The 54,934-nt window shown below is 57.1% G+C and carries 63 protein-coding genes and 1 pseudogene; 1 reads left to right on the plus strand and 63 read right to left on the minus strand.

Annotated elements, in window-relative coordinates:
- Positions 1-648 precede the first annotated feature (648 nt).
- The 20 genes and pseudogenes from IPM61_16555 to IPM61_16650 form a co-directional block, all read right to left on the minus strand.
- Positions 649-1,053, minus strand: a complete 405-nt coding sequence (locus tag IPM61_16555) for a hypothetical protein (GenBank protein ID MBK8912912.1) — start codon at positions 1,051-1,053, stop codon at positions 649-651.
- A gap of 4,206 nt (positions 1,054-5,259) precedes the next feature.
- The gene (locus tag IPM61_16560; GenBank protein ID MBK8912913.1) at positions 5,260-5,598 is read right to left on the minus strand and encodes a hypothetical protein; all 339 of its coding nucleotides are present in this window, start codon (positions 5,596-5,598) and stop codon (positions 5,260-5,262) included.
- A 486-nt stretch (positions 5,599-6,084) separates the two neighbouring features.
- A complete protein-coding gene (locus IPM61_16565; GenBank protein ID MBK8912914.1) occupies positions 6,085-6,252 on the minus strand; it encodes a hypothetical protein in 168 nt (55 codons plus the stop codon).
- 334 nt (positions 6,253-6,586) lie between these two features.
- Positions 6,587-6,808: pseudogene (locus tag IPM61_16570) on the minus strand (hypothetical protein).
- Between the two features lie 650 nt (positions 6,809-7,458).
- Positions 7,459-7,878, minus strand: a complete 420-nt coding sequence (locus IPM61_16575) for a DUF882 domain-containing protein (protein ID MBK8912915.1) — start codon at positions 7,876-7,878, stop codon at positions 7,459-7,461.
- A gap of 28 nt (positions 7,879-7,906) precedes the next feature.
- Positions 7,907-8,272: a hypothetical protein gene (locus tag IPM61_16580; protein ID MBK8912916.1), complete on the minus strand. Its 366-nt coding sequence runs from the start codon at positions 8,270-8,272 to the stop codon at positions 7,907-7,909.
- Between the two features lie 11 nt (positions 8,273-8,283).
- Positions 8,284-8,835, minus strand: coding sequence for a type I-E CRISPR-associated protein Cas6/Cse3/CasE (gene cas6e, locus IPM61_16585; protein MBK8912917.1), 552 nt, complete (start codon positions 8,833-8,835; stop codon positions 8,284-8,286).
- Complete coding sequence (locus IPM61_16590) at positions 8,829-9,593, minus strand: hypothetical protein (protein MBK8912918.1); 765 nt, start codon at positions 9,591-9,593, stop codon at positions 8,829-8,831. The genes cas6e and IPM61_16590 overlap by 7 nt, the downstream gene beginning before the upstream one ends.
- Complete coding sequence (locus tag IPM61_16595) at positions 9,565-11,169, minus strand: hypothetical protein (protein ID MBK8912919.1); 1,605 nt, start codon at positions 11,167-11,169, stop codon at positions 9,565-9,567. Before IPM61_16595 ends, IPM61_16590 begins: the two co-directional genes overlap by 29 nt.
- Positions 11,166-11,672 (minus strand): hypothetical protein, encoded by a 507-nt coding sequence (locus tag IPM61_16600; protein MBK8912920.1) that lies wholly within the window; start codon positions 11,670-11,672, stop codon positions 11,166-11,168. Before IPM61_16600 ends, IPM61_16595 begins: the two co-directional genes overlap by 4 nt.
- Positions 11,672-12,076, minus strand: coding sequence for a hypothetical protein (locus tag IPM61_16605; GenBank protein ID MBK8912921.1), 405 nt, complete (start codon positions 12,074-12,076; stop codon positions 11,672-11,674). Before IPM61_16605 ends, IPM61_16600 begins: the two co-directional genes overlap by 1 nt.
- Before the next feature lie 37 nt (positions 12,077-12,113).
- Positions 12,114-12,725, minus strand: a complete 612-nt coding sequence (locus tag IPM61_16610) for a hypothetical protein (protein ID MBK8912922.1) — start codon at positions 12,723-12,725, stop codon at positions 12,114-12,116.
- A 481-nt stretch (positions 12,726-13,206) separates the two neighbouring features.
- Complete coding sequence (locus IPM61_16615; protein ID MBK8912923.1) at positions 13,207-13,944, minus strand: hypothetical protein; 738 nt, start codon at positions 13,942-13,944, stop codon at positions 13,207-13,209.
- Positions 13,945-14,193: 249 nt separating this feature from the next.
- Entirely contained in the window at positions 14,194-14,898 is a 705-nt protein-coding gene (locus IPM61_16620; protein ID MBK8912924.1) for a hypothetical protein, read from the minus strand.
- Complete coding sequence (locus IPM61_16625; protein ID MBK8912925.1) at positions 14,891-15,151, minus strand: hypothetical protein; 261 nt, start codon at positions 15,149-15,151, stop codon at positions 14,891-14,893. Before IPM61_16625 ends, IPM61_16620 begins: the two co-directional genes overlap by 8 nt.
- Positions 15,152-15,158: 7 nt before the next feature.
- Complete coding sequence (locus IPM61_16630) at positions 15,159-15,785, minus strand: pentapeptide repeat-containing protein (GenBank protein ID MBK8912926.1); 627 nt, start codon at positions 15,783-15,785, stop codon at positions 15,159-15,161.
- A gap of 4 nt (positions 15,786-15,789) precedes the next feature.
- Entirely contained in the window at positions 15,790-15,984 is a 195-nt protein-coding gene (locus IPM61_16635) for a hypothetical protein (protein MBK8912927.1), read from the minus strand.
- A gap of 151 nt (positions 15,985-16,135) precedes the next feature.
- On the minus strand, positions 16,136-17,068 hold the full coding sequence (locus IPM61_16640) for a hypothetical protein (protein ID MBK8912928.1): 933 nt from the start codon (positions 17,066-17,068) through the stop codon (positions 16,136-16,138).
- Position 17,069: 1 nt separating this feature from the next.
- The gene (locus tag IPM61_16645) at positions 17,070-17,903 is read right to left on the minus strand and encodes a site-specific DNA-methyltransferase (GenBank protein ID MBK8912929.1); all 834 of its coding nucleotides are present in this window, start codon (positions 17,901-17,903) and stop codon (positions 17,070-17,072) included.
- Positions 17,900-18,277 carry a hypothetical protein gene (locus IPM61_16650; protein ID MBK8912930.1) on the minus strand — a complete coding sequence of 126 codons (378 nt, stop codon included), beginning with the start codon at positions 18,275-18,277 and terminating at the stop codon, positions 17,900-17,902. Before IPM61_16650 ends, IPM61_16645 begins: the two co-directional genes overlap by 4 nt.
- Positions 18,278-18,604: 327 nt before the next feature.
- Between IPM61_16650 and IPM61_16655 the strand changes: the two genes are divergently transcribed.
- Positions 18,605-18,925, plus strand: coding sequence for a hypothetical protein (locus tag IPM61_16655; GenBank protein ID MBK8912931.1), 321 nt, complete (start codon positions 18,605-18,607; stop codon positions 18,923-18,925).
- 112 nt (positions 18,926-19,037) lie between these two features.
- On the opposite strand, the gene IPM61_16660 is transcribed toward IPM61_16655, so the two are convergent.
- From IPM61_16660 to IPM61_16870, 43 genes are all read right to left on the minus strand, one after another.
- Entirely contained in the window at positions 19,038-19,517 is a 480-nt protein-coding gene (locus IPM61_16660) for a hypothetical protein (GenBank protein MBK8912932.1), read from the minus strand.
- A complete protein-coding gene (locus IPM61_16665; protein MBK8912933.1) occupies positions 19,514-19,810 on the minus strand; it encodes a helix-turn-helix domain-containing protein in 297 nt (98 codons plus the stop codon). The genes IPM61_16660 and IPM61_16665 overlap by 4 nt, the downstream gene beginning before the upstream one ends.
- Before the next feature lie 2 nt (positions 19,811-19,812).
- Positions 19,813-19,965, minus strand: coding sequence for a hypothetical protein (locus tag IPM61_16670; protein ID MBK8912934.1), 153 nt, complete (start codon positions 19,963-19,965; stop codon positions 19,813-19,815).
- Between the two features lie 149 nt (positions 19,966-20,114).
- Positions 20,115-20,531, minus strand: coding sequence for a hypothetical protein (locus IPM61_16675; protein MBK8912935.1), 417 nt, complete (start codon positions 20,529-20,531; stop codon positions 20,115-20,117).
- Between the two features lie 969 nt (positions 20,532-21,500).
- Complete coding sequence (locus tag IPM61_16680) at positions 21,501-22,226, minus strand: hypothetical protein (GenBank protein MBK8912936.1); 726 nt, start codon at positions 22,224-22,226, stop codon at positions 21,501-21,503.
- Positions 22,227-22,249: 23 nt separating this feature from the next.
- Entirely contained in the window at positions 22,250-22,747 is a 498-nt protein-coding gene (locus tag IPM61_16685; GenBank protein ID MBK8912937.1) for a hypothetical protein, read from the minus strand.
- A gap of 78 nt (positions 22,748-22,825) precedes the next feature.
- Positions 22,826-23,230, minus strand: coding sequence for a hypothetical protein (locus IPM61_16690; protein ID MBK8912938.1), 405 nt, complete (start codon positions 23,228-23,230; stop codon positions 22,826-22,828).
- Positions 23,231-23,862: 632 nt separating this feature from the next.
- Positions 23,863-24,219, minus strand: a complete 357-nt coding sequence (locus tag IPM61_16695) for a hypothetical protein (GenBank protein ID MBK8912939.1) — start codon at positions 24,217-24,219, stop codon at positions 23,863-23,865.
- Between the two features lie 849 nt (positions 24,220-25,068).
- Positions 25,069-25,335 carry a hypothetical protein gene (locus IPM61_16700; GenBank protein ID MBK8912940.1) on the minus strand — a complete coding sequence of 89 codons (267 nt, stop codon included), beginning with the start codon at positions 25,333-25,335 and terminating at the stop codon, positions 25,069-25,071.
- 51 nt (positions 25,336-25,386) lie between these two features.
- Entirely contained in the window at positions 25,387-25,590 is a 204-nt protein-coding gene (locus IPM61_16705; protein MBK8912941.1) for a hypothetical protein, read from the minus strand.
- Between the two features lie 66 nt (positions 25,591-25,656).
- Complete coding sequence (locus tag IPM61_16710) at positions 25,657-26,082, minus strand: HNH endonuclease (protein ID MBK8912942.1); 426 nt, start codon at positions 26,080-26,082, stop codon at positions 25,657-25,659.
- A gap of 328 nt (positions 26,083-26,410) precedes the next feature.
- Complete coding sequence (locus tag IPM61_16715; protein ID MBK8912943.1) at positions 26,411-26,932, minus strand: DNA repair protein Rad52; 522 nt, start codon at positions 26,930-26,932, stop codon at positions 26,411-26,413.
- A 113-nt stretch (positions 26,933-27,045) separates the two neighbouring features.
- Positions 27,046-27,390: a hypothetical protein gene (locus tag IPM61_16720; protein ID MBK8912944.1), complete on the minus strand. Its 345-nt coding sequence runs from the start codon at positions 27,388-27,390 to the stop codon at positions 27,046-27,048.
- Positions 27,391-27,480: 90 nt separating this feature from the next.
- Positions 27,481-27,894: a hypothetical protein gene (locus tag IPM61_16725; protein ID MBK8912945.1), complete on the minus strand. Its 414-nt coding sequence runs from the start codon at positions 27,892-27,894 to the stop codon at positions 27,481-27,483.
- A gap of 207 nt (positions 27,895-28,101) precedes the next feature.
- The gene (locus IPM61_16730) at positions 28,102-28,401 is read right to left on the minus strand and encodes a hypothetical protein (GenBank protein ID MBK8912946.1); all 300 of its coding nucleotides are present in this window, start codon (positions 28,399-28,401) and stop codon (positions 28,102-28,104) included.
- A gap of 180 nt (positions 28,402-28,581) precedes the next feature.
- Positions 28,582-28,851, minus strand: coding sequence for a hypothetical protein (locus tag IPM61_16735; protein ID MBK8912947.1), 270 nt, complete (start codon positions 28,849-28,851; stop codon positions 28,582-28,584).
- Positions 28,839-29,447, minus strand: coding sequence for a hypothetical protein (locus IPM61_16740; GenBank protein ID MBK8912948.1), 609 nt, complete (start codon positions 29,445-29,447; stop codon positions 28,839-28,841). The genes IPM61_16735 and IPM61_16740 overlap by 13 nt, the downstream gene beginning before the upstream one ends.
- A 2-nt stretch (positions 29,448-29,449) precedes the next feature.
- Positions 29,450-29,956: a hypothetical protein gene (locus IPM61_16745; GenBank protein ID MBK8912949.1), complete on the minus strand. Its 507-nt coding sequence runs from the start codon at positions 29,954-29,956 to the stop codon at positions 29,450-29,452.
- A 4-nt stretch (positions 29,957-29,960) separates the two neighbouring features.
- A complete protein-coding gene (locus tag IPM61_16750) occupies positions 29,961-30,431 on the minus strand; it encodes a DUF2190 family protein (GenBank protein MBK8912950.1) in 471 nt (156 codons plus the stop codon).
- Positions 30,428-30,790 carry a hypothetical protein gene (locus IPM61_16755; GenBank protein ID MBK8912951.1) on the minus strand — a complete coding sequence of 121 codons (363 nt, stop codon included), beginning with the start codon at positions 30,788-30,790 and terminating at the stop codon, positions 30,428-30,430. Before IPM61_16755 ends, IPM61_16750 begins: the two co-directional genes overlap by 4 nt.
- Complete coding sequence (locus IPM61_16760; protein ID MBK8912952.1) at positions 30,791-31,273, minus strand: phage holin family protein; 483 nt, start codon at positions 31,271-31,273, stop codon at positions 30,791-30,793.
- Between the two features lie 10 nt (positions 31,274-31,283).
- Positions 31,284-32,720, minus strand: a complete 1,437-nt coding sequence (locus tag IPM61_16765) for a hypothetical protein (protein ID MBK8912953.1) — start codon at positions 32,718-32,720, stop codon at positions 31,284-31,286.
- Between the two features lie 4 nt (positions 32,721-32,724).
- Complete coding sequence (locus IPM61_16770) at positions 32,725-34,665, minus strand: hypothetical protein (protein ID MBK8912954.1); 1,941 nt, start codon at positions 34,663-34,665, stop codon at positions 32,725-32,727.
- Between the two features lie 4 nt (positions 34,666-34,669).
- Positions 34,670-35,170 (minus strand): hypothetical protein, encoded by a 501-nt coding sequence (locus IPM61_16775; protein MBK8912955.1) that lies wholly within the window; start codon positions 35,168-35,170, stop codon positions 34,670-34,672.
- A 76-nt stretch (positions 35,171-35,246) separates the two neighbouring features.
- Positions 35,247-40,823, minus strand: a complete 5,577-nt coding sequence (locus IPM61_16780) for a phage tail tape measure protein (GenBank protein ID MBK8912956.1) — start codon at positions 40,821-40,823, stop codon at positions 35,247-35,249.
- Between the two features lie 42 nt (positions 40,824-40,865).
- Positions 40,866-41,408 carry a hypothetical protein gene (locus IPM61_16785; protein MBK8912957.1) on the minus strand — a complete coding sequence of 181 codons (543 nt, stop codon included), beginning with the start codon at positions 41,406-41,408 and terminating at the stop codon, positions 40,866-40,868.
- A 254-nt stretch (positions 41,409-41,662) separates the two neighbouring features.
- Positions 41,663-42,370 (minus strand): hypothetical protein, encoded by a 708-nt coding sequence (locus IPM61_16790; GenBank protein ID MBK8912958.1) that lies wholly within the window; start codon positions 42,368-42,370, stop codon positions 41,663-41,665.
- Between the two features lie 76 nt (positions 42,371-42,446).
- On the minus strand, positions 42,447-43,025 hold the full coding sequence (locus tag IPM61_16795) for a hypothetical protein (GenBank protein MBK8912959.1): 579 nt from the start codon (positions 43,023-43,025) through the stop codon (positions 42,447-42,449).
- 45 nt (positions 43,026-43,070) lie between these two features.
- A complete protein-coding gene (locus IPM61_16800) occupies positions 43,071-43,976 on the minus strand; it encodes a hypothetical protein (GenBank protein ID MBK8912960.1) in 906 nt (301 codons plus the stop codon).
- Positions 43,973-44,449 (minus strand): hypothetical protein, encoded by a 477-nt coding sequence (locus IPM61_16805; GenBank protein ID MBK8912961.1) that lies wholly within the window; start codon positions 44,447-44,449, stop codon positions 43,973-43,975. Before IPM61_16805 ends, IPM61_16800 begins: the two co-directional genes overlap by 4 nt.
- On the minus strand, positions 44,442-45,038 hold the full coding sequence (locus tag IPM61_16810; protein ID MBK8912962.1) for a hypothetical protein: 597 nt from the start codon (positions 45,036-45,038) through the stop codon (positions 44,442-44,444). The genes IPM61_16805 and IPM61_16810 overlap by 8 nt, the downstream gene beginning before the upstream one ends.
- Before the next feature lie 11 nt (positions 45,039-45,049).
- Positions 45,050-45,511, minus strand: coding sequence for a hypothetical protein (locus IPM61_16815; protein ID MBK8912963.1), 462 nt, complete (start codon positions 45,509-45,511; stop codon positions 45,050-45,052).
- Positions 45,511-46,128, minus strand: coding sequence for a hypothetical protein (locus IPM61_16820; GenBank protein ID MBK8912964.1), 618 nt, complete (start codon positions 46,126-46,128; stop codon positions 45,511-45,513). Before IPM61_16820 ends, IPM61_16815 begins: the two co-directional genes overlap by 1 nt.
- Before the next feature lie 91 nt (positions 46,129-46,219).
- On the minus strand, positions 46,220-46,408 hold the full coding sequence (locus tag IPM61_16825) for a hypothetical protein (protein ID MBK8912965.1): 189 nt from the start codon (positions 46,406-46,408) through the stop codon (positions 46,220-46,222).
- Positions 46,409-46,479: 71 nt separating this feature from the next.
- Positions 46,480-47,811, minus strand: a complete 1,332-nt coding sequence (locus IPM61_16830) for a phage major capsid protein (GenBank protein ID MBK8912966.1) — start codon at positions 47,809-47,811, stop codon at positions 46,480-46,482.
- A 33-nt stretch (positions 47,812-47,844) separates the two neighbouring features.
- Complete coding sequence (locus IPM61_16835; GenBank protein ID MBK8912967.1) at positions 47,845-49,110, minus strand: hypothetical protein; 1,266 nt, start codon at positions 49,108-49,110, stop codon at positions 47,845-47,847.
- 15 nt (positions 49,111-49,125) lie between these two features.
- Positions 49,126-51,273 (minus strand): phage portal protein, encoded by a 2,148-nt coding sequence (locus tag IPM61_16840; GenBank protein ID MBK8912968.1) that lies wholly within the window; start codon positions 51,271-51,273, stop codon positions 49,126-49,128.
- Positions 51,274-51,275: 2 nt separating this feature from the next.
- Positions 51,276-52,766, minus strand: coding sequence for a terminase (locus tag IPM61_16845; protein ID MBK8912969.1), 1,491 nt, complete (start codon positions 52,764-52,766; stop codon positions 51,276-51,278).
- Positions 52,767-52,862: 96 nt separating this feature from the next.
- Positions 52,863-53,117 (minus strand): hypothetical protein, encoded by a 255-nt coding sequence (locus IPM61_16850; GenBank protein MBK8912970.1) that lies wholly within the window; start codon positions 53,115-53,117, stop codon positions 52,863-52,865.
- 133 nt (positions 53,118-53,250) lie between these two features.
- Positions 53,251-53,577 (minus strand): hypothetical protein, encoded by a 327-nt coding sequence (locus IPM61_16855; GenBank protein ID MBK8912971.1) that lies wholly within the window; start codon positions 53,575-53,577, stop codon positions 53,251-53,253.
- 50 nt (positions 53,578-53,627) lie between these two features.
- Positions 53,628-53,906 carry a hypothetical protein gene (locus IPM61_16860; protein ID MBK8912972.1) on the minus strand — a complete coding sequence of 93 codons (279 nt, stop codon included), beginning with the start codon at positions 53,904-53,906 and terminating at the stop codon, positions 53,628-53,630.
- A 103-nt stretch (positions 53,907-54,009) separates the two neighbouring features.
- Positions 54,010-54,255, minus strand: coding sequence for a hypothetical protein (locus IPM61_16865; GenBank protein ID MBK8912973.1), 246 nt, complete (start codon positions 54,253-54,255; stop codon positions 54,010-54,012).
- A gap of 91 nt (positions 54,256-54,346) precedes the next feature.
- On the minus strand, positions 54,347-54,745 hold the full coding sequence (locus tag IPM61_16870) for a DUF882 domain-containing protein (GenBank protein ID MBK8912974.1): 399 nt from the start codon (positions 54,743-54,745) through the stop codon (positions 54,347-54,349).
- Positions 54,746-54,934 lie beyond the last annotated feature (189 nt).

The following is a 54,934-nucleotide window of genomic DNA, read 5'->3' on the forward strand; positions in this document are numbered from 1 at the left end:
GCGTTGCCGATTGCCCTGGCTGACGGGTTCCCAAATCGGGCGAGTTGTCTCCATCGATACTCAGTTTGCTAAGTACTTTGAAGGTGGATTGCGGGAAGATGAAGATTCGTTTTGCAGTGAATCGCCATGTTCTGAGGAGACAGAAGCCGCTTAAGGTCGGCCAGAAACAAGGGCCCGGGTGGTCTTACCACTTCGTTGGATGCGCCACCCTGATGGGGCGTGTTTGTTCCCGGCAGTATTGGTGATCCCCGTATGGTTTTGCACCCGTACCGGACCCATGAAGAACTACTCGTCTCGGGTTGCGCCGTTGCGCGGCCAAAGCATCTTCGGTCATAAACCGGATGAACGCTGGCTTTGCGTAAAATAACAGTTCGCGACCCAAGCGTGCGGCAGCTCCAGTCTTTGCCACCATTGCGGTCTGAGCGAAGAAGCTGGTGGAGTCCGTCGCAGCATGGGAGCCGCTTCCTCTCAACCATCGCGGCGGTCGTGGAGCCGCCACGGTTCAGTTCTTTCCGTCTTGGCCGTCATCGGATAGTTCCGTGCGACCGAAGGGGCTGTGCCCGTGTTAAACAGCCGTCTGAATGATCTCCCTGGACCAGTTCGCTGGAACAATCTCCCCACCTTGCCCCGAAAGGGCTTTCGTTGAAGTTACGACGAACATTCTACCGCTACTGGTCCGGGTGAGCCTTGCCAGACCTTATCGATTGCGTCCACGCTCTTGTCGTGTAGTGCGGTGAGATCCTCACCCAGGCACAGCGTTTGCAACCGCTCGTTGTAGTCGGCTTGCAGGCGATAGATGGGCGATGCTGCGCCCGATGTTTGGGACAATTGCGCTCTTCCTCTTCCTGCCACGTCAAGCATCTTTGCGAATTGTTTTTCCGATTGCTCCCCACCGCTTCGATAATAATAGCGGAACTTATCAAGCCGCCTTTGTGAAGGCGTCAGGTAGGTATGTGCCAGCCAAACTTCTCGATCAACGAAACTCTTGACCGCTTCGTCAAGGAGTCGCCTGCTACCACTCCAACGACAGCTCGAAGTTGACTCTTTTCCCATGGGTCTCACCAGAAAGTTGTTTGTTCCCTGCTGCTGGCAGGCGTGGTTATACGGCGCAGGACTCCACAAGGAACCCGTTGTCAGCCGTACAGCAGGGGCTGTGTTATTATCAGTTTCAGTTGTCTCTTCGTTTATTTGGTTCCGGCTCTCACTCCCAGTCTCGCATCAGCCTTCGCCGCTTCGTTGTGAGCAACTCCCTACAAATGTCTGCGTTGTGCTGCTCGATGTGGTAAGGCTAATCAGCTTTATCCTTCTGCGGTGGATAACCATACCCCTTCGCCTGCGGCTGCTTCTTCCTGCGATTTCACCGCGCTTGCACTCCAGCAATAGGTCGCTCGCCAGTGCCAGGTCGCTCGTTCTTGGAGTGGATAGGAACACGCTGCGCCTTGATGGTCTCCAACGTTGCCAACAGCCTTTGAGGCGGCTGCACAGTTCTGCGGTGTTGCTCGAGAGGTTGATGCCAGCAATAACCCGCTTGGTGATCTGCGAAAACTCGTCAACCAACGCCCAACCATACGCCACGGTAACTCTATCCCAGCGGTGGAAAAAGCCGGTGTCCCAGATAGAACAAAATTCACAACGCCCATTGGAACTGCCGAACAGTCGTTCAACGGCTCCGATGATCTCACGCTTCGGTGCTCTCCCGAGTAACGCGAAACTTCACTTCTGGCAGGTCACGCTCCCTGTTGCCCCTTGCCGTTGCTCACCCGCTTTAGTGATCCTTCCAGTGCCTCTTGGAACTGTTCGGGGTCATCCCTGCGATGAAGGCATCGGAAACCGAACGGATAGGCACGACCACGTTAGTGGCACGCCATTCCGCAGGGGTCGGGGTTAGTGATGCTTCTGCAATAACCCACGTCTTGATCTACGCCGCTGTTGTCCTCCGGTTGTAGCAGGGTGTGGAACCGTCCTGTGGAGTACCCGGGATTTCCCCGCCCGGATCATCCTCGTGTATCACGCCGCTGGTACTAATCAGCGGCGGCCATGTCGGGACGTGTTCGGCCCAGCGCCCACTTCATCCATGCGGACCCAACGTCAAGTGTCCAACGCTGCGAGTCATAAGCTCTTCCAGTGCGGCCTTCTCTTCGGGGATTCCTTTCCGGTAGGAGCGGATAACGGTGATGAATGTACACGTCGGAGGTAGCCCTTTGCGATAGCCGAACTCGGTTGCGCTGGTGAGTAATCGCCGTAAAAGGTCGCCGTTCCAGGACTGCCAAAGCTCAGGATATAGCCGCCAACGCGGCCATCACCCAACTGCCTTCACTTCCCCACAAATTGCGATAATGGTCTCCGGTGCTGTGTTCATGTTGAGCTGTTAGGCTTACCCCCGCCTGCGGGTTGGTTTGTGCTACGTCTGAAGCGTGTAGCGCTCCGTGGTTGGTTGATTACTCTATCCGCGTCCCATCTGCTTGGGTGAACATCCCTTCGTCATCTTCAACCTGCCCGTCTATCTTATGCGCTCCACGGACTCGCTTATCGCGACGAGTCGACCATGCACGTTTGAAGTCAGCCCTTACCATACCTCTTTTTGGCTAGCGTTTATCGTAACTACTGCGGTGGTCCGTGCAATCAAATCGGCTTTGCAATTCGGAGTGAGTCTCGAAGGCTTTGGATCGCTTTGGATACCTCTGCTTCCGGTCGGGTCTTTCATCTTGCCAAACAACTCCTGCATCTCGCGATGAATCGTGTCCACTGGATTTCCTTGATAAAGGGGAAGAACTTTGTCGGCAGCCCGCTCCACTTGCTTGTCAAAGTCCGAGGCGTAACTCATCCCAATCATGGTCAACCGTGTCGAACGCGTCACGCATAGACCAGTCCACTAAGGCAGCGCGGTCGTTCGCTGTTGACTTCTCCCCTTAACTCATCCGCTGCGTTGAACGGGTCTTTGCGCTCATCTTCATCAAGGGCAAAGGACCAGCGGGTACTCCCGGGGTTCCTTCTCAATGCACGAAGCTCGCGCTGGATGGTCCACTTCAATGGCGCGGCATACTCAGCACGTGCTCAACCTTACACCAACATAGCGCGGCACGAACAGGCTCCGATCTCGCTGTGTCTGCCAGTAGCATCCGCATGGTTGCGGGCGGTCATCGCGTTCTCCACATCTTTCGCTTGCTGGCGTGGGTTGATCTGTATCCCCTTGCTGTGCGCTTCCTGTTGCGCTGGTTGCACGTTTGGTGGTCCCGGGCGGTAGTTGGGTAGGGTCTGGAGCTTTCCGGGACTTGAGGGTGATTGCCTAGGCGGCAGAAGGTCGGGACGGGGGAGCAACATATCTGCGCGGTTCGGGCGACTCTTCTAGTCCCCGTTCCCATCGGAGATCATTAATCTCGTTGCCAGACTGTTATCGGGACAATTGGGCTTCATCCAACCGAACCTCTTCGGGGTTGTCCCACTCTATCGGCTCGTACCCGGCTGGTGACGTTTGGGGTCTGCCAGCACCGGAGAATCAGTTAGCGTGCCCACGCGCTTCGTTTCGCGTCAGGACCAATGGGCGCTGGAGTGTGTGCCACTGACCTGGCTGAAGCTCGCAGCTGGAGCGGCGGCATCGTAAGTTCCGGTTGGGGATACCCACGGCGGGGAGATCATTTACCACGCGTCGGTCCACGTTCTCCGCCATCTCTCGAGAGGTTGGGAAGGTTGCCCGTCGCATCAGCAATGACGGCGTTTGCGTTGGGTAAAGTAAAAGGGGAAGCCACGTTATCCGTCCTGATGTTCCTGCAAGAACTCTTGTACGAAGGTCTTGCGGTCAGCAGGTCGCACCTCTGACGCTGGGATTCGATGAACAGCGGCGGGGATGCTCCGTTGCGAGAGTGGTTGGTTGGGTGTTCACGGACATCGTGAACCCGTCAGTAACCGAAAGGGCTGCGGTGATGCGGCTGCGACCGCGACCATTGCCCTTCCATCGTCCCCGATTCGGAGTCATCTGACTTAAAACAAAGCTCTTCCGGTAGGGTAACATCGTCACGAATTGGTGTCCCAGACCTCATAACCGCCGTTGCTGGCTGCCCCCACGCGCCCAGGGATTACCGTCACCAACGTCGCGGGGATCGCAGATTGGTTGCGGTACGCGCTTCCTCTCTCGGCATCCAAGGAACGCGGCCACGCGATGCTTTGCCCGGTACTCGATATGCCTTCGGAATACGCTCTTCCCACGTCAACCACGGGATCAGTGGTTCACGGGTTCTCCATCAACAACGCCATCCAGTGATCGGCTGGAGCTTCTCTTTCTTCCCCCTTGCTCTCTTCACGCGGGTCGCGAACGCGCCTTCCTCCAACCCCGCACGGGCTTCGGCCCTTTGCTCAAAGTAAGTGTAACTCACTCCGGAGAAGCGGGTCGGAGTGAAGGTGCGAAGGGTAGCGGCTCCGTATCGGCTGGCGAACCAACGGCCTGCCATCATGGGAGAGCTTCGCCGCAACACTGCTGATGCGACCGCTCGCCAATCGCTGTAAGGTATGTTCGTGGGTTGCCATGTTTACACTTTCTGCATTGCCCGAACCAGTAGCGCAAGGGCTTCGGCGCGGTCGGGGCTTCGCCCGCCAATCGCTGCCTTTTACCTCGTCCTCCATGGCGATCTTGATCCTCGCACTGTCTCTCAAAGCGGTGCGCCTTTATCTCTTGATCGGCAGCTTATCCGGTGGGGTGCGATAGGGTCATCGCTGTAAGGGTCTAACGCTTCAAGCGCAGTACATTTCAGCCGCACGTTGTAGAACCCAAAGTTTCCTTGTTTGAATCCGCGCCCTGTTGCTGCTGCTGCGTTGGCTCCATAGACTCGATGTTCCCCGTCTTCAGGTGCATCGTATGCACTCCACCCACGCCAATCTGGTCAATGACAATCGGCACAAGACCGAGGTCGTCACTGGTTTCATACTCTCGCAGCACAAGGTTCGCAACATCGCTTCCCTTGGTCTGACTGCAGGACTGCGAGAGATCATCTATCCAACGACCGTACGCCTTCACCGATCACCGTGTTGTCTTCACCCCACGGGCAACGTCTATCCCCATCGCGCTCAATGGCCCGGGCATGCCACCGCTTGCCTTGCGTGCGCTTCCCATCGGAGATGCGAAAGCTGCAACCACTCGGACGGGACAACCTGCCATTCATCGTCACGCACCCCGGTGCATATCCCCGTAAAAACAGTTGGCTGCGAAGAGGCTCCGGCGTTGCTTGAAGGTTTGCCAGATAGGTCGCGTCTGCCATCAGGTACGGGTTATCTGTCAAGCGTGCTGGGATGAACGTCCGGCTTCGAAGTAACTGTCTCCCTTCCCCGTGGCGTGTCAACCTCAAACGGGCTGCCGCTTGGCACTTCCACCGTCTCACCGTTCACCACTGAGAACCATCGCAACTCGCCCGGGTTGGCGGGGTGTGGGTGCTCTTTGTCTATCCACGGTGCGAGGTACTCCAACACCCAGCTGCCTTCGGTTGTCGTTGGCGGGTTGAACGTGCTGATGACGCGGCAACGTTGCCCCGCACGGGCTGACCGGTTCCAACGGACGATGAACTCGTACTGCGTTCGGGTGAACTCTGTCACCTCATCAAAGACCTTCAAGTCGTGGGGTCGCCCCTTGTACTTGTTTTTGTCTTTTTCGTGTACGCAACTTCCGATCTCGATTTGCTGACCTGTGTCGAGCCGATAGATGCCGGTGTTCTCGTTGAGCTTCCCAGCGTCTTCGACAATCTCACGCAGCCGCTCAATGATGCTGCGAGCTTGTGGTACTCCCTGCGAAGGATAAGGAGCGGTGGTGGGCTGTCACCGCAGCACCTAACCCCAAGTCAGTTTTTCCGCCCCTGCGCTCCCCGTAAAACACTTCATCGGCAGCGGATGCAAGTGCCTGTTGTTGTGGGATGTTATTCGGGTGCGGCTCCCAGAGCGGCTTCCTGATTGCGCTGCTTGTGCCGCCTCGAGAAGTCGAATCCTCAACACGGGCGTTTGGTAGCACCTTTGGATCGCACGAGATTCAACATCGGATACAAAAATGGATGCGTTTTTCACCCGCTCGAATCGCTCTTTTTGTTATATTTGTATATGGCACATTTACCTCACAACCGGCGCACTTACGTGCGGAAATATCGAGACACCAACCGCGATTCCATCAATACCTATGTTCGGCAATGGCGCGCCGAGCGGAAGGCGTGGGCCGTCGCTCATCTTGGCGGCAAATGCGTGCAATGTGGCGCGGTAGATAACCTCCACTTCGATCATATTGACCCCGCAACAAAGACTTTCACATTTCCTCTGCTATCAACTCTGGGCTTGAAAAACTCATTCAGGAGTTGAAGAAATGTCAACTTCTTTGCGCTTCTTGTCATCGGCAAAAGACCATCAAAGAACTTTCATCAGCCAAGCACGGATCACCCCGGATGTACAACCGTTACAAATGTCGTTGCGAGTTATGTCGGGGCTGGAAACGCGACTACGACGCTACTCGCCGTCTCCGTCGCGGGAAGCGGCCTCAAGAAGCCTGATTCCCTTATCTGCCATGACACCGTGGAGCGTGGCAAGCTCGGCGGCTGGCTGCTTCCTGATGTAGTCTGGATCACCTGCGACCTCCGCTTGCACCTTGAGAGTTGTGAGAAGGGTTGCCAAATACCCGAGAGTAACTCACCAGAAGTCGTGTTGCTTTTTTAGTGCAACTTGATGCATCGATCCGCTGAATCTGCTGCTTCCATCGAGAGACAAGGGATCTATCGATCTTGTAGTCCGCAGCAACTTCGCTGACGGATTGCCCTGCTAAAAGGGCTGCCGCGACCGCCGCTCCTCTTGTTCGCTATGCGCTTTCCCTCTTGGCATTGCTGCTATTTCTTTTCTTCCGTCGGCCTGCATCCTTTGCAAACAGGCCAATGATGAACAGGGCTACACTGAGAACCCCGTTTGCGCTTCCGTCGGGACTTCAACGATCCCAAGCGCGTTCAGCACCGTTGCAAGGCCTGCAAATGATTGCCCCGCTGTTGTCTTCCAGTTTCCCATGCCGCTTCTCAATAGGTTGATTAGTTGAACGATTGTCCACGCTGCTTTGATCTTATCTAAGAACGACACCTTAACCTCCCAATCCCCAACAGGGTCGGACTCCATTGGGTCGGGTGGTCGTATCGGTGGGGATGCATCTGGAGCTGGCTCCATACCTGTCAGGGCTCGCGTGTCTCCACCGTCGTGATTATCGGCTCGCTCATGGCTCGGTTAGTTCAGGCTTGCGGGTCAGTATCTCCCCGCATTGGTTGCCGATGGCGCACCACGACTTGGTCTTGCACGGAGACGTTTAGGCTGCCTTGCCTCACTCTCACCGTCTCGGTGACAACGGCGCGGCAAAAGACCACGCCCGCAGGCTTTGCCAGTTCGTCTATTATCTCCAACGATAAGTCTCCGAGGGTGTAGAGAGCTTGCTCTATCGCCTTAGCAAACGGCGAAGGTTCAACGTGGATCACCATCCTTGCCATCCGAAAGCGATAGCCAAGAAGCGGTGTCTATGTGGGTGAAGCTCCGATAACATCCAAGCCCGCCCATGTGCTCCCCGAATATCTTTCCTGCTTTGAGGTCTCGTTGCACCTCTTGCGGTGTCTTGCCTCGCACCACAAAGTCCGCCGCCGTGCCAAGCATGTGCTGCGAGTGTTTCGCGCCACCAATGGAGCGGTTGTAGGTTGGGGTTCGGTATCCGCTGTTAATATGAACCGGCGCGTCGTAGTACTCCCGAATCTTGTCCAGAAGTTCCACCGTCTCTGAAGAGATCAGCACCGTATCCGACCCATCACGGCAAGCGAACTCGCTCACCTTGAAGTGCCGCCCCACGGGCTGATCCCCGTCAGTGGTAACGCTGTAACGCTTGACTGGCATACGTCCCCCGCTGGTTGTTGTGTATCCCTCACAATGATACGCAGGGGAGTGCGACGGTATCAAAACCGCCCGTTATCTCTCCATCGCCTTGCGCTGTTGGAAGTGCCTCTCGGCTGCGGATCGGTGAAGGTGAAACCCGTCGGCGATGCACTCCCCACGTCGGGTTCCTGTTCGTGATGTTGCGAGTGTCCCAGCGTGCTATCTGATACCCCAGCACCTCTGCGCCTGCAACCATCGCGCAAAGGATGTGGTTCTTCGATACTGCCAGCACTTCACCCCATCCCTCTCCTATCCAGACGATGGAGCCAACCCGATACGCGTCGGGGATTGGTGTCTTCGGGTTTTGTAGGTATGGCTTGCGGCGGCGTGGCATGGATGTAGTAACGTGGTCCATGTTGGTGTGCCTTAGGTGAGGACTACCATCCCACACCCCCAAGCCTTTCCCCTCCCTATCCCCTTCGCCACCGCTTCTTTGGCTCTCTCTTCATCGGTGATGACTACCACCCCACGGAAGTCAACAGCAAGCAGGCGTGCGCCGTTGCTCCCTTGCAGCCATTCCTCTTGCACCCTCTCCAAGCGGATCACCTCAAAGCCCGCACGCCGCAGCTGCTCCCCTGCCCATTGCTCTTGCGAGCGTGACCCCTTCAACCCGAACCGCTTCCCCGTCCGTGACTCGCACCTCGTTGGGTTGACACAAAACCGCAGCTTGTGAACGCCCCCACGCTCAACGATTGGCTCTTCAATCTCTGCCTTCTTGTGTAGGTATCCTTCGGCAAGCGTGGCATAGTCCCCAGCACTCTCGGAGCGCACAAGCACCGCACGCTCCACGTGGTCCACTCGGTAGGTGAGATGTTGCCCCCCGAATATGCGGCGCAGCGTCTGGTGCAGGCTGTACGGGTCTTGCAGGTCGTTCGTCGGGGCCTTGCGTGTGTCCAGCAGGTCTAAGTAGGTCAGCATGATGCAAGCTCCTTATTGATGAAGACGGGTGTACGGTATGCCCATCGGTGTGCGTAGTTGTCCATGTGCCAGTATGGTGGCCGCCATCCCCCAAGCCCTGCGTCTTCAAGCCGTGGGATGATGCCGAAGTCTTTTAACGCTTGCCGCGCCGATACAGGCACAGCACGCGCAAGGTGCGGCCCGCTCTCACCTTCTTGCGTCAAGACTTGCACCACCGTTCCCTCCCACTCTTTCACTTCCCAGCGGATCACCTCACCACATCCAACATCGCTCCGCGCTCCGATGTGGGTGATCGTTTGCAGCAGTCGCATGATCTCACCCTTGTTGCCGATGCACCGCGCTTCCCACACATCTGCCAGATGCATCGCGACAGGCACGCGGCGGGGTTGGTCAGGGCCGCCCCGTTCGTCAACCTTCGCAGGCATACCTCGCGTTGGCCGTGTCTGCGAGCCATCGCGGCTTCGCTTCAAGAACCAGCCAACACCGCTATACTCGACGTGCGCCGTCAAGTCCGAACAGATCGGCAGGCCTTCGACCTCCAACAGAGGCAGCGGCACGTTCACCGCCCGCTCACCTGTCAGCAGGTACGGCTTGCCCTCGGTGATGTCCGACGCGACAGCGTACGCAAGGATGCCGTCGAGTGAGTGCCACTCACTTCCGGCCTTTCGTGATCCTTGTCCAGTAATCGCACGCACAACCAGCGTGCGCTTCGATAGCTCTGTGTAAAGTTCAGCGCGTTCGCGCAAGAGCTGCTCCATACTCTTCGAGTGTGATAGGTTGGTCATTGGGTTCAGTGTGGTTTGTAGTGGTGCTACACGATGCCGCTTCCGGCTCCGGTGTAGCAGTCTCGTTGCGGCCTTGGAGCTTCTTCACCGTCGCACGATACGCCCGCTCCAATACCTCACGGGGATAGGCGTAGTCGAACACGTCCCACGGAAGCGGCTGATCTATCGGTAGATCATACTCATCCGCTTCGGCAACCTCTCGCAGCGTCGCAAGCTCGGGACGATCCCACTCTGCCATCATCTCCAACATCCGCGCCCCACCCGCTGGCGTTGCTCTCGATAGTATCGTCGTTGCTGCTGCCATGTAGTCCCGCCGCCCCGTTGCTTGCGTCACACGCAATCGGGGGAGCTTCTCAAGGTCTTTGCACTGCCGTGCCTTTTCCAGCACGCCACCACCACAACCGAACCACTGCATCGGCGTGCCAGGAAGCGGTTGGAACGGTTGCCAGTGCAATGCAAGGTTCCGCCGCGTTGTCCCATGTAGTCCGTCATTGATCCCACGGATCACACGCTTCAAGTCGTTGACCTCATTCCGCCGCTCCATCGGCAGCCCTGAAATCAAGTGCCACGCAGCACGACCGTAAAACCGCTCTTCCGTCTTGTTCAAGATGTCCACCGTGTCACGGATCAGCCGCGCATCGGTGAGGTATCCCTTACCAACAGCGCGACGCAATCGCGCCGAGACCCCTTCCACTCCAAAGGCGTACCGCTTCGTTCCCGGGACCCGTGCGTCGGGATTCGATAGCGTGGTGTCAAGTCTCCCAGTCCATCCGTTGTCACGACCTCCATGCTGGCGCAATGCGGCGCGGATCACTCCGATCTCTGGATGGCTTTCAGCGTCACCCGCTTGCAGGTGAACAATCTTCGGAGCGGCTTCAATCACCGGAATGATTTCCGCCGCGCTGTTCTCTTGTACTGGTGAGCGCCAACCAAGCGAACAGAACCCACACTTGAACTGGCAACCCCGCGCTATCTCGACCCGACGTTGCCCGTTGTGCGATACCTGTATTGAGTGCTTTAGCGTGATGCTGATGTCCTTCGCCCATGCTTGACGTATCCGGTCACGTCCCAGCACGTGACGGCTTGGGACGTATACCGATTCAACAGCAGCAGCACGGTCCAAGAACCTTTCTCGATCACCCCCTACTGCGTCCCACGCTTCAAGCAGTTCCGGCAATGGCTCTTCCGCGTCCCCATGTACGTACAAGTCGAAGACATCAGCCATCGGCAGCGGGTTGTGAAGACCTTGACCACCAGCCCACACGAGTGGCCAACGCCCGTCGCGATCCTGCCTGCGTATCGGCATTCCCCAGTCGCGAAACGACTTGCCCCCCTCTATCATGCAACGGCTATCCATCACCGAGATGAACACCGAGTCGAACGCCGTCACCGGTTCCTGCGTGAACTCTTCAGCCACCATCTCAAGACCGTATGGCGCACCTATCGCACCAAGTACCGCCAACGGAAAGATCAGCCCGTGTGGCTCTTTTACGTCGTGGGTTTCTTCCAACATTCGCCACGACTTGAAGCTCGATGCAAACACCCTCATGGCTCCCTCCGGTAGTATATCCAGCCGTAGTACATCCGACCGCTACGCTTCACTTGCTCGATACAGTGCTGCGACCCTTTCGGTAGCTCCAACAGCTTGTCCCGCACGTTGCGCCGTGCGTCCGTGTTCCAGCGTCTCTCCCACCAAGAACCATCGGTGAACGCGATGAAGACCTGCGGCGTTTTCCCGTTGCGCAGGATGTCGCGGATGAACCCCCACGGATCACCGTGGGGATCAACATCCACTATCTCACTTGCAAGCATCACCCGTCGCGCTTCTTCACTCTTGTTGGTCAAGCAACGCGTCTCGACGTTGGGCCACTGTATCGCTTTCAGTTTCCCGCTGTCCGTGTCGAAAGACACCACCCGATCACAGAGCGAAGACCAAAACGCCGTCATCGTTCCCATCCCTGCGTTGGTCTCCACGCAAAGGCTATGGCTCACCGGAAACCGCATCACTCCCTCGCGTATCCGCAGCTTGTGTTGCACGTTGGTGTTATCCATTATGCGGCCTGCACCTCATCAATCTGACCACTACGCAGACGCATCGCCAACGCTTCGGCGTTCCCCACGAGATATTCTTCATAGGCGCACCGCGCACCCTCTAAAAAGTCCTTCGAGTAGTCACGCCCTTCAAAGAGCCATTCCCCTTCAACGCGTCCGAACCCGCCAGCTTGCGCTCCACCTAAGCCGGGCGACTTCTCCCACCAGTCTTCACACCCAGCAACCAACGCGCCAAGCGTTGTAAGTTGCGTGTACGGACGCACCGTCATCTCGACGGCGATGACCGCACCCTCCAACAGTACTTCCCGACCGTATGGCATCCCACCCATCTCTCCAAGCATCGCAGCACGTGCGTAACTGCGGCTTCCCATCTGCGACTCTGCCGGGGCTGTTGCTTGTGGCAACGCTCGCACTTCCTCCGCCAACGCGTGCTGGTTCTCACTACACAAGGCGCGGCGTGTGTAGTAGCAGCTGCGAGCTTCCCAGCATCGTATCGTACAAGCAACCACCTAACAAGTCCAGCACGGGGAACGCCTTGCGCGTGGCGTGGATACGGTCACTCTTCGAGAGCTGACTACCGGAGGTCATCGCCCCGCCGTTTTGCAGCACGCGCTCGATGTCAGGGGAGAACTCACCCGCACCACTACCAAGCCCAACCTTTTCGAGTAGGTGACGGCTGCACCCTGCGCGGATATGATGACGGACGCTAACGCCTGATACCTCTGGCACTCGGATCACTTCCATCTGCGACGCTTCCACGTCGTCGAACTGCAACGGCTCCATCACCACCGTCTCCGCCTTCTTCCCTTCCACCCACTCCGCCTTCACCCATCGCCGTACATCGCTCACCGTCATCGCTGCGTTGTCTCGCAGTTCTTGGAGTGCCAACGCTGCTGCGTTGGTTGGCATCGCGTACACCGCTGCCAACGTGTCGTCATGCATACTCTCGACGACCTTGACGTTGACGGAGTTCAACACCGATGCAACGAAGTCGCGGGTTCCTTCGCTGCTACTGGCACACTGCTGCAATCGGCTAACGACGGATTCCCACATTGCGTTGCTCTTTTGCTCAGAGCCGCACGCAAGAACCCAAAGCACACTTGTCGGCGGTCCGCATCCCAGTTATAGCACACGTCATAACAGGCGCGGAAGAGTATCGCCGCAAGAAACTGACTGGGAGTCATCACCGCCCAATCTTCTGCGATCTCTTTCGGTAGTGGGAACCGCGCTTGCAGCTTTCGCACTGTGTCGGGGACTGATCCCGTTGCAGCGTTCCCACGCTTGCGCAACATCGGCTCACGTCTGAACTTCGAGTAGTTGCTCTTATCGCCAGTGCCGGGGTCGCAGTGCGTCATCGGCTCTCGCAGTCGCAAGATGAACCCAAGCCGCAACGGCTTTGATCCGATAGTGACGGAGTGCGGATACCATAGTGGAAGCATCGCGAAGGAATCAGCTTTTGCCTTCGTCTTCCCTTTGCTCTTCGCGGTCGGTTCGGCGACCTCTTCTTCTGCGAACAGCTTTTCGTCTGTCATGGTCAGTCCTCTTTTGGGTTTAGTGAGTAGCCCTCTGCAACAAGGGCGATTAATAGCTCTTTGCTTTGCTTGTACTGATCTAAATCGCGCTGCAACGTCATCACCTCCAAGCGTGAGAGTTGCCCCGTTGCCGTGTGGTCCAGCCCAAGCTGGCCATCCCATAGCGGCCACGGCAGCCGGTTCTCTATCCTGCTATAACCAGCAGCACGGCAACGCCGTACTACCTCTTGCGCTCCGATCACCTTCCACCAGTCCACAACGAACCGGCCCGTCATCACGCCGGGGACATGGATCACCACAGGCGTTGCCCTGCCAAGTGTCCCACACCCTCCATCGCTGTACATATCCCACACGGCTTTTTTCACATCGGTGGTGATAACGATTGCGCACCGCTCCCCCCAATGCTTATCCCAGAACATCGGGATCATGTCGCGCCACGCAGCACGCCCTTCACGCTCAGCACTGACGGGGGATTGCATGGGCCAGTAGAACGCGCCGCTTTCAAAGCAGGCGATACTCCCACGGTTCCACATCGCGCTCACCATCTTCCCCTTGCTGTTGGGCAACTGCCCAAGCAACAGCCGCGCCGTTGGCTCACTGATAACCCCACCTTCATGGGCGTATCCCTTCCCGATCTCTTCCCCTGTGTAGCTGCAACGACTACCGCTTGGGAGTGGTGTCGGTGGTGTCGGTAGTGTGCCGATCTTCATCGCATCGGCAATAATGTTTGTGTAGGTCATATCTCTGTGTTGGTGTGTTTTTGTCCGCTGGTTCCGTCTGGACTTGATAGGCAACGATCTTCGCATCGCCAAAATGGTGGCGATGAACGGGGACCATCTCGATGTTTGTAGGTATGTAGTACGGGGCTATAGGCTCCTTTGCTTCACGGAGCAACTCCCACCGTCTAAACCATCCTTGACGCTGGTACTTTACGCACCACCCGCAGCGGCGGTAAGCAACACGCACTCGATAGTTAGGGTTGTAGATTCTCATTGGTTTCCTCCTGTCATGTAGTATGATCCTATCCACTCCCGCGCATCTTCATCCCGCACATGATGGCAGGTAACAACGAAGCGCGTATCGGACAACTCGTTGCGCAGCAAATACCCTTTCCGCACCAACTCGTTTACGCTCTCTTCCGCTTCTTGCATATGCCGAACGGGAACGTCTTCGCCACCCGGGTCTTTCCCGTGCGAGTAGGATGCAACGCCGAACATCGTGCGATGCTTTCGCTTGGTATCTTCCAGCGCTTGAACCGCGCAATACGCTGCCAACTCGGAGAACGATAACCGACGTGTACACAGGTCCAGTAGCTCACCGTAGTTGACCACCGCAGAGCGTTCCGTCTTACTCGCCCACCCTGCAATCTTCATCGCCTCCAGCACCCTGCTATGTGCGTCCGCAAATCTCTCCGGCATATTGAGAGACTCACCACCCCAATCGGCAAGGTCTTCCATAAGGCTGCCCCGTATATCCGCATAGGCTCGCGCTTCTTCGGTGGCGAAGGGTTCCCCTTGCGCCCCCTCTGTTGCCACCCGTACCGCTATGCGAGCAATGGCAAGCTCTTGCGCCATCCGCACCGTCCAGTATCGCACAAGTCCCACCACGTGGAACCCAGTCAGATCACGGAGAGAGAACAGGCACAACGGTATCTCGCAGCGTAATGCTTCCAGCTTGGTGATCCCGCTATTCATTGGGTCCCTCCAGTCGCTTTGCTACTTGCCGGATTAGCTGTTCGTTGTCCTGTATCCACTGCAAGGTCTTTAGCACCGCTTGCATCTCTGCGATCTTCTTTTGAGCAAAGCCCTTCGTTGACCTACCCGCCCTGACCCACTTGGTGTAAAGGGTTTCGCGGGTGGCCACCTCATGGCTCACCACCGCGATCTGCTCATCTATCCGCAACCGGGTTGGGTTGCTCTCCGATGCCTCGAAAATGTCTAACATCATGGCGTTATCACCTCGGAATTATGTACGTGGAAGGCTCCCAAACATTAACGATAGCGAGGCCATTGGAGTGAGACTCAACCCGCTTGACGATCTCGAACTCCGAGGCAAACTCGCATAGCTCTTCCCAACTCCAATCACGGGGTTCACTGAACAGCAGCCTCATGAGGAAGTCCAGCAAAACATTGTTTTGCTCTCGGAGGCTTTGCTCCATCCTATCGTCTCCGATTGCCCCCACCATCGCCGCGTTGGTGAGGTCAGCACCTTCAAAGTCAACGCCGGAGATTATCGCTTCAAAAAAGTCACAGCCTCGCAGGTTCGCGCCCCGAAAACTTGCGCCCCGTAAGTCCGCGCCGACAAACGTGGACCCCTCGCAGTTCGCGTTATCCATTCTTGCGCCGCGAAGGCAAGCCTCATCGAAGCAGGATTTACTTGCATTGCTATCACGAAGGTCAACCCCTCGCAAATCGCTCTCCGAGAAGTTGCTGTCGTACACCTTCGCCCCTTGCAGCTTCTCACCTCGCAGGCATATCCTGCCAAAGTCGTGACCGATGAAAGAAGCAGGCTTTGCCTCAGGGTCTCCATCGCGCCACCGCTGATGGCGCTCGATCTCTCGATGAATCCAGTTTAGTCGCATTGTGTTAGTCCTTTTTGGTTTTAACGGTCTTTCCCCCTTTGGGGGTATCAGTAGCAGGCTTTCCCCGTTGACCGCTGTTAGCGGGCAAGGGAGAGGCCTTCACGGGCTTTTTATCAGCGAACGCGTTCCGGTTCTTTCGCAGCGGTCGCCCGTTCGCTTTCGCAGTCTTTAGCAGCTTGGTTCGTTCGGCTTCGGTCATGGCTGTTCCTCTCTGTTGGCTCTCCAGTAGGATATCCGCATGGCAGGGTTCGCATGGACCCGGGGCTGTAAGGGTCCCTTCGGGGGCGGCCAACGCCCCCACCGGCTCTTGAAGCCTCTCGTTCTTTTGCGTTGGACTCTTTCCGGCTTTGTCATGGCTGTCCCTCCAATGGTGTGTCTGCGTCCTGTGTCTCTTCGCTCTCTTCCAGCAGCAGCGTCAAGCGATTGATCTCCGGTGTCCATGCTTCCGCATCGTATTGGATCGCACCAGCCCGCGCCGCTTGCCGGTCATCTTCCAGCGTTGCCAGCACCGCAGCCAACCCCATCTCAAGACGCACCACCCGCGCCTCTAACTGCGCAACCTCTCGCGACCGGTCTGCCAGTCGTTCCCGCGCTGTGTCCAACTCCCGCCGCAATCGTGCGCAATCCCACTGCGACTCTTCGAGTTTCGCTTGCAGCTTCAACGTGTCCAGCAGTTCAGCCCTTGCAGCTGCTACCTCGCCGCTCTCCGGCTTGCGCTCTTCTACTCTCTCTGCCAGCATCACAGGCGCGGCCTTCGGCTCCCATGCTGGCAAGTGGTCCCCCACTTCATGCCGCCATCCCCACACAGGTCGGTCGAACCCTTCCAACCGATAGCATCCAATAGCCTCGCTGTTGAGCTTGTTCGATCCCACTTGCTCCAAGTACCAGCTATGTGGATACACCTTCACGTCCGTCCCGCCTGCAACGTCTCCGATGAAATCTGCTGGTGTCCACGTCGGAAATCGTACCGTCGCGATGAACCGCTCAAGTGCCGCCGAAAAGTCAGCATCAGACCAACCCCGCTTGCGAATCATTTCCCACAAGACCCGCACCTTCAACACGTCCGGCGTTGGCTCCGATCCCTTGCCGATGTAGTCAACCCCGAAGATGGCCCCCACTTGCGCGATCCCCGCTGCAAACACTTGCGCCGATACGGGCAACGTCCCCGCCTTCACGATCCCTACCTCTGACAACGACACCCCACGATGGGGAACGCTGCTGATGCTTGCAGCCTTTACCATCTCCGCCTTCTTCAAGTTTTCCACTCGCTCAATCTGTTCCATGCTATGCTTCCTCTTGGTTGGAGTTTGCCAGTTCTTCCTCTTCGTCCCATGAGTCGAAGACATCCATCTGCCGATCTATCCCGCTCAGCCACGTCATCGCCCGCTGGTATATCTCTGGACTCTGTTCGATGCCGATGAACTTCATCCCCCTCGATAGTGCCGCTGCACCCGTTGACCCTCCACCCATGAACGGGTCGAGTAGCGTGTAGCACCCTTCCTCTCTCTCATCGCCGTCGGGTAGTAATCGCGTCAGGTTCTTTAACAGGTCAACCGGCTTCCCTGCGATATGCCGTTCCTTGTCCTCAGGACGGGGGCAAATCCTAAACACCCCCGGCAGGCATTCCGCACCGTCACGCTCTGGAAACTCTCCCTTCGATCCCCACACGATGAACTCCGTTTGGTTCCGAAACCTTCCCTTCTGCGGGCGTGCTCCTTCGGTCTTATCCCACACCACTACACCCCGCCAGATGAACCCCGCCATCTGCAACGCGTCGGACGTTTCTGGCAGTTGCCGCCAATCGGTGAAGACCATGATGGGCGCGGTCTCTTTCGCGATGCGAAACGCTTCCAGCATCCAGTGCAACGACCACAGCCGGAAAGACCGCTGGTCCTTGTTGTCGCCCATGAAGTCGGGCCTCCGTAGCAGTGTCCCCGATCTCACGTATTTCGTGTTCGTGTTCTTTGATCTATCCCCACGGAACAGGCCGCCGGAAGAATAGGGCGGGTCTGTGAGGATGCAGTCCACGGACTCACTCGGGAGCTTCGGTAGTACTGCGAGGCTGTCCCCTCGGTAGAGGGTGAGACGGTCAGTAGGGGAATCGTATCCTTCGTTCATTCTTTTGCTGGTATGTCTGGAAGAGATGCGGCAAACGCCGCGTAGTCATCGGCTTGCAGTGGCGTAGAGCTGAACTCACGCCGCCGCTGGAAATCTGTCGCAGACTTGTTCCCCTGCTGCTGCGTGCGACCCGGGCCGGCCCGTTGCCGGTAGGTGTACGCCGCTCGGATACCTGCCTGCCAGTTGCGCACCGCCACCCCGTTGCGATTGATCCACCCCGTCGCATTGTAGCTCTCCGCGATCTCCCACGCCACGTCTGGTGGCACGGCTCCAACGCCCGCAGCCCAGGCCTTCACGTCCGCCTCTTCCGGTGGCCGTTGCTGTGGGTCGTTGGGGTCAATCTCCCTGCCTGCCTGCTGCTTCTCTCCAGCCATTGACCTCATACCATCCGCAGGCGTGCGCACGCGCTCCAGAGGGGGTGTATATTCTTCTTCTGATTCTGATTCTGGACGCGCGCGTTCTACATATATGGGCTGGTTCACGTTTGGTTCACGTTTGGTCCGCACTTGGTTCAGAGTTGGTTCAGAAGTCGGCGATTCCATCGCGGTTCCTGCGTTTTTTGGTTCGCGTTTGGTTCGCTGTTGGTTCACGTTTGGTTCACGTTTGGTTCGCAGCGAAACGAGAAACCGGTGGACTCGAGACCTACTCCATCCCCATCGTTTCCCCCAGTCCGCTTCCGATCTATCCAGCCCCCGATCGGCATGGCTCAGCATATCCGCCAGCGCGATTGCTTCGCTCACATCACCCGCCGCGATCAGTCGCTCCATGATGTCCCGAAGTGCGTCGGAGGGCAAGGGGACCCACCCACCTTTTGCGAGTACGATAGAACGGAGATCGAGGTCTGGCATGATGTGGACACAGCGCGAGAGAAGAAGAAAGCTGAGAGGGAGAAAGTTGCCCGCGCAAGGTCGAACGCAACGGCGATTCCCATGCCGATAGAGACACCCTGCGCGGGCAACTACACACTGGCCGGAGGGGGCGGCCAGCCTAAACACCACCAACCTCTTGGTTGGTTATACTGAGCGCAACAACTCTGTCACGCCCCCCCTCTTGTTGGCAGCCGCCGAATCGAACGCCGCCGATATGGCACGCTCTTTATCCGCGCCGTATCGTGATCCAATCGCCGCCATCGTACTACCAAACGAGTACGTGATCCGGTGGCCCGCAGTCCGGTTCCTCTTTCTCGTATCGGTGTCCCGTTGCACCGATGTGGCCAATCGGGTCTTCCCACCCAGCCGGCACAACCTGCGATTCCTCACCCCTGTCATCGAGGCTGGGAACTGGACGCGCTAAGTCGCCAACCTTCCCCTTCAACCGATCGAGGCTAACCCCCTTCGCTATCCGCATGCTGGCAACCGTCACCGCGCTTGTCAAGACCGACGCGCATAGCGTGAGTTCCGCCATGTCCCCACTCACCCCGTTGCACACATCCCCCGCGTCGCGCTCTCCACTGGCAATGGCTGTGGAGTGGAGGATGTGCGTGTGGGTGCGGATGCTGATCTCCGCTTGGATTTTCATCAGGTGGTCGAAGACCAGCCGCTGCAACCCTTCGAGGCTATCGCACGCTGCGAAATCTTCCAACCTCACGTGGAAACCTTTCCCGTTCGTGTTCATATCGCTCTCCGTTTGTGGTTAGTGATCCCGATGCTATCGAGTACGCTCTCCGCGATCTCTTTCGCCGCCGCCCCTGTGGTCATCTCTCCGGCCATCATCCATCGCTCCAAATCCGCCTTCAAGAAAAATAACTTTTGGCCATGCTTCCGCGCTGGTATCCCATGCGACCGATAGAACGCCCCGAAACTCCGTGGGGACATGTCCATCCACTCGGCTGCCTCTCGCAGTGAGAGCACCGGCTTGGCACACAGGATAAGCGCGCGTTGTAGGGTGTCGAGTGATACCGTCGCCATAGTCATCGCCCGCTGATTGGGTCGTCATGGATGAACCCAGCGGACACCCCGTTGACCGTGATAGTGGTTCCCCTCTCTGTGTGCTGAACCGTTGCCGATCCCCCTTTGATGGTGTGGTATAGATGGCCCGCGCCCCATGCCGCTGCTACCATCATAGCTCCAAGCGATAGCCATATCAATGGCCAACGAATCGCGTCAACGAAGCGATCACCCCGCAGCCCTGCGAGGCTCTCTCCGCTCATCCTTTCGCTCGCATAGTCCCGTGCGTCGAAATGCTCTTTCATGTCCTACCTCTTCATGGTGTTTATGATCCTGCTGTCAGCAGGTATGTGATGAACGCCGCCACGACAATGGCGGCAACGACTGTCAGGATGTCAAGGGCGCGCTCCCCTTCTTCGGGGTCTGCGACCGGCTTGCCAAGTGCGTGGAATCTCTCGGTATCCGCCAGGCTCTCCACCCCTTCTTTGGATGGCTGTCCACCCAGAGCCTTCATGGTCTCGATGACCTCGGTGGGGTATCCGCTGCTACGTGATGCGAAGCCCCGCAGCACCCGCTCTTCCCCTGTCCCCGCGTCAACGATTGGCACGTACACCGGCCCCATCTCGATGACTTTCTCCCGTGGGTAGCGATGTACGCCGATCCACGGTGATCCATACCATCGCCGCGATGGTTTTTGTAGTGGTGTCTCCCTGACACCGTAAGGGCTAAGTGGTGGCCTCATGGTGATCCTCCTCCGGTAGTGTCATGGTCTCTGTGAAGTACTCCATTGGCACGTCTATCCATCGGCATAGCCGGATGAAGTGCCCGAGTCCGGGTTGGTCCTCTCCCCGTTCGTAGGTGGCGAGCCGGCTCCAACTGATGCCGGTCTCTTCTGCGGCGATTCGCAGGCTGCGCCCTCCGCGCTTGGCTCTGATGGCCGCGCCGAATCGGGTCATGTCAATATGACCCTCCAGCCGTCTCGCAACTTTTTCTTGCATGGCTCGTGTTCGCGTGATACTTTGCCCCATATGGGGGGAATCCGGCACAAAGATAACACCCAAGCGGAGTGTATTCCAAGCGTTTTCCCACCTGTATGGGTGTTTTTTTTGTAACAGCGGCATGAACGACCAAGAAGAACAGGAAAGGGGTGCACGGCTCACCGCGTTCGCCAAGCATCGCTACGGCAGCGTGCGGCGGATGTCCATTGACTGCGGCATCCATGAGAACAGTCTGCGCCGATACTGCGCGGGCGAACGGCCCGTCTCCGCCGAAGTGCTGGCGGTGGTGATTCGCGATGGTGGATCGGCTGACTGGATACTCACAGGGAAGGGGACGATGGTAGCGGATAACTCCGATGTGGATATGATCCCCATCACAGTCAAAGACTTGCGCGATTTACTCCGTCAATCCATCGAGAGGGGTAGGTCTCCGTTGAAGGATTCTACCCCACTCGATGTTGCGCCGGTAGACTACCGTATCCAGCACGCAGCGGCATACCACCGCATGGCATCAGAGGCGAAGGCAGACCTATCTCCACCTACTCGACGGCCAGTTGGAAAAGGTCGCCGATGCTGCTGCCGGGGCAATCGGACTGCTGCCATAAAAAAACAACGGGGGCTATTTGCCCCCGTTGCACTTCATTCACGCAGTCACTGCATACCCCGCAGCGATTGTAGTGCAAGCTACTAAAACCCGCACACAGCGCAAGGGCTTAGCCTTGCGCGGCCTCTCTCTTCCACTCTTCAACCCTGCCAGCGAGGTTCATCCATCCCTCAACGATATGAACGTCAACATGGATGCCGTTCACGTTCTCCGGGGTGATCTCTGTCGAGATGGCGCAACGTCCAATCGGCTTGCCATCCTTCAAGAGTACCGCGCTGTTCCCCGACGCGGAAAGCCTCACACGGGGATCACCTGCAACAAGCATCTCCATGACGATGGACCGCGCCCATTCCTTGCTGTCTGCAAGCTCTTCGTTGACTCTCTCCCAGTCCTTTTGCATCTTGCCAAGATCAAGCGGTTCGCCATCAGTCGGCCAAGTCTTTTCGATGACTTCGCCTGCGAAGGGGTTGTTGTCAAAGTAGTCGCGATTCACGTTGCGCGGTACGGGTCCCCATGTACCAACGGCGCGGTCTCCATTGACACTGACAGCGTAAAAGATGGACCGCTGCGCACCGCTCACCCAGTGGCACACCTCACCGGCGGGATCACCAAGAACGGCGCGAAGTGCGTGCGCAACTTTGCTGGTGGGGTGCTGTCCGTGTTGGCTTGCGATGGTCGTGTTTTGTCGCCGTGAATGCTCGTACATCGTGGGATAGCCAAAGAGCTTTAGCATATCGCTATCCCCTTTCATCGTTGCCCCCATCTCAGTCAAGAGCCGGACAACCATGCTAATGGTTCGTTCATCTTGAAGACGTGTTACTGTGTAGGTTTCCATGACTGCGTTGCTCCTATTGGTTGTTATTGGTTTGGTGTAGTATCCGCCTGCAATCGCAGCAGGTGGTTATCGATGTCCAGCAGTATCCTTGCCGCTGGTTGGTAGGTGTCCAACCACTCCCACACACGGGCCGGGACTTCGGGATCGTCCCACGTGTCCCAGTCGTGTACGGGTGCAGGCTCCCAAAACTCGAGCCGTGCGTGCGGCTCCCCCTTCGCGTTTGCTCCGAACTCGATGCGGTGGTTGTCCGCTCCGTGTCCCCGCAGTTTCAACGCGCCCGCTGTGAGAGCAACCGCGTCCCTGTCTTTGATCTTCACCGTGTAGGTAGTGTAACGCCCCCACTTGGTCCCTACTCGGATATGTGGCGCGATAGAGAGCAACCGGTCATGGCAGCGGATCAGCGTGTCAATATCCGCGCCCTCAACATCCCCGCGAACCCGCTCCACCCTCTCCCTGTATCGTGCGATTCTGCCGTCCACTACCGGTGGCAGGTCGAGGCGAATCTCTGAAAGTCTCTGCATGATAGTCTCCTTCTTTGGTCGTTGAAATATCGGGGTTGAAATGGGGGCGCGGCTTGCGCCCCCTGTTGTGGTCGTTGGTCATCCTGCGATCATCGCGATCTGGTGCTCTTCGAGGAACATCCCGACGGCGGTATCCGTACCGAAGTCCCAGACCCTCTCCGCCTCTATCCCCCCGTCATCTGCGTACTCGTACCGTACCATCTGCACGCGTCCCTGCGCTGTGATGACGATGAAGACCGCGTCATCCCCTGCGTCCAGAGCGTCCAACGCCGCGCGTGCCGTCACCTGCAGCTCCATCCGTGGATACCGCCAATCTGTTATCCGGTTCGGTGGTGTGATCTTGCAGACGTGTGCCATGACTGTGGCGTAGCTGCGATGGTCCGGGTCCGGCATCTTGAAGCCGACGCCCGCTTCGATAGCAGGGCGATTGCTTGCCAGTGCTGCGAGGGCTTGCGGTGTGATGGTCTGCGTGAGAGTCGCCATGATAGTCTCCTGGTGTTAGGTTGGTTTGAGAGTTGGTTAGATAGAATCGGGGCTTGCGCCCTCGTGGTCGGTTTACTTCCTGTCCCCTTGCGCTATGATGTCTGCAATCTCTTTGATCCGTGCGGCTTGCTCTTCGGTGAGGCGCCTGCGCCACAACCCCGCCCGTGATGTAGATACGGCCAACGAGGTCATCTTCTGCCTTGCGTGCTGCGGCCTTTGCGGCGGTCTCAGCGGCCTTGCGCTCTTTGGCCTTGCGATCAACCTCCAACGCTTCTGCGTGCCAACCTTCCACCTGCGTCATCACTGCGAGCAACTCGACGGCGCGGGATGCTTGGACCAGCCAGTGCTCGTTCGGCGCGTTCCAGTTGGCGGAGAGCTCTTTCATCGCTGCGATAAATCGCCCGACGTTGGGACCCTTCACTGCAAGCTCGTTGACGGTGAGATGCTTCACGGTATAGGCTCCGTGCGTCCCAACCACGGCGGCAATCTGCTGGCGCTTCTCTTCGGCCCATGCGTCCAAGATGCGGGAAGGGCCGCGAAGGGGGGGGCGCGGTGTGAGAGGCAACCAGAACTTTTATGCTTGAGCCCGGCTTGCGTCTCTAAAGAGCTTTGGGGCATCCAGCTGCGTAGAATCAGACCGACCCGCTCTTGCTCATCTCCACGGCCACCAGCCCATGCCAGCGGCGGTCGTTGACTCCATACCCCGATATGGGGCGCAAAAGGTCCTGAACGGCCTCAAGGTCCTTGCTGACCGCAGCCGCTTGCCCTGCCAATATCTCTGGCAGTTGCTCCACGATCTTCGTCAGCTTGGCTGATGCGTAGTCCAAACTTTCGACTCCACGCCCGGCGCTGCGAAGGTGTTGGATCAGCCCGTTTGGCGGTGGGGTACTGCTTGCCAGCGGCGGCGGGGGGGGGCGCTCGGCTGATGGAGCCGTGAGCGCCGCCTCTTTTGCTGTCTTTGCTGGGCGGGTGGCGATGTTCTTTGCCATGATGGTAGTCCTTTGCGCCGGGTTCGTCCGGCATACGCTGGCGGTGTCCGCCGCCAGTCAGAGACCGGTCACTCGACCGATCTGCCACGAATATACTGCTCTTCCCCCATACGTGTCAAGGGGTCGCGCCGTCGCAACCGTGCGACAAGTGAAGATTTTTTCTAAGGCTGCGATTCTTTGAAAATTTCGCCACTTTTTAGAGCAACTTTTTTTAGGGTTTCGCTCTTTTACGTTCTCGTTCGGCTGCTTTTCGGCGGCGGTTGTACTCCCTGCGCTCTTCCTGTGTCATGGCTCGCAGCCCCACCGTTGGAGCCGGACCAGATACCTTGCGGACGTAGGGCCGTAGTGCCTCGATGGCTCGGTCGAAGCTCCCGCTGGCCACTATATCCGCATACTCTTCGGCTGATATGCGAGTCAAAAACACCCGCTTTTTACGTGTCTCCATGTGTGCCTTTCTTATGTGACGGCTATGTAACTGGCGGGGATAATCCCCTCGATTTCGAGGGGATTGCGCCGGTTTTTATGTGCTGGTTGTGCGGTCGTTACCTACCCCTACCGAAGCCGTTGCCGTTACCATAGCCGTCATAGTACCCATCCCCATACCCGTAGCACCCTGCTAACCATATCCTGCCGTTCCCGTCCCCATCTCCGTACGTTCCCTCCGTATCCCCCTCTCCGTCCCCCTCTCCGTCTCCGTTGTTCGGCCCACCCCCACCCCCACCCCACCCGTCTCCGTATCCGTCTCCAGTCTCGCCGTCTCTCCCGTCCCCATACCCCTCTTCCGTCCCGTCATCTCCCGTCCAGTCTTCGCCACCCATCCACCTCGAAAAAGTGAACGCAGCGTCAAACTCACCGCTCAGCATCTTGATCCCCTCCCCACGCCTCGGCGTTGCACTTAAACCGCAAGACTTCGGCTCCTATGTGGTGGAAGGTGGTCCCTGCGTCATCCAGCACAGTCTTCTTTGTCGGCCCGCCCTTTGCGATCTCTCCAAGTCCTGATGTCGTCCCCCATATGCGGACGATCTTGCAGTTGGTCATTGTGACCGTGTCCCCGTCAACGTCGCGGTTTCCCGCGATCACCCAGCCCCTTTGCAGTACGATAATCTCGAAAGCCATTTTTTCTCCTGTTTTGTGGGAGCGGATCCCCGCCCCCGTAGTGGTTATTTTTTATCTCCCGATCGCTTGGACTATCTCGTGGGCTTTTTCCCCCAACAAGCGGCCCGCGTGACTCAGTCGAAGCGTGACATCTGCGATGGCGTTCTCTATGTCCCCCGTCTGACCGGCTTCACGCCGCTGCAAAAGCGCGTCAAGCGCGACGGTCATGGCGTTGACCTTTTCGGTGATCGTGTAAATATCTTTGATGCTGTCCATGTGATCCCTTCTGGTTTGAGAGTTGGTTGGATAGAATGGGGGCGCGGCTTGCGCCCCCTGTTGTGGTTATGCTTTCGGCGCGATGACCTTTGCGCAAGAACCGCGACGGGCAATCATCTCTTTGGCGGCTTTGATGTCCAACGGACGGCTGGTGCAATCGGAAATGTGTGCCGTGATGTCGGAAACCTTTACCCCGTGATTGAGGTAAGCGGCAACCCCACTGGCGAACTCTTCGACGCTGCGATTGCCACGGCTTGAGTTGCAACGATGGCAGCACGTGACGAGGTTGGTTTCGTGGTTGCTTCCCCCCTCACTGTATGGGGTCAGGTGGTCCAGCGTCAGCTTGGCACCATCTTCCACACCATCGCCACAGTATGCGCAAGCCAACCCGTCACGCATGTAGATGGCCAAACGCTTGTGCTGCGAAATCCAGTTCATGCCCTGGTTTTTTTGTGTGCGATTTTCTGGCTTCTTGGTCATGTCATCTCCCATGTATGTGGACGGTATCTGCCGCCCATCAGCAACCGGTCATGTGACCGATCTGATGCGAACTTACAACATTCCCCCCATACGTGTCAAGGGGTTCAGCCTGCGGAATCGTGCGACGGATGAAGATTTTTTCTAAAGGGCTTTTTTCTGCAAGAAAACGCCACTTTTTAGAGCAACTTTTTTTCAGGTTACAGCGATTTACTACCTTTGCCGCGTCCGGTTGGGTCTTAGTCCTACCTAATCGGGCCGCCCCTGCAAGGGGGCGCTACTCCTTCAATGGGTTACACCCGCGCCCCGATAGTCCACGGGGCGCGGGTGTTTGTAGCATCCCCTACCGATACCCGCTGCCGTCCTCCAATAGTGCCACGTAGCTCTCCGAAAACCGCCCCTCGTTTATGGCGGTGGTCATCCCTGCCAAGCGGTTCAGCACGGGGTTGGGAACCCACCGCTTGGGCTGCCCTTCCCAAGCGATTTGCACGGTGGGATAGCTGTAAAGCTCTCGCCCGATCCCCCACTGGTGGGCCGCCCTTTTCATCGCGTCACTGATCCCCCCTTTGATTGGCTCTATATCGGTGGAGCTTGCGCCATCCGACTTGCCTACCCACTCTCCATCTATGCGGATGAAGATGGTGCAAAGGAACCCGCCGGATAGCTGGTGGAACTCACTCTTCCAACCCATCGCCCCGAAGGCAGCATCTAGGCGATTCATCACCGCGCGGTTGTCTATGTAGGGGACGATCGTGCTCTTGGTGATCCCGTTTTTATCGGGCTTGCTGTTGGCTGCGATCTTCCACTCGATTTCATGCGGTAGCAAGGGCTGGCGGAACATCGCCAGACGCTCTTCCATCGTCATTGCTTTGACGATAGGCTCCGTGGTTGGAGCCTCGGTAGTCTTTCCATTGGTGGTCATCTCGGTCTCTCCTATGCTTGGGGAAAGCGGGGGCGCGGCTTGCGCCCCCGTGGTGGTTATTGTGTGACTATCTCTTCGTCTTCGTAGGTGTATCGCTCAGGGTGTATCTTGCCGTCAATAATCCTGCCAGATACTTCCGCGATGCGTTGGATAAGTTCCGGCAGCAGCGCGAACCTTTGCACCTCTTTTTGCAGCTCGCACACCGACTCCAGTACCTTTGCGGCGAAGTCCCCCGGGCTATCGGCGTAGCTCTCATGTTGTGGGTTCATGCGCATGATCCTATAGCGATAATGGCGGAAATAGCCTGCCAGTTCGTCATCCATCCGGTCCAGTTCTTTGGCAACTTCTTCCCGCAACTCTTCGTCTGTGGTTGCGTCAATCCATACCTCGCGATTTGCCATCTTGGTGTCTCCTCTGTGTCTGTTTTTTGAGTTGGTTTTTTTCGTCTATCGGAGAGAGTGGCGGGGCCTCTCACACCCCGCCGGGTTCTTTTAGTAGCGCAGCTCTTGGTGGCGGTATTTGATGACCACACACTCACGGCCATCCTGTGCTGCCATCAGCCCCACCGTGTACTCGCGGTCGTCGTCATCGTTTTCCCACTCATAGACCCGCTGCCGATTGCCCCGAAGCTCCCGATCTATCTCGTCCCGCTCTTTCCACTTCTTTTCCTGTAGCCTCTCCCTTTCATCCATCACCGCGCCGAGGTAATCGTCCATCAGGTTGTAGCGTTCTACGTCATCCCGTTCCGCCGCTTCGTCCATCACTAACCGGATCACACCAAGCAGCAGCGGGTAGTCTTCTTCATCATAGAGATCGGGGAACTCTTCGGGCGATACCGTGGATTCCCGCACGTCTTGGATTAGCACGGCGGCCCATTCTTTTTGGCTCATCTTGGAGTAGCTCATCTTGGTTTTAGGTTGGTTTGAGAGTTGGTTGTCTGTCTCTTTTGAAGACGTACAAAGATAGCTTTTTTCGTTATGTCATCCTAACGAAAAATGAGGGGTAAACATCCCGTTACAAGTGTGGAGAGTGGTGGTGTTGGAGCAAAAAAAACGGGGCGCAAGTGCGTCCCGTTTGGCTTCTGTCTATCGTGTGGCGGTAGTGTGTGCGTGCTACTCTATCGGCTCGGATATGTCTGCCAGTAGTGCGCGAGCCTTCTCGATGCCGGCCTCTGTGTATAGGATGGTTCTACCGACTTTGTTGTAGTCCACCACCTCAATCAATCGGGGGCCATAGGAGTACGGGACGGTCTCCCCTGCCTTGCTCTGCTTGGGTGTCTCCCGTCCCGTACGGTACTGCGATAGACGCGCTTCCGCAGCCTTGCGCTTACCATCGGGGATGCCTATCATGTCCAGCACCTCGGCCAGCATGTAGCGGCCCGCGCCGTCCTGTTTTTTCGCTTTGCGTATCATGCCGGAAAGATATGCAATCGGGGTTTTTCGTTAATGTAGCAAAACGAAACCTTTCCCCGTGTGTGCCTTTCGTACCTTCGGGCTTCTTGGATGGCGGGCGATGCCCGAGTCTGAGAGTTGGTTCGCTGCGATTGAGACCCGCAGCGGTAACGCCCGCCGGTGATACGGCGGGCGTTTTTTTTATTCCTCTTCGATGGTCTCCAAGCCTTCGATGGTTGCAGTGGAAACACCTTTGAAGATCGTCGCCATCCGCGTCGCGATTGAGGTCTCGGCAGTGGTCATCTTCTGGCGTATGGAGAGCGGTAGCAGTTGATAAACCCGGACCGCTGCGATGGCACGCGCCACCGCTGGGTCAATGCCTTCGCTCACCAAAACGGCCTGCAACTTTGCGTGTGCCTTGCTGATAATCGCGGTGAGCTTATCGCGCCGAAGCGATGCTAAATCTTGCATACCTTCGCCCCCTTGACGGTGTAGTACTGACCCGTCCCCGTGGTGTTGAACTGAACGGCAATCTTTAGGGCCTTCGTGCTGTTGAACGTTTGGCTTGTGAGTATGCCACCACGCTTCCCGCTGCCGAACTGATCCGATCCTGATATGGCGTTAATCGCACCCCCTTGCCAGACGGCTGCGAAGCCTTGCGAGTAGTCCCACCCTGCGACCCATATCTCGGAGCCGAACCGCCACAACTCGGCGCGATAGGGAGCGCGTGTTAGCCCCGATCCTACTGATTCCGTCGAAGCCATTTCCACGTATGAAGAGCCATAATAGACCCGCGTTAGAAGGGTACGGCTTCCGCCAGTGAGGTTGCGGAACTCAGCAGCCCAATCAATGGTAATCTTCTCCCCGTCCGCCCATTCATCCGAAGGGATAGATGCTTCGATCACGTCAATGAGTGAAGCGGTATCGGAGCAGTTGCGAATCGTTGGGGCGTACAAGCGTGGCACGCCAAGCCCCGCCACTGGTACGTTAGCAGCGGGGATGGTATCGGCGGAACCCAGTTCAGTGATAAGCCCGCCGGACACTTTTAGCGGCTTCACTTCTGCCATCGTTAAGCCCTCACGACAACGGTGCCGGGTTCAAACGATAGCTCTGTTGCGCTAATCGCAACGCCAACCTTTTGCACTGCGTTGCCGCTTCCTGTTGGTGCTGTCGCAGTGATCCCACCGGCTGTGGTGCTGAGGTAGTACGTTGCTCCAATGGTCAACCCTGAAAGCCCCGTGATTGTGCCTTCAAAGTTGACCGTTCCACTTGCTCCGTTGCTAATCGCGGATGGAGCAAAACCGACGGCGAGCTTGCTGCTGTTGGCAGCGTCTGCCTTGCGAACCTTTGCGCCGGAAGAGTCGTGAACGTTGACTATGTCCCCCGCAGATATAGCCTCGCTTGCGGTCATCGTTTTTGAATCGCTTCCGATGCCCGATGGCATCATGGTGGTATCAATCTTGCCCCCTGCGTCAAGGGCAACAATCTTGCCGGCATCAGCCGCCCCGGCGGATGCTGTTTTTGCTTCGACCTCTGTGAGAACCCCGCTCACTAGTTGGACTGGTTTGTCTGCCATTGTGTCACCCCCTGATGACTGGTGTTGTTGTATGGATAAAGATCGTGGTTGCCGTCATGGCATAGCCGATGACTTGCGCAAACCCTGTTGCTGGTGGGGTATGGGATAGCATCCCATTCGTGGAGAGATAGAGCAACCCGCCCGGTATCCAAGCCCATCCCGCTTCGGTCATCTCTCCTCGCGTTCGGATGGTCGCAGTCGCCCCCGAAGAAGCCGCCCCCGTGGTAACGCCCAACAGCCTGCCAGCGTGATCGCTGGTTGCACTGCTGGCATAGATGGCGTGGCCTGCTGCGTTCGTTGTCACCACGCGATGACCCCCGAGAGATTCGCCCGCTGTGATGGTTATATCTTCACTGCCAGCCGGCCCGGGGACTCCAACCTCCACCACCTCAACGTCATCGCTCAGCACCTCGGAGACTGGTTGCCCATCCATCTCGATGACGCTCACCGTGGTCGTGATCTCTACGGTGTTCATGGCGTAGTCTCCACAACGACGGTTGCGATACCTCCAACCAGATACTCCGCGTCATCGTCATCCCCGCCGCTTGGAATGATCTTGATGTTCCAGCGGTACGGCTTTTCTTCCATGCCTTGCGTATCAGATGCGACCACCAACAGCCGCAACGCTGAATGGCCTTCGGATGTTGTGACGGTGACGGATGCCTCGACTGAGTCGCCCGACCCGTTAGCAGGAACGAAGTGACAGGTTGCCGTTACCCCTGTGAAATCTCTATAGGACCCATCTTCCAGACGGGAGCGGAAGACCCGTTCAAACTTGCAGCCCTGAAAGATCGTTAGCGGTACTTGGTTTTGCCCGTAGGTTCGCTTTGCCATCTATCCCTCCGATCGCTGATCTGTTGTCTGTGTTGCGCCACCCGTTACCCCATCTTTGCCTATCTGCGTGCCCGTGGTTGGACTTTTATCCGTGCCGCTATACTTTTCCTGCATCACCTGCATTGAACGCGTCAGAACGCCAGGGACAGGGATACCGAGCAACGCCGCTTTTTCGGTGAGGCTCTTAAACTCCCAGAGTGCGTAAAACCCAGCGGCAAGGCTTGCGACTTCCGGTTGCGCTTTTCCCCATAGCTGATAAATCGCACCCACCAACAACCAGAGATAGAGCTTGCGAACGATTCCCGTAAACAGCCCGCGAGAGCTTGCCGCTCTCCGTTGCATCGCGACGATATACCCACCAATCAGATCAATGGCGTTGAGGATCACCAGCGTCTGGACTACCCACGGCAGCCCAACCCATACCGAGACCAAGAGCGCTGCAAAACTTTCCGACCATAACACGATTTTTTTTTGCCAGCTCATACTTCACTCCTTACGACCCTACGATATGCCACACGCCCGCGCCGTCGGAGTATAGCACCCGCTGGCCGCGATTGGTGTTGATGGTGATGGATGTTGCCCCCTGTATCGTATCGGCCCCCGCGCGGTTTATCGTGATGTTCCGCGTTGCCGCTGTTCCCCCTTCGTCTTTGATTATCAGCCAACACACCGCGCTTGCTGCTGGCAGTGTCAACGTTGTTCCACCTGTTGGCGGTGAGACTCCAACGATCACCGTGTCGGAGGTGATGGTATGCGTTGCCCCTGTTACCGCCGCCCGCTTCGGAGCAAAGCCCGATAGGAAGGTGATCCCCTTGTTGTCAACGCTGAACTTGGTGGTCCCGTTCTGCTGCAAGTCTGCCAGCTTCCCCGTGCCGATGTGGTTGGCCTCGAGCAACGTTCCTGCGTCGGTAGAATGCGCGGCTTTCAGTGCAAAGACCGACCCCGTTGGGCTGGTGCTGTTGTTCCGCTCAAAGTACCCCGCCCGTCCTGTCCCCTCTGACTTCCCTTTGACTGCGTCCCCTGTCCCGTTGGTGTAGGAGTCCACGCCATGCGTGCTGTTGCTGCCGTTGTAGATCACAACCTCCACACCTTTCCCCGTCCCGTCCTGATAGACCTTCACCCCGTGTCCGCTACTGGTGAGCGTTGCGCGGTATCCGTTGCCTGTGTACGATGACCCCGTGTGTCCGATGGAGACAAGATCGGCGGCGGAACCGTTGCCACTCATGGAGACCTGAACGCCGATGGTGTTCAGTGTAGTGATAACCGCGCCCTTGCCGCTTCCAGTGAGCGTCACCACCAAGCCGTTCCCCGTGTTGGTGTTGCTGACAAAGAGGCAATCGCCGGACCCCGAGTGTGTGAGGTGCAACCCGCGCCCGCTGCTACTCTTACTCATGGTGATCCCGTGACCTGTCCCCGTGTGAGAGATTGCCACACCACCACCAGGCCCCACCATGCTAACGTCAACGCCGTTGCCGCTATACGTGTTCTGGACTCGCACCGCAGCTGTTGCGTCGGTGCTCTTGACGTGGAGCTTGCCAGTGAGCGATGACGTGATCCCGATCCCAACGTTGCCAGAGCTTACCGCGATAGGGCTATCCGATAGCGTCCGCGCCCCGCTTGCGTTTGGCACTCGATCCACCGTTAGCCCCGCGCTGTCTACGCATTGGGCAAGCGTCCGGTCTGGTGCTGTCCGCCATGAAGGTTTTCCGGTGATCCCTTTGATCCGGTTGGCTATCCAACTCAGAAGCGTGTTAATGATACCCGTGTCACCCGACGGCACAGCGGTATCGTCAACGGTAAGCTGGACCGTCCCAATCATGTCCGTCGCCACGTTGCTGATGATCTGCACCTGCGAGACGGTGCTGTCATCCGTCGTGACTTTATCCCGTCCGATACTCTTGCGGCGCAACCCTCTGATCTGACTTGGCATGGGGCTATCCTCCGGGCGCGATTAGTTGAACTTCCGCAGCAGATTCATCGGATGTTATCGCGGTGATGAACGGATCGCGTGCTGCGATACTCAGCAACCCACCGGCAAAGGTGGCAAGGTCAATATCTGCGACGCTTCCGAGGTCGTTCAAAATAGCCTGCGTTGGCGGCACGTTGAGAGTGACCCCGATCTGGTTCCACTTTGAGAAGGTCGCGGCGATGGCTTTCGTCACTGCGTACGGGATGCCGCTTGTCCAGTGCGTATCCAACAGCAGCAGGCGCAACGGAGACCACAACACATCGAAGGGAGAGGTCCAGACCGATGGCGTTGGGAGGTTGCTCGGTAGTCCGTTCGTGCAATCGGTTCGCGTGGTGCTGTCCGATGTCCTCACCCCAACATAGCGGTGGTAGATCAGCGCAATCTCTTCGCTTGCCCATGCGGGTTCATCGAAGTACACCAGCAAGGAATCTGGCAGCGTTGGCTTGCCAACCAATAGCACTTCCTTCGTCGGAAATATCGTGTTCCAACTGTCATCTACCAACGTGTTGAGGTAGTAGGAGTCGTTCACGTCACCGATCAGGATGCTGTTGTGGTGCGTACTTGGAACCGAACGCTTCGCGTCTTCCATCGTCCCCCACTCTTGAACCGTTACCGTCTGGACATCTCCAGAGGAAGCCCGCGCAACATCGCACTCAGCACCAGCAATAAGGCTCTTCCGAACGACCAGCTTCGTTTGTCCTGTTGCGTCTCCGATGCTTACATTACTAACACGCTGCGCGTCCAACATCCCCTCAAAAAATAGAGTCATCTCCCCGTACGGTGAGTCATGCTGAATCAGTAGCCGCGCTCCAAAACTCTCGCATGATGCTTTTAGAAAGTCCCAGAGAGTTTCATACTCTGCGAACCCTTCCAACAGCCACCCACCAACGTACTCCGATGGCTCTCCATCGAAGTACACCAGCCCGCAAAAGTGCGCTTCACTCTCTGCTGGTGATCCTGTGTATGCATCGGATAGATCGGAGAGATTGCGCTTGTAGAGCTTCAACACTCCAAGCGGTCCAATATCTGAGGTGTAGCCGCTGGCAATCGAGAGTCTCATCGTTGCTACGGTCCCGATGTTCGCAGACAGCAAGGTCCCAACGGCGTACGTTATCGCGTCCCAGAGACCACTATAAGTGAACCAGATAAACCGCTGTTGAGGAAACCCGAACAGGGGCCGGGGATCGGTCCCGTATCGTATCCCGTAAACGGCGTTATCGGCCGCTTTCTCCCAGATGTAGTACGCCGCTTCCGTGGTCTTCGTTGGGTATGGGTCCCCCATGTAGCTCATCATCATCCCTGCGATGGTCGCAGGCTTGACCGTCTGGAGTGCCCAGAGAGCGAGGTGGGTGGTGGCCGCTTCGTACGTCATCCGAACCACGGTCTTCGTTCCGCTCTCTCGGTTCGTTAGCTCCACGAGGTCAAGCTCTTCCTCGGTCTTCCTCTCCTGAACTCCCATGTACTCCGTCGCAAAGCTCGCCACTGCAAGTGCACTGTTACCCAAGTCGGATGTGAGGGAGAACACGTTGACAACGTCGAAGGTCCACGCGGGACCGCCAGGGGTATACTCCCCCTCGCCAATCAGCACGGGAGTGAGAAGGTAGTCTATGAAGTCTTCCCAGTCGGAGTTCCCTACGCAGCTTTGTAGGTCGAACTTAAACGTTCTCGTTGGAGGGTCGGGGCACCCAATCGGCAGCTCATCATATCCAGCTTCACCACTTGAACCGCTCTTCAAAATCCCCGGCGGAAGCTGTATCCAGTTTGTCACCCCTTCTGCTGGTGCTGCTCCCCATGCGGGCGCGTTGGAGTAATCCCGTGGTGGGGACGATATAGCAGGCATCACCATCAGCCGCTTCCGCTGGTGGGGTGTCTGATAGTCGTGGTAGTATATGGCGGTTCTTGGCATCGCGCTATGTGATGGATACCCCCACTTGCGGAAGGGCTGCGGTGAGAGTGATAACGCAACCGATGGTCACGCCGCCTAAGTCGGATTCCGGTGGGTCGAACTTGGCAACAACGGCAAGGGGTAGCATGGTGTTGGCTTCACCAATCGCCGCCCAATAGTCGTAATCCGTTGGGGTTCCTGTTGTGGTGTTCGTTCGATCTGAACCCGTTACGCTCTTGATGTGGAGGTATCGGGCGCGAAGGTATCGGCGAAGCAACTCGAAGTCACCCTGATCCCAATCGCCTTGCTCAACGCTAAAGTCCTCAACCAGTAGCTGCCACTTTTCCCGTTGGACGATGTTCTGCGATAGATACCCATCAATCCCCACCTCAGTCTCTCCCAGTGCATCCTGTTCAGGGATAGGAGGAACAGCCCAGCAGTACAAGGTGATATCCTTGTACGGTGAGTTCGCGTAGACAGCTTGGTTGCTGCAACGCAGCACAACCGTGATCGGAGAGTATGGCATAGCAGTAAATTCCTTGACAATGCCGCAACGGCTTGGACAAAGATAGCGGCCATTGCGGGCCGCTATCAAAACGAGGTTACAGGACTTTAGGCCGTTCCCTTTTTTCGGCTATCCGCTTCGTGTTGCCAGCGGTGCGCTCGGTGGATTCTGCGGTGTGTGCGGTGTTGGCTCTGATGGCTGACAACTGCAATGAGACCTGCTTCAAGGATTCCCCGATCTGTTCCTGCTGTTGCTCCACGGCTGCCACTCGTTGCATCGCATGGACTGCAACTTCTTGGGCTTGCACCGCCGTCCGCGTTATCGTCCCCTTCATGCTGACCGCGTACTTCGATAACTCGACTGATTCCTGGCGTGGTACGCTCGGCGCGTTATGTAGTCCGTAGTACTCTCGCAATGGCCGCCGTTTTTCGTTGGCCCACTTGACTGCTGCGAGGTTGTCCCCGGCCCCCAACGCTTGGGCGTTGATAATGCCTTCGCCCGGGGATACCCAGCGCAGTTCTTGGTCATCCCGTGGACCACCTTTCCCACGTATCGGGACTTCTCCATCTTTCGCCTTCTTGGCTGATGTCAGCGATGCCTTCGCGATGCCTGCCAGCCCTGTCAGGACGGCGGCTAACCCAGCTGCGACTGCCAGACCGAACGGGCCAAGTTGCGCAACGCTCACACCGTACGCAGCTGCAACCCAAGCAGGCAGCATCGCAGTGATGAACGCCAACGCGCCGTCAATAAGTGCGGCGTACATCGCGTCGCTTGCAGAGCCTCCTGCTGCAACGATCTTTGAGAACGTCGCAATGGCAACGTTGGCACTGGCAGCGTACACCTTGCCCAACGCCTTCGAGCGGTCTTCTTCTGCCTTCGTTGCTTCGGCTGATGCTTCGCCGTACTTCGTCACCGCAGCTTCCTTTGCATCAATCGAAGCGGTGTAATCTTCCGCGCTCTTCGATGCAATGGCGTTGGCGGTCTCTGCGATAGATGACGTGACTTCAATCCCCGCCTCTTGGAACGCCTTGCCGATGTCGAACGTCGCCTGTGCCTCTTCCTCTGCAATCTTTTGCCGCTCTTTCGCTAGGTCCCCAAACTTCTGGTTGAACTGTTCCAGCGTGATCTCTTTTCGCTTTAGCTGTTCCTTCAACGCTTGGACTTCTTCTCCCAGCTTCTTCTTCTCTTCGTCGAGTTGCCGTTGCCGCTCTTTATCTACCTTCTGCCCGAACTGTTCTTGCAGCACCTCCAACAGCGTGTAGTAGGCCTTCCACAAGATGGATGACTTCACGAGATAGTCTTGCTGTATCTTTTGCCGCTCTTTCGCGGACTTACGCAGCACCTCCCTGATCTTCGCTTCGTTCCCTTCAGCGGCGGCTATCTCTTCCTGCTCTTTCTTCCGAAGCTCCAGCAGTCGAAGCTCCCGCTCTTGTTCGGCAAGGTCTTCAATCGCTGCGATTCGATCCCGCTCTCGTGCGTCTTCAATCTCTCGCTCCGCCTCTGCAACAGCCCGCGCTTGCTCGGTCGAGCTTTGCTCGATAATCCGAACGATGGCAGGGCTGTTGGCAACGAGGTCTTTGCGCGTTTGATCCAGTGCTGCTTGCGATGCTGCTACCCGCTTTTGCGCCTCTTCCTTTTCGGTCTCTGTTGTCGCAGCGGCAAGGTCAGCCTGTGCCAACTGCAACGTTGCAAACGCATTCTTGTATGCATCAGACTCAGAGATTGCAGCAGCAACAGCCGCAGCCCGTTCCACCTGCAAGATTTCCAACCGCTTCGCTAACCGATCCGTTGCCGCTGTTGCCGTCTCTCCCTTGATGGCCTCTAACTCAGCCTTAAGGTTCGCGCCGATTATCTTGGAGTTTTCGGCCTGTATCTTTGCCGTCTCTGCGAGGTCTTTTTTGAACTGCTCCAGCCGCTTCTCTCGGCCTTCTTTGTCTATCTGCGCAAGGTCAACCTGCAAGCGCTCATCAACCGCCTTCTGCGCTTCGGCAACGGCCTTGTTGGCTAACTCGATGGCCTCGCTCTTCGTGACGACTTTCCCCTCAAACTCTAAGGGCTTCCCCTCTTTGACTGCGTCGTTAATCTTTGCAACCTGTTCCTTTAGGTCTGCGTCTAACTTGGCCTTCGCTTCGTTAGCAGCGTCCAGCTTCTTTTGCTTCTCTCGCTCTACTTCATCGGCGATGGCATCCGATGCGATACCCGCTCGCGTCTTCGCCGCTTCTTCTGCCAGCTTCGTGCTGAACTTGGTGATGTCTGTGGCGGTCTTCTCTTCTGTCTTCGCCTGTTCTTGCCCTGTCCGAATCTTGAACTTCCGTTCCCGCTCTTCGGCTGCGTTGTTCGCTTTCACCGCAGCGATGGTGTTCTTCGTCTCTTCCTCAATGATTCGCTTGTTGGCGGCAATCAGTCTGGGGATTTCTTGCAGGCGTTGTTGCTCTGCGACGGTCCGCTCTGCTGCGTTCTTCTTTTGGATGCTGCTCAGCTCTTTCTCGAGCTTGATGTTCTCTTCAATCTTGTTGAGTGCGGCCCCTGTCCCAGTGCTGATATTCCCTTGCATCTCAGCCCGCGCCTTCTTGTAATCTTCGGCCAACCCTTTCGCTTCTTCCCGTGCCTTCTTCGTTTCGTCTTTGATCCCTTCCACTGCGATCCCTACCGACTTCGCTTGCTCACCGGAGAGCTTGAACTCCGTCCCCAACTCTTTAACGTCGCCCTTGATTAGCCCCACCTTCTTCCCTTCTTGCACCGTCTCTTGGAGCTTCTCCACGTTCTCGCCAACCTTCCCCTTTAACGCAGCGTATTCAGCTTGCAGCCGTTGGATTTCTTTGGGGTCGTTAGCCTTGCTGATCTGCTGTTGAAGTTCCTCCATCTTGGCGCGGTTCTTCGTCAGCTCATCGGCTTGTCCTTTCAGTCCATCGGTGAACCCCTGCTGCTGCTTTAGTAGGTCCGCTCCAAACGTTTTCTTGTTGGCGTTGGCCAGCTCTTGCGCCTTCTCCACGTTGATCTCGGTGGCGTTGCCAAGCTCATCGTATGCGGTGACGGCTTGGGGGACTTGCTCACCGATAGCCTTCGCAAGGTTGGCACGCTCCACGTCGGTCTTGGCTGCTTTGTAGTCAGCAACGAACTTGCCGATCTGATCCTGCGCATCAATCTTCTGGTTTATCGTTGTTGCTTGCGCTAACGCCTCTCCCAGCTTCTTATCTCGCAGCCCTGTCTCGATCTCTGCAATGGAGTCTTTAGCGGTGGTTTGAAGGTTGGCAAAGATTCGTTTTCCCTCTTCATCGAGGTTGTCAAAAACGCCCGTAGTCTTTGCCGCTGTGAAGCTCTTTTCAAACTCTTCCTTTGCAGTCGCAACAACCTTCTGTTGGTCAGCTATATCCTTCTCGAGTTCGGTGGTATCCAACCCCGCAGCCTTGCGCTGCGAGAGGAGTTCTTGTTGCTCTTTTAGCTTGGCCTTCGCCTTCTCGTATGCATCCCCTTGCGCAAGAATCCCCAACACGATCTTGTTGTTGTCTTCGTTCTGCGCGGCTCCGTTTTCTTTGGCAGTTGCAGCGAACTCATCGAGTGCCTCTTCGTTGAGCTTGATGACTTCCCGCACCTTGCCGTTAGCGTCCACCACTTGCTCGATAGACTCCACAGCCCCTGGCGCTTCCTTCGCGATGGCTGCCGTGATGTTGGCCTTCTCTGCGTCGGTCTTTGCTGCTGCCAGCTGCTTCCGAAGGTCTGCCAGCTTGCCTGCCTTATCCAGATCACCACGGATGGCGATCCGGTTCTCCAACGCTTCCAGCCCTTCGTCAATGGCCAACTTGGCAAGCTCTTCGTTGACCTTCTTCCCGAACCCTTTGCTGAACGCATCTGCTGCGGAATCGCCCAACCCGAAGAAGGATTCAGCGGCTCCAAGAACGTCACCCGATAGGAGCTTCCCAACCGTGTCACCGATACCCTTCGCCACTGCCGAGATTCTGGCAGACAACCCAGCAACAAAGCCTTGTATCTCGATGATGATCTTACGGATGAAGGAAAACGCATCTTTCAGGATGTTGCCACTGCTGCCAGCGGTCTCGATCCCACCCGTCAACCCTGCGATCGCTTCCCAGATTGCGGTGACGATTTCCCAGCCAACACGGAACGGAAGGACAACCCACTGAAAGATCAGCCCCCCGACTTCCACTAAGAGGCTCCCAATCTGCGAGAGAGCTGGCCCCACTGTATCTATCACCGATGCAGCAAACCCGACCACTCCACCGATCAGCGCGTCAAGGACTTTCCGCACTGGTTCGACGTTGTTATAGAGTAGGTAAAGGGCCGCACCCACTGCAAGGATGGCGGCGATGGCGATACCGACGGGACCGGTGATTGCAGTCCACAACGCGCCGAAGCTAAAGGTCAGCGTCCCTGTTGCTGCGTTGGTAACGAACAGGCTGGGGACTAACGTGGAGAGTAGTGAGGTCGCGAACTTTGCGATGTTCGCGCTTATGCTTGCAGGGAAGAGGTTTTTCAGGTTAGCAAACGTGGCGATTGTTGGAGCCGCTTGCGCGATGCCTCCCAGTGCTGCGGTAAGCCCGCCCCCGAGCGTGCTGAACAGTGAGATGAAACCCGCTTGAACATTGTTTAGCAGGACCTTCATCTTCACCTCTGCGCCTTCGGCTTGCACGGCAAAGCCTTCGGCAACAGAGCCTCGCTTGGCAATGCCTTCAAGGTCTTCCATTGCCGTTGCCGCGTTTGCACCGGAGAGCGATAGGACGGTGGTCGCGGCTTCGATGGAGCTAAAGACTTGCGGCGCGGACTTGCCCAACGCGGTGAGGGTTGCGCCGATCTTCCCCGCTGCGGATTGCAGGGATAGCTCCCCGTTTTTGATCTGCTCGATACTAACGCCCGCTTGCTTCATCACCGCCGCCAACGCAGGGGTCGGCTTCTGCATCTCGACCAACAACGCCCGGACCTTCGTCGTAGCGTCGGAGGTCTTTATGCCTTGCTTCGTCATGGTGGCGATGCTTGCGGCGATCTGCTCGAACTTCACGCCCGCCGCCGCTGCAACCGGTGTCACCTGCGAGAGATACCCCGCAAGTTCGTCAACCGAGGTAACGCCCAAGTTGAAGGTGTTGAACAGGATGTCGGACACCTTCCCCGCTTCGGTTGCAGCCATGCCGTAGGAGTTCAACGTCGCGGCGATACCGCTCACCGCTTTCCCGATGCTGCTACCGCCTGCGATGGCAAGCTGTGACGCTGTTTGCGCGAAGGCAAGAGCTTCGGCGGGGTCAACGTTTCCAGCGGCATCGGTCTTGATGACACCCGACCCGATACCTTCCCCGATGGCAGACGCGATGTCGGCAGCAGCATCCGGCACGCTCTTGGAAAAATCGAGGATGGAGTTCTCGAGGTCTTGGAAGTTTTTGACCCCTAACGCACCAATATCGCGGAGCGCTTTATCGAACTCCCTGAACGGCCCCGATAGTGCTTCAACCGCAGCCGAAATCTGTTCGGTTGCTTGCACCACTTGGTTGAAGTTGAACGCGCTGTTATCATCCGGCTCCGGCGGGGTGGGCTTTGGCGACGGGACTTCCGCTCCATCGCCAAGCCCTTTAATGCCGCTCTCCACCTCTTGCTTGAGTTTGGAGAACGCGCCTTTTATGTCGCTGAAATCCAGCGCAATCTTGATGGAGAGAACACGGCCAGCCATAGGTTGATCCTTGCGCGATTGGGGCTGCGGCTGTTAGTGTTGTCAGTTGCTACCGACCAACGGAGAGACGGAGACCGTCATGCTGCCGATCCCGCTCTCTACGTGGACAAACTCCACCCTGTAAACCCGTTCGCCAAACGAACGTTCCGCCGACTTCTCTTGGCTCCACTCCAATCCCCTGATGACCTCATCAAGCCAATCCACAACGGGCTGCCCTTTCCCTTCGTTTGCAGGGTCTGCCAGTCCATCAGGATCACGCCCGCCACACTCCACCCAAGCAAGGACGCTGGCCATCAGCTTCACAGCTGCGACGTTGTACGCCTTGCGCCCAAAGACCACCGTCACGCTAAGGGTGTGGATGTTGCGCGGGTCTCCGACCATCTGCACCATGAACGTGGGGCAAGCGGTACTCCTTCCGAAGATGTGCATCCGCCCGTCTATCGGGCCGCCTCGTTGGAACTGAACAGCACCGTACTCCGCACGCTTTAGCAGTTGCGACAACGCGCCCCCACTCACTCGGATAGTGTCATGGCCAACATCGCTATAGCGCGGGTCGCATGGTGGGGATGCGTGTAGTGATAACATGGGCTAACGTCTCCGTGGTTGCTTTGCGGTCTTCGTTGCTGCGTGTGAGTTTTGGATCACTTCGTCTGCGAGTTCAAAGATTTCGTGCGCGGTCCAGTCTTCCACCGTGGTCTGGTTTAGGCTCCCCTTTGACCAATGGGTAAGCATCCCAATCGCTCCATCTATCATGCCAACGATGTCCCCATCCGAGAGGTCTTTCCGGTGATCCAGCACCTTGCCACGCTTCGCAAAACGCCGTGCGTCTGCGAGGTAGCTCAGTCGGTTTGCTGGTTGCCCGGTATTGACGTTATCGGAATCTTTAGGCGCTCGACGGCTTGCGCTCCCAGTCGTACTAAAAAGCCACGGATAGCGCCCCGCGGCGCAAGTCCGTTGGAGGTAAAAAAACGGTAGAGCGCCCCCATCATTTGCGCAATGGTCAAGTCGGCCATGTGGGGGATGCGGTCGGTGACGGTTTCACGGTTGTACTTGCGTTCATGCTTGCGGATGTAGAGCCGTGCGAACAGTCGCGCCGTTGCTTCTTCGGAGTCTGCAAACCCTTGCACTACGCGGCCAATGTCTATCGAACCAGATGACGCGCTTACTCCGAGTGCCTTCAACTCATGGACAACATCACGCATCTGCAACGCCGTCATCTGCAACGCCGGAACCAGCCGATACGATGCAACCACCTTCACCTCTTCCAACGTCTCGTTGTACTCTTCCACAACGATCTCGCTTGCCGCTTCTGCCATGCTGGCAAGCCATTGCAGCAGGCCGTCGATTGCTTGCTCGGTCGCACCTGCGAAGATGTCCCGCACCATGATGGGCGCAGCTTCATCTCCGACAATCTCAGCGGCAAGCCGTTCCGCTTCGCTTTCTTGTTCTCGTGTCAACGGTAACGCCGCCGCTTTCTTCTTGGACGGTGGTGGCGTAGCTGCTGAATCGCCAATCGCCCCAGATGGGAACGCATCTTTTAGTGACATAGGGAAGTCTCTTTGTCTTGGGGATTTATCAGCCCCGGCATGATGCCGGGGCTGACCATTGTAGTACTATCCAGCGTTATGCTGGCGCGTTTACTTCGACCGCTCCGAAGTAGCTCCCCGAAGTGATGTTCAGGGTGGCAGGTGTGGTGAAGTCTGCTGCAAAGTTCGGGAACGTCGCAGCGTCCAGTGTGATCGTGATTGCGTCGGTTGCTTTTAGTATAGTGAACAGATACTCCAGCGAGCCGTTAGCTGCAATCGTTGGCTTGTTCTTGAGCTTGACAAGCAACCCGATGTAGTCGTGTTTGCCTTCGATGGCGCGGCCTTCGCCGTGTCCCTCCAGAACGACCATAATGATCTTCCCTTGCGCCGCAGCGGGGAAGGTGAAGTACTCAGCCATTCCGGTCTGATCCGTGGTGATCTTTAGCTCATACTTGTACTTCGAGCTTGTGGTTACTTCGTTCCCCCCCTCTGTGGTCTTTGTGTTCTCCGAGAACCCGGTGTTCAGTTCGGTGTTGGCACGGATTGGGCCAGCCACGAACGTATCTGCTGGGGATAGTGCATCCCCATCGGTGTTGGCTACGGCCTTTAGATACCAGTAGTCAGAGCCGAAGTCTTGCATCCGCTCTTGCAAGGCTTCCAAAGAAAAGGTTGGCATGTGCGTCTCCTGATTGGTGTTTGATTACCGCCAGCTTGGGGCCGTCTATGAAACCGATACCGATACAGCTTTTGTGTTTTCTATTGCCGTCGCACCGAGGTCATCCAGTGCATCGGCGGGTGTCTCTTCTTCGGCTGCAACTTGCTTTGCAGGAACATCGCTGAGCACTTCATCGCAGCGATGTCGTTGGCTTTGCAGGTGTGCGAGTTCCTCAGCAGATACCCGAATAACCGCGCCTGCTTGGGGTGTTGGTTCGTTGCCGCGATGGCGGCGGTATGGGTGCGAGAGTCGAACCAAATACGTCTCTGCGTTTGAGTAGTTTTCCATATCGTTTCCCATGATGTTGCGCACCGCTTCAATGGACTCAGGTCGCCAGAGCGTTGCGTTGTGAGTTGCCAGCGGTCCAGTGTTCCCGTTGTGCCGAATGACAACGTAAAGGTCTTCCCTGCGAAGGTCTTCCACTGTTCCACGTGGAAAGGTTCCCAAGAACAGGTTATCCTCTCCGATCTGTTTGTCTTGGAACGGATACCGATCCCACCATGTGCGATGGTAGCAGAACGTCCCGCCCATGATGTACGGGTTGCCGCTCGGTATCTGTTGGCTGTTGCTGTATCGCAGCACCTGCCTATCTGATGGCCAAAAGAAGTATCCGCAGTTCATCCCGTTTATCAGCGTCATCGGGTCACGGAGCAGCCGTTGCACTTGCACCGCGATGCGGTCGGGGTGATGCCAATCGTCATCGTCCCAGTGAATGATGACCGCGCCGCGTGGGGATTGCGCAATGGCTTTGTTCCGCTTGGCTCCAATAGTCCCCGCCCCGTCAACAACAACAATCTCGCGAAGGTGAGCCGGATAGCTTTGCCGTTCAAAGTACATCCGCGCCAACACTGCGAACTCGGAGCGGCTCTCCGTGGTTGGCATGATTGCGACAACGTGGGGAAGTGTCATCATGGCTTCCCCTTGCGTGATGTTGATCTCCGATATTGAGCGATGAACAGGATGAACGTCGTTGCGTCAACCATGCCGTTGGCTCCGTCTTTGATCCGTGGGTGATAGGTCTCAATCTCGAACCCCACCATCGTCCCCCACTCAGTACCAGCATCATACCCAACAGCCCCATCGGATGAAGAAGCGCGGTAGGTGAAGAGCGCGGCGCGAACCGATTGCAGCAAGGTGTCGGTAAGGTCATCTATCTCCGTTGCTTGCGCCGTGTATCTCAGTTCAAGCATGCACTGCGTGGTCTCTATCTTCCCCGCCTCTCTCTTGGGGTCTTGCTCCACGGCGGTGTCTATCACCTTCCAAACGCCATGCGGCTTGCCCCCTTGTGGGGCGATCCGTTCACGGAAGGTGATCCCTTCCACCGTGCTAAACAGCGCGAGCAACTCACCGCGAACCATCGCCCTTGCGCTTGTGTAGTCACCCATTGCTCCCCTCTGTGATGTCGTGGATATTGCTCAGCATCGTTGTGTGCGGCGTTCGGCTTCGGTCATCCCGCCGATACCGATACGCGGCCAAGTGCTCTTCCAGTGCGTAGAGGTGTGCGTTCCTGGGTTCCGTGTCGTGGACAACAACCACCTCAGCCGTTACCCCGAGTTCCTTCATCCGCCGCAAAACAGCAGCACGCCCGAACCCCTCCGACTCGCAGTCAATGAGTACCAACCCGATACGCTTCGGCAGTAGCTCGACAGCCTTCCAGCTTGCCTCGGTGAGGTGAACCGTTGCGCGACTCAGCACCGTCGGTGATGTCGTTTTGTAGAGCCACTCCCTGTCAGTCTCCACAACGATGTGTTCCGTCTTTAGCTCTTGTGCGAACGCGGAGATCAGCGAAGTGGAGTGATGACCTGCACCAAACTCCACGACGGGCAAGGGGAGCGGGCAAGGGGTTCCATCTATCTCGCTGATAAGGGCGTTCATCTTGGAGCTTGATAACATGAACGCCAGCCCCGTTGCCAGCAATGGCACGTGCGTGCCATAGCTATGCGGGTAGTCAACGCACAGGCTGATGAGGCTCATCGGTTTGGTCGTTAGGTTTGATCCCATAGCCGGACGATTTCCGTTGCGAGAGTGGACTCCATCGCAGGCACTTCCTTCCCTTCCCAGTCCTCAACCCCGGGGTAAAAGAACGGACGCTCTGGGAACGAGACGTTGAACTCACTTGCGAACTCATGGAACAGCGGATACAGTAGCTTCTGCGTGTCAATGCCGTACTCCACTGCCAACCCGTTGGGAATCGTCTCCGGTTCAAAGAGGCTATTGGGCGCGTTGGGTGCTAAGCCTCTGACGGTGTCCCCGCTACGTATGGCGATGCGTGGCGATGTGGACTTGACCCCTTTCGGTGGTCCAGCTTTGTCCATGTGTCGAACGATGTACGGTTGCAAGCGATACGCGCCGCGCTGAATGGCTCCCTTCGCTATTGGAGCTATCCCCGAAAGGATGGCCGTAAAGCCGCGTTGCACATCCGAGAAATCCGCAGAGTTGTCAGCCATTACACGCCCCTCCGTTTATACTCTGCTAACCGCTTTTTCCATGCTGGTTCAACCTCCAAGAAGATTGTTGTTCGACCTCCGAGGCCTGCCCCATCGGTTGCCGATTCTTGCTTCAATCCGAACCGCCTTGCGCCTTGCTCCGATTGCTTCCATGCCTCGGTAACGAGGTCAAGCATACACCGCTGGATCAGCATCGGAATCTCCGTATTCCCGTCGTTCGTTCCCACGGTATACCCCACCAGTAAGGTGGCGCGATACGTTAGCCCCGGGTCGAACCCTCCGAGGTATCGCAATACTGGAACTTCGTTCAACTCGATTGCATCGTATTCGCTTGATGGGATTTCCGTCCAAGCGTCTCCTACCTCATCCTGATACTCCAACTTCACAACAGTCGCAGGGTGATAGCCGTGCACTTTCGTTGTGCGTCCCGTGCCTGCGAACTGGAACCGGATGTTGCCGATGCTGCTGATGGTGGTCTCTTTCCCGATAGGCTGCTCGCAGTAGTCTTCAACCACCGAAGAGGCAAGCTCTATCCAGCGGGTAACATCGCCGTCAAGCGCGTTATCCGCAAGCGATAGGTGTTCTTTTGCTTTAGTCAGGAAGAGAAGGTTTTGCATGATCTTGCGGCTCGATAGGTTTCCTTGCTCGGATAGCCTACGGGGTCAGCCCGCCAGCCCCAACCGGCGGGTCTGACCCTTTCGGCGTTTGTCATTTGGACGGTGCTGCTTTCTTTGCTTCGGTCGAGATGACCTCGGCAATCGCAACGCCGTCTTTGTCTTTCTCCGTGTACTTCTTTAGCTCATCTTCTCGTATCTGGAGAGTGGCTCCGGGGTTGGCTCCAAAGTGAGCTTTCAAGAGCTTCACGTCAACCATCTTAACGATTTCTTGGTCTGCCATGTTGGTGCTGTGTTTAAGGTTTAACAGGTGGGGAACGGCCTCCCAAAGAAAGCCGCTCCCACGGTTCATGCTTAGGTCGTGGAGGTCTTAAGTACTCCGAACACGCCCGGCGCTGGGAACGCTTGGCCGAACGCTTGCGTGATCTCCAACGCGCTACGACGAACGCCACTTAGTGCCGTGCCGTTGTAGCTCTCTTTGAATATCTCGATGCCAAGCCCTTCACGCTCTCCCCAATAGGCGTGCTTGGAGAAGTCTCCAAACAGCGCGGATGCCGTAGTCACCGCATCCGTTGGGAAGCAGCTATCAGGGACAACGATACAGCGCTTGCCCATTGGAGTGATGAACGTGTTCGGTCCAATCACACCAAGAGCGTTGCCGATTGCCGGCGGCTGTTGCAGGTTCCAAATCGGGCGGTTGTCTCCATCAATCTCGGTTGCTAAGTACCCGAAGGTGGATTGCGGGAAGATGAAGATTCCGTTTGCAGTAGATGCCATGTTCACAGAGAACAGAAGCCGCTTAAGGTCAACCCAAGAAACAAGGGCGCGGGTGGTCTTACCGCTGTTGGATGCGCCACCCTGATAGGCCGTGTTTGTCCCCGACGTGTTAATGATCCCCGTATGGTTTGCACCCGTACCGGACCCCTTGAAGAACTGCTCGTCTCGGAGTTGCGCCATTGCGCGGCCAAGCTCTTCGGTCATAAACCGGATGAACGCTGGCTTTGCATCGCGTAGCAGTTCGCGAGTAACCAAGAACGCAGCCGCTCCAGTCTTTGCCACCATTGCGGTCTGAGCGAAGAAGCTGGTGGAGTCAATCGGCGTAGGAGCCGCTTCCTCTCCAACCATCGCGGCGGTCGTGGAGCCGCCACGGTTCAGATACTCCGTCTTGGCCGTCATCGGATAGTTCCGTGCGATAGAAGGGACGTACCCGTATTGCTCAGCCGTCTGAATGATCTCACTGGACCAGTTCGCTGGAACAATCTCCACACCTTGCCCCGAAGAGCTTTCGTTGAAGTTGGCGCGAACAGTCTCAGGAAACTGATCGGGGTGAGCCTTGCGAACCGTCTCGATTGCGTCCACGCTCTTGTCGTGTAGTGCGGTGAGATACTCACCCAAGAACTTAGCGTTTGCAACCGCTCGTTTGTAGTCGGCTTGCGAGCGATAGATGGACGTGCTGCGCCCGATGTTGCGGACGTTGCGCTCTTCCTCTTCCTGCCAGAGTCCAAGCATCTTTGCGGGTGTTGCCCCCGATTGCTCCCCCGCTTCGACCATGTCGCGGAACTTGTCAGCCGCCTTTGTGAAGGCATCCGGTAGGTATGTGCCAACCGACTTCTCGATGTGGCTCTTGACCGCTTCGTCAAGGAGTGCCTGTGCCTCAGCAGGCAGCTCGAAGTTTTCTTTTCCCATGTGGGTCTCCTGAAAGTTGTTTGCTGTTCCCTGCTAGGCAGGCGTGGTTATACGGCGCAAGGACTCCACAAGGGAACCCGTTGTCAGCCGTACCGGCGGGGGCTGTGTTGTATCGGTTTCGGTTGTCTCTTCGTTTGTTGGTTCCGGCTCTCTCCCAGTACTCGCATCAGCCTTCGCCTTCGTTGTGAGCAACTCCCTGATGTCTGCGTTGTACTGCTCGATGTGTGAGCTAATCAGCTTTATCACTTCTGCGGTGGATGCTTCCTTCACCCCTTCCGCCTTCTCGGCTGCTTCTTCCTGCGATTCCACTTGCTTCAACACTCCAGCAATAAGGTCGCTCGCAGTGCGTAGGTCGCTCTCGTTCTTGGTGGATAGAACACGCCCCGCCTTGATGGTCTCCAACGTTGCCAACGCAGCCTTTGCGACGGCTGCCAGTTCTGCGGTGTTGCTCGAGAGGTTGATGCCAGCAATAACCCGCTTGGTGATCTGCGAAAACTCGTCAACCAACGCCCCAGCATACGCCACCCGTTGCTCTATCCCAGCAGTGGAAAAAAGCCCGTGTCCAGATAGGCAAGTCCACAACGCCCATTGGAACTGCCAGAACAGCCGTTCAACGGCTCCAAGAGTGATCTCCGCTTCGATGCTCTCCCCGAGTAACGCCGACTTCACTTCTGGCAGGTCGCTCCCTGTTGCCCCTTCGTTGCTCACCCGCTTTAGTGATCCTTCCAGTGCCTCTTGGAACTGTTCGGGGGTCATCCCTGCGATGAAGGCATCGGAGAGCGAACGGATAGGCACGACCACGTTAGTGGCACGCCATTCCGCAGGGGTCGGGGTTAGTGATGCTTCTGCAATAACCCACGTCTTGATCTCGCCGCTGTTGTCTCGGTTGTAGAGGTGTGGAGCCGTCCCTGTGGAGTACTTGAGTTTCCCCGCTTGGACCATCTCGTATATCCGCCGCTGATACTCATCGGCCATGTCGAGGACGTGTTCAGCCCATAACCCCACTTCATCCATGCGGACAACGTCCAAGTGTCCAACGCTGCGAGTCGCAAGCTCTTCCAGTGCGGCCTTCTCTTCGGGGGATTCCTTTCCGAGTAGGAGCGGATAACGGTGATGAATGTACACGTCCGAGAGTAGCCCTTTGCGATGGCCGAACTCGGTTGCGCTGGTGAAGTAATCGCCGTAAAGGTCGCGCCGTTCAGGACTGCCAAAGCTCAGGATATAGCCGCCAACGCGGCCATCACCCAACGCCTTCACTTCCCCGCCAAGTGCGATAATGGTCTCCGGTGCTGTGTTCATGTTGAGCTGTTAGGCTTACCCCGCCTGCGGGTTGGTTTGTGCTACGTCTGGAAGCGTGTAGCAGCGCTCCCGTGGTTGGTTGGGGTACTCTGTCCGCGTCCCATCTGCTTGGGTGAACATCCCTTCGTCATCTTCAACCTGCCCGTCTATCTTATGCGCTCCACGGACTCGCTTATCGCGACGGGTCAACCATGCACGTTTGAAGTCCAGCCCTTGCCATGCCTCTTTTTGGCTGGCGTTTATCGTGACTGCTGCCGTGGTCTGTGCAATCAAATCGGCACGCGATTCGGAGTAGGTCTCGAAGGAAGCCTGGATCGCTTTGGATACCTCTGCTTCCGGTCGGTCTTTCATCTTGCGAAGCAACTCCTGCATCTCGCGATGAATCGTGTCCACTGGTTCCTTGATAAGGGAAGAACTTTTGTCAACAGCCCGCTCCACTTGCTTGTCAAAGTCCGAGCGTAGCTCATCCCAATCCTTGTCAACCGTGTCGAACGCGTCACGCATAGACCAGTCCACTAAGGCAGCGCGGTCGTTCGCTGTTGACTTCTCCCACGCCTTCTTCGCATCCGCTGCGTTGAACGGGTCTTTGCGCTCATCTTCATCACGGGTAAAGGACCGGATACTCCCCAGGACTTCCTTCTCCAATGCACGAAGCTCGCGCTGGATGGTCCGCTTCAATAGCGCGGCATACTCAGCACGTGCGTCATCCTTGCGCAACCATAGCGCGGCACGAACAGGCTCCGATCTCGCTGTGTCTGCCAGTAGCATCCGCATGGTGCGGGCGGTCATCGCGTTCTCTACATCACCGCTTGCTGGCGTGGGTTGCTCTGTATCCCCTTGCTGTGCCGCTTCCTGTTGCGCTGGTTGCGCGTTTGGTGGTGCGGGCGGTAGTTGGGTAGGGTCTGGAGCTTTCGGGGCTTGTAGGGTATTGTAGGCGGCAAGAAGGTCGGGACGGGGGAGCAACATATCTGCCAGCGGTTCGGGCGACTCTTCCAGTCCCCGTTCCCGTCGCAGGTCGTTAATCGTTGCCAACCCGTTATCGAGACGGTGGACTTCATCCAGCCGAACCTCTTCGGGGTTGTCCCACTCTATCGGCTCGTACCCAATGATGACGTTGGGGTCTGCCAACTGCAAGAATCGCGTTAGCGCCTTTGCGCTTCGTTTCGCGTCGGGATCAATGGAGCGCTGGAGTGTGTGCCACTGACCTTTGAAGCTCGCAGCTGGAGCGGCGGCATCGTAGGTTCCGGTTAGGATACCCCACGGCACGCGGAAGATCATTGCCACGCGTCGGTCCACGTTCTCCGTCATCTCCGAGAGGTTGCGAAGGTTGCCCGTCGCATCAGCAATGACGGCTTTTGCGTTGCCCGGTAAGTAAAGGGGCTTCCACACGTTATCCGTCCCCTGATGTTCCTGCAAGAACTCTTGTACGAAGGTCTTGCGGTCAGCAGGTCGCACCTCTGACTGGGATTCGATGAACAGCGGCGGGATTGCTCCGTTGCGGAAGTGGTTGGTTAGGTGTTCACGGACGTAGTGACCCACGTCAATATCCGCAAGGGCTGCGGTGATGCGGCTGCGACCGCGAAGCCATTGCCCTTCCATCGTCCCCGATGGAGCCATCAGCGGCAAGAAGCAAAGCTCTTCGGTAGGAACAGGCATCGGCCCCGTTGGTGTCCAGACCTCATAACCGCCGATTAGCTGCCCCCCTTGCTTGCTTGGGAGTACCGTCACCAACGTCGCGGGGATCACCCAGATTGATTGCGGTACGCGCTTCCCCTCTCTCGGCATCCAAAGGAACGCAGCCCCTGCGATGCTTTGCCAGTGCTCGATTGCCTTCTGAATATCTTCCCACGTCAACCACGGGATCAGTGGATTCGGGTTCTCCATCAGCAACGCCATCCAGTGATCGGCTGGAGCCTCTTTCTTCCCCCCTTGCTCTTTGGGGTCGCGAACGTACACCTTCCACTCCAACCCCGCACGGGCTTCGGCCCTTTGCTCAATGCAAGCGTAACTCACTCCGAAGAAGCGGTCGAGGTGAGTGCGAAGGGTGGCGGCTCCGTATCGGCTGGCGAACCAACGGCCTGCCATCATGGGAGAGCTTCGCCGCAACACTGCTGATGCGACCCGCTCGCCAATCGCTGTAAGGTATGTTCGTAGGGTTGCCATGTTTACACTTTCTGCATTGCCCGAACCAGTAGCGCAAGGGCTTCGGCGCGGTCGGGGCTTCGCCCGCCAATCGCTGCCTTTACCTCGTCCTTGCTGACGATCTTGATCCCTCGCACTGTCTTCTCAAAGCGGTGCGCCTTTATCTCTTGATCCAGCAGCTTATCCGGTGGGAGTGCGATAGGGTCATCGCTGTAAGGGTCTAACGCTTCGCGAAGCCGCCAGTACATTTCAGCCCGCACGTTGTAGAACCCAAAGTTTCCTTGTTTGGACCGCGCCCCTGTTGCTGCTGCTGCGTTGGCTCCATAGACTCGATGTTCCCCGTCTTCCAGTGCATCGTATGCACTCCCACCCACGCCAATCTGGTCAATGACAATCGGCACAAGACCGAGGTCGTCACTGGTTTCATACTCTCGCAGCACAAGGTCCGCAACATCGCTTCCCCGCTTGGTCTGACTTCCTGGGACTGCGAGAAGGTCATCTATCCAACGACCGTACGCCTTCGCGATCACCGTGTTGTCTTCACCCCCACGGGCAACGTCTATCCCCATCGCGCTCAATGGCCCGGGCTTGCCACCGCTTGCCTTGCGTGCTGCTTCCCATCGGAGATGCGAAAGCTGCAACCACTCGGACGGGACAACCTGCCATTCATCGTCACGCACCGCGATTTGCATATCCCCGTAAAGCAGTTGGCTGCGAAGAGGCTCCGGCGTTGCTTGAAGGTTTGCCAGATAGGTCGCGTCTGCCATCAGGTACGGGTTATCTGTCAAGCGTGCTGGGATGAACGTCCGGCTTCGAGGGTGGACCGTCTCCCTTCCCCGTGGCGTGTCAACCTCAAACGGGCTGCCGCTTGGCACTTCCACCGTCTCACCGTTCACCACTGCGAACCATCGCAACTCGCCCGGGTTGGCAGGGTGTGGGTGCTCTTTGTCTATCCACGGTGCGAGGTACTCCAACACCCAGCTGCCTTCGGTTGTCGTTGGCGGGTTGAACGTGCTGATGACGCGGCAACGTTGCCCCGCACGGGCTGACCGGTTCCAACGGACGATGAACTCGTACTGCGTTCGGGTGAACTCTGTCACCTCATCAAAGACCTTCAAGTCGTGGGGTCGCCCCTTGTACTTGTTTTTGTCTTTTTCGTGTACGCAACTTCCGATCTCGATTTGCTGACCTGTGTCGAGCCGATAGATGCCGGTGTTCTCGTTGAGCTTCCCAGCGTCTTCGACAATCTCACGCAGCCGCTCAATGATGCTGCGAGCTTGTGGGTACTCCCTGCGAAGGATAAGGGAGCGGTGGTGGGCTGTCACCGCAGCACCTAACCCCAAGTCAGTTTTTCCGCCCCCTGCGCTCCCCCCGTAAAACACTTCATCGGCAGCGGATGCAAGTGCCTGTTGTTGTGGGATGTTATTCGGGTGCGGCTCCCAGAGCGGCTTCTGATTGCGCTGCTTGTGCCGCCTCGAGAAGTCGAATCCCTCAACACGGGCGTTTGGTAGCACCCTTTGGATCGCACGAGATTCAACATCGGATACAAAAATGGATGCGTTTTTCACCCGCTCGAATCGCTCTTTTTGTTATATTTGTATATGGCACATTTACCTCACAACCGGCGCACTTACGTGCGGAAATATCGAGACACCAACCGCGATTCCATCAATACCTATGTTCGGCAATGGCGCGCCGAGCGGAAGGCGTGGGCCGTCGCTCATCTTGGCGGCAAATGCGTGCAATGTGGCGCGGTAGATAACCTCCACTTCGATCATATTGACCCCGCAACAAAAGACTTTCACATTTCCTCTGCTATCAACTCTGGGCTTGAAAAACTCATTCAGGAGTTGAAGAAATGTCAACTTCTTTGCGCTTCTTGTCATCGGCAAAAGACCATCAAAGAACTTTCATCAGCCAAGCACGGATCAGCCCGGATGTACAACCGTTACAAATGTCGTTGCGAGTTATGTCGGGGCTGGAAACGCGACTACGACGCTACTCGCCGTCTCCGTCGCGGGAAGCGGCCTCAAGAAGCCTGATTCCCTTATCTGCCATGACACCGTGGAGCGTGGCAAGCTCGGCGGCTGGCTGCTTCCTGATGTAGTCTGGATCACCTGCGACCTCCGCTTGCACCTTGAGAGTTGTGAGAAGGGTTGCCAAATACTCCGAGAGTAACTCACCGAAGTCGTGTTGCTTTTTTAGTGCAACTTGATGCATCCGGTCCGCTGGAATCTGCTGCTTCCATCGAGAGACAAGGGACCTATCGATCTTGTAGTCCGCAGCAACTTCGCTGACGGATTGCCCTGCTAAAAGGGCTGCCATGACCGCCGCTCTCACTTGTTCGCTATGCGCTTTCCCTCTTGGCATTGCTGCTATTTCTTTTCTTCCGTCGGCCCTGCATCCTTTGCAAACAGGCCAATGATGAACAGGGCTACACTGAGAACCCCCGTTTGTACTTCCGTCGGGACTTCAACGATCCCAAGCGCGTTCAGCACCGTTGCAAGGCCTGCAATGATTGCCCCCGCTGTTGTCTTCCAGTTTCCCATGCCGCTTCTCAATAGGTTGATTAGTTGAACGATTGTCCACGCTGCTTTGATCTTATCTAAGAACGACACCTTAACCTCCCAATCCCCAACAGGGTCGGACTCCATTGGGTCGGGTGGTCGTATCGGTGGGGATGCATCTGGAGCTGGCTCATACCTGTCAGGCTCGCGTGTCTCCACCGTCGTGATTATCGGCTCGCTCATGGCTCGGTTAGTTCAGGCTTGCGGTCAGTATCTCCCCGCATTGGTTGCCGATGGCGCACCAGACTTGGTCTTGCACGGAGACGTTTAGGCTGCCTTGCCTCACTCTCACCGTCTCGGTGACAACGGCGCGGCAAAAGACCACGCCCGCAGGCTTTGCCAGTTCGTCTATTATCTCCAACGATAAGTCTCCGAGGGTGTAGAGAGCTTGCTCTATCGCCTTAGCAAACGGCGAAGGTTCAACGTGGATCACCATCCTTGCCATCCGAAAGCGATAGCCAAGAAGATCACCACCAAGAACCCGATAATGGCGGCGATTGCGAGCAAGTTCAAAAACTTCTCGGTGCTCATCCCTGCCATCTCCGTTTGGGTCCGGTGTCTATGTGGGTGAAGCTCCGATAACATCCAAGCCCGCCCATGTGCTCCCCGAATATCTTTCCTGCTTTGAGGTCTCGTTGCACCTCTTGCGGTGTCTTGCCTCGCACCACAAAGTCCGCCGCCGTGCCAAGCATGTGCTGCGAGTGTTTCGCGCCACCAATGGAGCGGTTGTAGGTTGGGGTTCGGTATCCGCTGTTAATATGAACCGGCGCGTCGTAGTACTCCCGAATCTTGTCCAGAAGTTCCACCGTCTCTGAAGAGATCAGCACCGTATCCGACCCATCACGGCAAGCGAACTCGCTCACCTTGAAGTGCCGCCCCACGGGCTGATCCCCGTCAGTGGTAACGCTGTAACGCTTGACTGGCATACGTCCCCCGCTGGTTGTTGTGTATCCTCACAATGATACGCAGGGGAGTGCGACGGTATCAAAACCGCCCGTTATCTCTCCATCGCCTTGCGCTGTTGGAAGTGCCTCTCGGCTGCGGATCGGTGAAGGTGAAACCCGTCGGCGATGCACTCCCACGTCGGGTTCCTGTTCGTGATGTTGCGAGTGTCC

Source organism: Chlorobiota bacterium (assembly GCA_016710285.1).
Classification (GTDB): Bacteria; Bacteroidota; Ignavibacteria; order OLB7; family OLB7; genus OLB7.

What these genes read in the sequence shown, in the direction of transcription:
- IPM61_16775 (MBK8912955.1), bottom strand. Translation starts at nt 35,170, where the DNA reads ATGCCATACTCTCCGATCACGGTTGTGCTGCGTTGCAGCAACCAAGCT.
- IPM61_16785 (MBK8912957.1), bottom strand. Translation starts at nt 41,408, where the DNA reads ATGTTATCACTACACGCATCCCCACCATGCGACCCGCGCTATAGCGAT.
- IPM61_16595 (MBK8912919.1), bottom strand. Translation starts at nt 11,169, where the DNA reads ATGAGGGTGTTTGCATCGAGCTTCAAGTCGTGGCGAATGTTGGAAGAA.
- IPM61_16805 (MBK8912961.1), bottom strand. Translation starts at nt 44,449, where the DNA reads ATGGGTGACTACACAAGCGCAAGGGCGATGGTTCGCGGTGAGTTGCTC.
- IPM61_16600 (MBK8912920.1), bottom strand. Translation starts at nt 11,672, where the DNA reads ATGGATAACACCAACGTGCAACACAAGCTGCGGATACGCGAGGGAGTG.
- IPM61_16765 (MBK8912953.1), bottom strand. Translation starts at nt 32,720, where the DNA reads ATGCCAAGTCAGATCAGAGGGTTGCGCCGCAAGAGTATCGGACGGGAT.
- IPM61_16645 (MBK8912929.1), bottom strand. Translation starts at nt 17,903, where the DNA reads ATGAACGAAGGATACGATTCCCCTACTGACCGTCTCACCCTCTACCGA.
- IPM61_16835 (MBK8912967.1), bottom strand. Translation starts at nt 49,110, where the DNA reads ATGAACACAGCACCGGAGACCATTATCGCACTTGGCGGGGAAGTGAAG.
- IPM61_16695 (MBK8912939.1), bottom strand. Translation starts at nt 24,219, where the DNA reads ATGGCAAAGAACATCGCCACCCGCCCAGCAAAGACAGCAAAAGAGGCG.
- IPM61_16705 (MBK8912941.1), bottom strand. Translation starts at nt 25,590, where the DNA reads ATGGACAGCATCAAAGATATTTACACGATCACCGAAAAGGTCAACGCC.
- IPM61_16675 (MBK8912935.1), bottom strand. Translation starts at nt 20,531, where the DNA reads ATGAGGCCACCACTTAGCCCTTACGGTGTCAGGGAGACACCACTACAA.
- IPM61_16840 (MBK8912968.1), bottom strand. Translation starts at nt 51,273, where the DNA reads ATGGCAACCCTACGAACATACCTTACAGCGATTGGCGAGCGGGTCGCA.
- IPM61_16575 (MBK8912915.1), bottom strand. Translation starts at nt 7,878, where the DNA reads ATGCCAGTCAAGCGTTACAGCGTTACCACTGACGGGGATCAGCCCGTG.
- IPM61_16815 (MBK8912963.1), bottom strand. Translation starts at nt 45,511, where the DNA reads ATGGCTGACAACTCTGCGGATTTCTCGGATGTGCAACGCGGCTTTACG.
- IPM61_16750 (MBK8912950.1), bottom strand. Translation starts at nt 30,431, where the DNA reads ATGAACACCGTAGAGATCACGACCACGGTGAGCGTCATCGAGATGGAT.
- IPM61_16665 (MBK8912933.1), bottom strand. Translation starts at nt 19,810, where the DNA reads ATGGCGACGGTATCACTCGACACCCTACAACGCGCGCTTATCCTGTGT.
- IPM61_16555 (MBK8912912.1), bottom strand. Translation starts at nt 1,053, where the DNA reads ATGGGAAAAGAGTCAACTTCGAGCTGTCGTTGGAGTGGTAGCAGGCGA.
- IPM61_16625 (MBK8912925.1), bottom strand. Translation starts at nt 15,151, where the DNA reads ATGATGTTAGACATTTTCGAGGCATCGGAGAGCAACCCAACCCGGTTG.
- IPM61_16870 (MBK8912974.1), bottom strand. Translation starts at nt 54,745, where the DNA reads ATGCCAGTCAAGCGTTACAGCGTTACCACTGACGGGGATCAGCCCGTG.
- IPM61_16795 (MBK8912959.1), bottom strand. Translation starts at nt 43,025, where the DNA reads ATGCCAACCTTTTCTTTGGAAGCCTTGCAAGAGCGGATGCAAGACTTC.
- cas6e (MBK8912917.1), bottom strand. Translation starts at nt 8,835, where the DNA reads ATGCTGACCTACTTAGACCTGCTGGACACACGCAAGGCCCCGACGAAC.
- IPM61_16825 (MBK8912965.1), bottom strand. Translation starts at nt 46,408, where the DNA reads ATGGCAGACCAAGAAATCGTTAAGATGGTTGACGTGAAGCTCTTGAAA.
- IPM61_16760 (MBK8912952.1), bottom strand. Translation starts at nt 31,273, where the DNA reads ATGAGCTGGCAAAAAAAAATCGTGTTATGGTCGGAAAGTTTTGCAGCG.
- IPM61_16700 (MBK8912940.1), bottom strand. Translation starts at nt 25,335, where the DNA reads ATGGCTTTCGAGATTATCGTACTGCAAAGGGGCTGGGTGATCGCGGGA.
- IPM61_16745 (MBK8912949.1), bottom strand. Translation starts at nt 29,956, where the DNA reads ATGGCAGACAAACCAGTCCAACTAGTGAGCGGGGTTCTCACAGAGGTC.
- IPM61_16650 (MBK8912930.1), bottom strand. Translation starts at nt 18,277, where the DNA reads ATGGCTGGAGAGAAGCAGCAGGCAGGCAGGGAGATTGACCCCAACGAC.
- IPM61_16590 (MBK8912918.1), bottom strand. Translation starts at nt 9,593, where the DNA reads ATGGAGCAGCTCTTGCGCGAACGCGCTGAACTTTACACAGAGCTATCG.
- IPM61_16720 (MBK8912944.1), bottom strand. Translation starts at nt 27,390, where the DNA reads ATGGCAAATCGCGAGGTATGGATTGACGCAACCACAGACGAAGAGTTG.
- IPM61_16655 (MBK8912931.1), top strand. Translation starts at nt 18,605, where the DNA reads ATGGCTCAGCATATCCGCCAGCGCGATTGCTTCGCTCACATCACCCGC.
- IPM61_16635 (MBK8912927.1), bottom strand. Translation starts at nt 15,984, where the DNA reads ATGACCGAAGCCGAACGAACCAAGCTGCTAAAGACTGCGAAAGCGAAC.
- IPM61_16660 (MBK8912932.1), bottom strand. Translation starts at nt 19,517, where the DNA reads ATGAACACGAACGGGAAAGGTTTCCACGTGAGGTTGGAAGATTTCGCA.
- IPM61_16680 (MBK8912936.1), bottom strand. Translation starts at nt 22,226, where the DNA reads ATGGAAACCTACACAGTAACACGTCTTCAAGATGAACGAACCATTAGC.
- IPM61_16735 (MBK8912947.1), bottom strand. Translation starts at nt 28,851, where the DNA reads ATGCAAGATTTAGCATCGCTTCGGCGCGATAAGCTCACCGCGATTATC.
- IPM61_16715 (MBK8912943.1), bottom strand. Translation starts at nt 26,932, where the DNA reads ATGACGATGGAAGAGCGTCTGGCGATGTTCCGCCAGCCCTTGCTACCG.
- IPM61_16610 (MBK8912922.1), bottom strand. Translation starts at nt 12,725, where the DNA reads ATGTGGGAATCCGTCGTTAGCCGATTGCAGCAGTGTGCCAGTAGCAGC.
- IPM61_16855 (MBK8912971.1), bottom strand. Translation starts at nt 53,577, where the DNA reads ATGGCAGCCCTTTTAGCAGGGCAATCCGTCAGCGAAGTTGCTGCGGAC.
- IPM61_16630 (MBK8912926.1), bottom strand. Translation starts at nt 15,785, where the DNA reads ATGCGACTAAACTGGATTCATCGAGAGATCGAGCGCCATCAGCGGTGG.
- IPM61_16860 (MBK8912972.1), bottom strand. Translation starts at nt 53,906, where the DNA reads ATGGAGTCCGACCCTGTTGGGGATTGGGAGGTTAAGGTGTCGTTCTTA.
- IPM61_16620 (MBK8912924.1), bottom strand. Translation starts at nt 14,898, where the DNA reads ATGAATAGCGGGATCACCAAGCTGGAAGCATTACGCTGCGAGATACCG.
- IPM61_16780 (MBK8912956.1), bottom strand. Translation starts at nt 40,823, where the DNA reads ATGGCTGGCCGTGTTCTCTCCATCAAGATTGCGCTGGATTTCAGCGAC.
- IPM61_16730 (MBK8912946.1), bottom strand. Translation starts at nt 28,401, where the DNA reads ATGATACGCAAAGCGAAAAAACAGGACGGCGCGGGCCGCTACATGCTG.
- IPM61_16640 (MBK8912928.1), bottom strand. Translation starts at nt 17,068, where the DNA reads ATGGAACAGATTGAGCGAGTGGAAAACTTGAAGAAGGCGGAGATGGTA.
- IPM61_16770 (MBK8912954.1), bottom strand. Translation starts at nt 34,665, where the DNA reads ATGCCAAGAACCGCCATATACTACCACGACTATCAGACACCCCACCAG.
- IPM61_16565 (MBK8912914.1), bottom strand. Translation starts at nt 6,252, where the DNA reads ATGATCGAAGTGGAGGTTATCTACCGCGCCACATTGCACGCATTTGCC.
- IPM61_16670 (MBK8912934.1), bottom strand. Translation starts at nt 19,965, where the DNA reads ATGATGGTAGCAGCGGCATGGGGCGCGGGCCATCTATACCACACCATC.
- IPM61_16755 (MBK8912951.1), bottom strand. Translation starts at nt 30,790, where the DNA reads ATGGCAAAGCGAACCTACGGGCAAAACCAAGTACCGCTAACGATCTTT.
- IPM61_16810 (MBK8912962.1), bottom strand. Translation starts at nt 45,038, where the DNA reads ATGAGCCTCATCAGCCTGTGCGTTGACTACCCGCATAGCTATGGCACG.
- IPM61_16710 (MBK8912942.1), bottom strand. Translation starts at nt 26,082, where the DNA reads ATGGGAGATGACATGACCAAGAAGCCAGAAAATCGCACACAAAAAAAC.
- IPM61_16725 (MBK8912945.1), bottom strand. Translation starts at nt 27,894, where the DNA reads ATGAGCTACTCCAAGATGAGCCAAAAAGAATGGGCCGCCGTGCTAATC.
- IPM61_16865 (MBK8912973.1), bottom strand. Translation starts at nt 54,255, where the DNA reads ATGGTGATCCACGTTGAACCTTCGCCGTTTGCTAAGGCGATAGAGCAA.
- IPM61_16800 (MBK8912960.1), bottom strand. Translation starts at nt 43,976, where the DNA reads ATGATGACACTTCCCCACGTTGTCGCAATCATGCCAACCACGGAGAGC.
- IPM61_16615 (MBK8912923.1), bottom strand. Translation starts at nt 13,944, where the DNA reads ATGACCTACACAAACATTATTGCCGATGCGATGAAGATCGGCACACTA.
- IPM61_16685 (MBK8912937.1), bottom strand. Translation starts at nt 22,747, where the DNA reads ATGCAGAGACTTTCAGAGATTCGCCTCGACCTGCCACCGGTAGTGGAC.
- IPM61_16830 (MBK8912966.1), bottom strand. Translation starts at nt 47,811, where the DNA reads ATGGGAAAAGAAAACTTCGAGCTGCCTGCTGAGGCACAGGCACTCCTT.
- IPM61_16690 (MBK8912938.1), bottom strand. Translation starts at nt 23,230, where the DNA reads ATGGCGACTCTCACGCAGACCATCACACCGCAAGCCCTCGCAGCACTG.
- IPM61_16790 (MBK8912958.1), bottom strand. Translation starts at nt 42,370, where the DNA reads ATGTCACTAAAAGATGCGTTCCCATCTGGGGCGATTGGCGATTCAGCA.
- IPM61_16740 (MBK8912948.1), bottom strand. Translation starts at nt 29,447, where the DNA reads ATGGCAGAAGTGAAGCCGCTAAAAGTGTCCGGCGGGCTTATCACTGAA.
- IPM61_16820 (MBK8912964.1), bottom strand. Translation starts at nt 46,128, where the DNA reads ATGCAAAACCTTCTCTTCCTGACTAAAGCAAAAGAACACCTATCGCTT.
- IPM61_16580 (MBK8912916.1), bottom strand. Translation starts at nt 8,272, where the DNA reads ATGGACCACGTTACTACATCCATGCCACGCCGCCGCAAGCCATACCTA.